Annotated in this window: 52 protein-coding genes, 1 tRNA gene and 2 pseudogenes (2 of these 55 cut by a window edge); 19 read left to right on the top strand and 36 right to left on the bottom strand. The window is 69.1% G+C overall.

The window, feature by feature from the left end; all coding sequences use genetic code 11:
* From R2J75_RS11860 to R2J75_RS11835, 6 genes are all read right to left on the bottom strand, one after another.
* A protein-coding gene (locus R2J75_RS11860) for an efflux RND transporter periplasmic adaptor subunit (RefSeq protein ID WP_279342021.1) crosses the window boundary here: on the bottom strand, positions 1-637 show its 5' portion. It extends 368 nt beyond the left edge of the window; 637 of the gene's 1005 nt are visible here — the first part of the coding sequence; the start codon lies at positions 635-637; its stop codon lies beyond the left edge, outside the window.
* Between the two features lie 3 nt (positions 638-640).
* Positions 641-1942, bottom strand: a complete 1302-nt coding sequence (locus R2J75_RS11855) for a TolC family protein (RefSeq protein WP_243346554.1) — start codon at positions 1940-1942, stop codon at positions 641-643.
* 11 nt (positions 1943-1953) lie between these two features.
* A complete protein-coding gene (locus R2J75_RS11850) occupies positions 1954-2277 on the bottom strand; it encodes an ArsR/SmtB family transcription factor (RefSeq protein ID WP_243333211.1) in 324 nt (107 codons plus the stop codon).
* Between the two features lie 151 nt (positions 2278-2428).
* Positions 2429-2794: a response regulator gene (locus R2J75_RS11845; RefSeq protein ID WP_316410245.1), complete on the bottom strand. Its 366-nt coding sequence runs from the start codon at positions 2792-2794 to the stop codon at positions 2429-2431.
* A 43-nt stretch (positions 2795-2837) separates the two neighbouring features.
* Positions 2838-3779, bottom strand: a complete 942-nt coding sequence (locus R2J75_RS11840; RefSeq protein ID WP_316410244.1) for a YeiH family protein — start codon at positions 3777-3779, stop codon at positions 2838-2840.
* 3 nt (positions 3780-3782) lie between these two features.
* Complete coding sequence (locus R2J75_RS11835; RefSeq protein WP_243333216.1) at positions 3783-5489, bottom strand: FAD-dependent oxidoreductase; 1707 nt, start codon at positions 5487-5489, stop codon at positions 3783-3785.
* Between the two features lie 78 nt (positions 5490-5567).
* Here R2J75_RS11835 and R2J75_RS11830 point away from each other — a divergent pair, with 78 nt between their 5' ends.
* Positions 5568-5789, top strand: coding sequence for an FmdB family zinc ribbon protein (locus R2J75_RS11830; RefSeq protein WP_279342731.1), 222 nt, complete (start codon positions 5568-5570; stop codon positions 5787-5789).
* A 12-nt stretch (positions 5790-5801) separates the two neighbouring features.
* Here the strand turns inward: R2J75_RS11830 and R2J75_RS11825 are convergent, their stop codons facing one another.
* Genes R2J75_RS11825 through R2J75_RS11815 form a run of 3 tightly spaced genes read right to left on the bottom strand, consistent with a single transcriptional unit; the run spans position 5802 to position 10570 of the window.
* Positions 5802-6914 carry an efflux RND transporter periplasmic adaptor subunit gene (locus R2J75_RS11825; RefSeq protein ID WP_243333220.1) on the bottom strand — a complete coding sequence of 371 codons (1113 nt, stop codon included), beginning with the start codon at positions 6912-6914 and terminating at the stop codon, positions 5802-5804.
* Positions 6911-10132 carry an efflux RND transporter permease subunit gene (locus R2J75_RS11820; RefSeq protein WP_316410243.1) on the bottom strand — a complete coding sequence of 1074 codons (3222 nt, stop codon included), beginning with the start codon at positions 10130-10132 and terminating at the stop codon, positions 6911-6913. Before R2J75_RS11820 ends, R2J75_RS11825 begins: the two co-directional genes overlap by 4 nt.
* A gap of 12 nt (positions 10133-10144) precedes the next feature.
* Positions 10145-10570: a MarR family winged helix-turn-helix transcriptional regulator gene (locus R2J75_RS11815; RefSeq protein ID WP_243333225.1), complete on the bottom strand. Its 426-nt coding sequence runs from the start codon at positions 10568-10570 to the stop codon at positions 10145-10147.
* 142 nt (positions 10571-10712) lie between these two features.
* On the opposite strand from R2J75_RS11815, the gene R2J75_RS11810 reads away from it, so the two are divergent.
* The gene (locus R2J75_RS11810; protein ID WP_243333227.1) at positions 10713-11168 is read left to right on the top strand and encodes a bacteriohemerythrin; all 456 of its coding nucleotides are present in this window, start codon (positions 10713-10715) and stop codon (positions 11166-11168) included.
* A 3-nt stretch (positions 11169-11171) separates the two neighbouring features.
* On the opposite strand, the gene R2J75_RS11805 is transcribed toward R2J75_RS11810, so the two are convergent.
* Complete coding sequence (locus tag R2J75_RS11805) at positions 11172-12452, bottom strand: DPP IV N-terminal domain-containing protein (protein ID WP_243333229.1); 1281 nt, start codon at positions 12450-12452, stop codon at positions 11172-11174.
* A 90-nt stretch (positions 12453-12542) separates the two neighbouring features.
* On the opposite strand from R2J75_RS11805, the gene R2J75_RS11800 reads away from it, so the two are divergent.
* Positions 12543-13025 (top strand): MarR family winged helix-turn-helix transcriptional regulator, encoded by a 483-nt coding sequence (locus tag R2J75_RS11800; RefSeq protein WP_279342019.1) that lies wholly within the window; start codon positions 12543-12545, stop codon positions 13023-13025.
* A 116-nt stretch (positions 13026-13141) separates the two neighbouring features.
* On the opposite strand, the gene R2J75_RS11795 is transcribed toward R2J75_RS11800, so the two are convergent.
* Positions 13142-13366, bottom strand: coding sequence for a GxxExxY protein (locus R2J75_RS11795; RefSeq protein WP_316410242.1), 225 nt, complete (start codon positions 13364-13366; stop codon positions 13142-13144).
* 41 nt (positions 13367-13407) lie between these two features.
* Positions 13408-14132: pseudogene (locus R2J75_RS11790) on the bottom strand (IS5 family transposase); the annotation flags it as partial.
* A 278-nt stretch (positions 14133-14410) separates the two neighbouring features.
* On the opposite strand from R2J75_RS11790, the gene R2J75_RS11785 reads away from it, so the two are divergent.
* Positions 14411-15037, top strand: coding sequence for a hypothetical protein (locus tag R2J75_RS11785; protein WP_316410241.1), 627 nt, complete (start codon positions 14411-14413; stop codon positions 15035-15037).
* A 13-nt stretch (positions 15038-15050) separates the two neighbouring features.
* Here the strand turns inward: R2J75_RS11785 and R2J75_RS11780 are convergent, their stop codons facing one another.
* The 7 genes from R2J75_RS11780 to R2J75_RS11750 are packed head-to-tail and all read right to left on the bottom strand — an operon-like array spanning position 15051 to position 19701.
* Entirely contained in the window at positions 15051-15518 is a 468-nt protein-coding gene (locus tag R2J75_RS11780; protein WP_243335452.1) for a nitrous oxide reductase accessory protein NosL, read from the bottom strand.
* Complete coding sequence (locus R2J75_RS11775) at positions 15515-16060, bottom strand: nitrous oxide reductase accessory protein NosL (RefSeq protein WP_243335454.1); 546 nt, start codon at positions 16058-16060, stop codon at positions 15515-15517. The genes R2J75_RS11780 and R2J75_RS11775 overlap by 4 nt, the downstream gene beginning before the upstream one ends.
* Before the next feature lie 7 nt (positions 16061-16067).
* The gene (locus R2J75_RS11770) at positions 16068-17063 is read right to left on the bottom strand and encodes a hypothetical protein (RefSeq protein WP_243347448.1); all 996 of its coding nucleotides are present in this window, start codon (positions 17061-17063) and stop codon (positions 16068-16070) included.
* The gene (locus R2J75_RS11765) at positions 17063-17737 is read right to left on the bottom strand and encodes an ABC transporter ATP-binding protein (protein WP_243335458.1); all 675 of its coding nucleotides are present in this window, start codon (positions 17735-17737) and stop codon (positions 17063-17065) included. Before R2J75_RS11765 ends, R2J75_RS11770 begins: the two co-directional genes overlap by 1 nt.
* Complete coding sequence (locus R2J75_RS11760) at positions 17734-18867, bottom strand: ABC transporter permease (RefSeq protein WP_316410240.1); 1134 nt, start codon at positions 18865-18867, stop codon at positions 17734-17736. The genes R2J75_RS11765 and R2J75_RS11760 overlap by 4 nt, the downstream gene beginning before the upstream one ends.
* The gene (locus tag R2J75_RS11755) at positions 18851-19144 is read right to left on the bottom strand and encodes a hypothetical protein (RefSeq protein ID WP_243335462.1); all 294 of its coding nucleotides are present in this window, start codon (positions 19142-19144) and stop codon (positions 18851-18853) included. Before R2J75_RS11755 ends, R2J75_RS11760 begins: the two co-directional genes overlap by 17 nt.
* On the bottom strand, positions 19144-19701 hold the full coding sequence (locus R2J75_RS11750) for an SCO family protein (protein ID WP_316410239.1): 558 nt from the start codon (positions 19699-19701) through the stop codon (positions 19144-19146). Before R2J75_RS11750 ends, R2J75_RS11755 begins: the two co-directional genes overlap by 1 nt.
* Before the next feature lie 247 nt (positions 19702-19948).
* On the opposite strand from R2J75_RS11750, the gene R2J75_RS11745 reads away from it, so the two are divergent.
* From R2J75_RS11745 to R2J75_RS11730, 4 genes are read left to right on the top strand one after another with little or no spacing between them, the layout of a single operon-like run.
* The gene (locus R2J75_RS11745; protein ID WP_316410238.1) at positions 19949-20434 is read left to right on the top strand and encodes a Spy/CpxP family protein refolding chaperone; all 486 of its coding nucleotides are present in this window, start codon (positions 19949-19951) and stop codon (positions 20432-20434) included.
* 59 nt (positions 20435-20493) lie between these two features.
* The gene (locus tag R2J75_RS11740; RefSeq protein ID WP_316410237.1) at positions 20494-21687 is read left to right on the top strand and encodes a sensor histidine kinase; all 1194 of its coding nucleotides are present in this window, start codon (positions 20494-20496) and stop codon (positions 21685-21687) included.
* Complete coding sequence (locus R2J75_RS11735; RefSeq protein ID WP_243335469.1) at positions 21680-22399, top strand: LytR/AlgR family response regulator transcription factor; 720 nt, start codon at positions 21680-21682, stop codon at positions 22397-22399. The genes R2J75_RS11740 and R2J75_RS11735 overlap by 8 nt, the downstream gene beginning before the upstream one ends.
* A gap of 25 nt (positions 22400-22424) precedes the next feature.
* Positions 22425-22754 (top strand): DUF134 domain-containing protein, encoded by a 330-nt coding sequence (locus R2J75_RS11730; RefSeq protein ID WP_243335471.1) that lies wholly within the window; start codon positions 22425-22427, stop codon positions 22752-22754.
* 34 nt (positions 22755-22788) lie between these two features.
* Here the strand turns inward: R2J75_RS11730 and R2J75_RS11725 are convergent, their stop codons facing one another.
* From R2J75_RS11725 to R2J75_RS11700, 6 genes are all read right to left on the bottom strand, one after another.
* The gene (locus R2J75_RS11725; RefSeq protein ID WP_243335474.1) at positions 22789-23184 is read right to left on the bottom strand and encodes an iron-sulfur cluster assembly scaffold protein; all 396 of its coding nucleotides are present in this window, start codon (positions 23182-23184) and stop codon (positions 22789-22791) included.
* Positions 23185-23250: 66 nt separating this feature from the next.
* Entirely contained in the window at positions 23251-23640 is a 390-nt protein-coding gene (locus tag R2J75_RS11720; protein ID WP_316410236.1) for a NifB/NifX family molybdenum-iron cluster-binding protein, read from the bottom strand.
* Between the two features lie 88 nt (positions 23641-23728).
* A complete protein-coding gene (locus R2J75_RS11715; RefSeq protein WP_243335480.1) occupies positions 23729-24316 on the bottom strand; it encodes an RES family NAD+ phosphorylase in 588 nt (195 codons plus the stop codon).
* On the bottom strand, positions 24313-24723 hold the full coding sequence (locus R2J75_RS11710) for an antitoxin Xre-like helix-turn-helix domain-containing protein (protein ID WP_243335483.1): 411 nt from the start codon (positions 24721-24723) through the stop codon (positions 24313-24315). The genes R2J75_RS11715 and R2J75_RS11710 overlap by 4 nt, the downstream gene beginning before the upstream one ends.
* 65 nt (positions 24724-24788) lie before the next feature.
* The gene (locus tag R2J75_RS11705) at positions 24789-27626 is read right to left on the bottom strand and encodes a helix-hairpin-helix domain-containing protein (RefSeq protein WP_308220535.1); all 2838 of its coding nucleotides are present in this window, start codon (positions 27624-27626) and stop codon (positions 24789-24791) included.
* Between the two features lie 46 nt (positions 27627-27672).
* The gene (locus tag R2J75_RS11700; RefSeq protein ID WP_279342242.1) at positions 27673-28794 is read right to left on the bottom strand and encodes a Y-family DNA polymerase; all 1122 of its coding nucleotides are present in this window, start codon (positions 28792-28794) and stop codon (positions 27673-27675) included.
* Positions 28795-28985: 191 nt separating this feature from the next.
* Here R2J75_RS11700 and R2J75_RS11695 point away from each other — a divergent pair, with 191 nt between their 5' ends.
* Both R2J75_RS11695 and R2J75_RS11690 read left to right on the top strand, forming a co-directional pair.
* Positions 28986-30077 carry a PLP-dependent cysteine synthase family protein gene (locus R2J75_RS11695; protein ID WP_243335485.1) on the top strand — a complete coding sequence of 364 codons (1092 nt, stop codon included), beginning with the start codon at positions 28986-28988 and terminating at the stop codon, positions 30075-30077.
* 78 nt (positions 30078-30155) lie between these two features.
* Entirely contained in the window at positions 30156-30632 is a 477-nt protein-coding gene (locus R2J75_RS11690; protein WP_316410235.1) for a hypothetical protein, read from the top strand.
* A gap of 1 nt (position 30633) precedes the next feature.
* On the opposite strand, the gene R2J75_RS11685 is transcribed toward R2J75_RS11690, so the two are convergent.
* From R2J75_RS11685 to hutU, 4 genes are read right to left on the bottom strand one after another with little or no spacing between them, the layout of a single operon-like run.
* Positions 30634-31719, bottom strand: a complete 1086-nt coding sequence (locus R2J75_RS11685; protein WP_316410234.1) for an acyltransferase family protein — start codon at positions 31717-31719, stop codon at positions 30634-30636.
* Positions 31719-33647 (bottom strand): ABC-F family ATP-binding cassette domain-containing protein, encoded by a 1929-nt coding sequence (locus R2J75_RS11680; protein WP_243335492.1) that lies wholly within the window; start codon positions 33645-33647, stop codon positions 31719-31721. Before R2J75_RS11680 ends, R2J75_RS11685 begins: the two co-directional genes overlap by 1 nt.
* Positions 33648-33690: 43 nt before the next feature.
* Complete coding sequence (locus tag R2J75_RS11675; protein ID WP_243335494.1) at positions 33691-33975, bottom strand: hypothetical protein; 285 nt, start codon at positions 33973-33975, stop codon at positions 33691-33693.
* Entirely contained in the window at positions 33972-35636 is a 1665-nt protein-coding gene (gene hutU / locus R2J75_RS11670) for a urocanate hydratase (RefSeq protein ID WP_243347454.1), read from the bottom strand. Before hutU ends, R2J75_RS11675 begins: the two co-directional genes overlap by 4 nt.
* 516 nt (positions 35637-36152) lie before the next feature.
* Between hutU and R2J75_RS11665 the strand changes: the two genes are divergently transcribed.
* The 6 genes from R2J75_RS11665 (at position 36153) to istB (ending at position 41003) form a co-directional block, all read left to right on the top strand.
* Entirely contained in the window at positions 36153-36563 is a 411-nt protein-coding gene (locus R2J75_RS11665) for a tyrosine-type recombinase/integrase (protein ID WP_316410233.1), read from the top strand.
* Positions 36564-36604: 41 nt separating this feature from the next.
* Positions 36605-36946 carry a tyrosine-type recombinase/integrase gene (locus tag R2J75_RS11660; protein ID WP_316410232.1) on the top strand — a complete coding sequence of 114 codons (342 nt, stop codon included), beginning with the start codon at positions 36605-36607 and terminating at the stop codon, positions 36944-36946.
* A gap of 3 nt (positions 36947-36949) precedes the next feature.
* Entirely contained in the window at positions 36950-38089 is a 1140-nt protein-coding gene (locus R2J75_RS11655) for an IS91 family transposase (protein WP_316410231.1), read from the top strand.
* 900 nt (positions 38090-38989) lie between these two features.
* Complete coding sequence (locus tag R2J75_RS11650; protein ID WP_316410230.1) at positions 38990-39298, top strand: helix-turn-helix domain-containing protein; 309 nt, start codon at positions 38990-38992, stop codon at positions 39296-39298.
* Complete coding sequence (istA, locus tag R2J75_RS11645; protein ID WP_316411604.1) at positions 39217-40242, top strand: IS21 family transposase; 1026 nt, start codon at positions 39217-39219, stop codon at positions 40240-40242. The genes R2J75_RS11650 and istA overlap by 82 nt, the downstream gene beginning before the upstream one ends.
* Positions 40236-41003, top strand: a complete 768-nt coding sequence (gene istB, locus R2J75_RS11640) for an IS21-like element helper ATPase IstB (RefSeq protein ID WP_316410229.1) — start codon at positions 40236-40238, stop codon at positions 41001-41003. Before istA ends, istB begins: the two co-directional genes overlap by 7 nt.
* A gap of 396 nt (positions 41004-41399) precedes the next feature.
* Here the strand turns inward: istB and R2J75_RS11635 are convergent, their stop codons facing one another.
* The 4 genes from R2J75_RS11635 to R2J75_RS11620 all read right to left on the bottom strand — a co-directional run bounded on the left by R2J75_RS11635 (position 41400) and on the right by R2J75_RS11620 (position 49986).
* A complete protein-coding gene (locus tag R2J75_RS11635) occupies positions 41400-41900 on the bottom strand; it encodes a transposase (RefSeq protein ID WP_316410227.1) in 501 nt (166 codons plus the stop codon).
* A 243-nt stretch (positions 41901-42143) separates the two neighbouring features.
* Entirely contained in the window at positions 42144-42419 is a 276-nt protein-coding gene (locus R2J75_RS11630; RefSeq protein WP_316410226.1) for a hypothetical protein, read from the bottom strand.
* A 434-nt stretch (positions 42420-42853) separates the two neighbouring features.
* Entirely contained in the window at positions 42854-43591 is a 738-nt protein-coding gene (locus R2J75_RS11625; RefSeq protein WP_243334480.1) for a hypothetical protein, read from the bottom strand.
* A 17-nt stretch (positions 43592-43608) separates the two neighbouring features.
* On the bottom strand, positions 43609-49986 hold the full coding sequence (locus tag R2J75_RS11620) for a hypothetical protein (RefSeq protein WP_243347176.1): 6378 nt from the start codon (positions 49984-49986) through the stop codon (positions 43609-43611).
* Here R2J75_RS11620 and R2J75_RS11615 point away from each other — a divergent pair.
* Positions 49985-50698 carry a hypothetical protein gene (locus R2J75_RS11615; protein ID WP_316410225.1) on the top strand — a complete coding sequence of 238 codons (714 nt, stop codon included), beginning with the start codon at positions 49985-49987 and terminating at the stop codon, positions 50696-50698. The two genes, R2J75_RS11620 and R2J75_RS11615, sit on opposite strands and share 2 nt — an antisense overlap.
* Before the next feature lie 264 nt (positions 50699-50962).
* Here the strand turns inward: R2J75_RS11615 and R2J75_RS11610 are convergent.
* From R2J75_RS11610 to R2J75_RS11600, 3 genes are all read right to left on the bottom strand, one after another.
* A tRNA-Ala gene (locus tag R2J75_RS11610) sits at positions 50963-51038 on the bottom strand.
* A gap of 29 nt (positions 51039-51067) precedes the next feature.
* On the bottom strand, positions 51068-52108 hold the full coding sequence (locus tag R2J75_RS11605) for a 2-oxoacid:ferredoxin oxidoreductase subunit beta (protein ID WP_243334487.1): 1041 nt from the start codon (positions 52106-52108) through the stop codon (positions 51068-51070).
* Between the two features lie 11 nt (positions 52109-52119).
* The gene (locus R2J75_RS11600) at positions 52120-53940 is read right to left on the bottom strand and encodes a 2-oxoacid:acceptor oxidoreductase subunit alpha (protein WP_243334489.1); all 1821 of its coding nucleotides are present in this window, start codon (positions 53938-53940) and stop codon (positions 52120-52122) included.
* A 67-nt stretch (positions 53941-54007) separates the two neighbouring features.
* Here R2J75_RS11600 and lexA point away from each other — a divergent pair, with 67 nt between their 5' ends.
* Both lexA and R2J75_RS19915 read left to right on the top strand, forming a co-directional pair.
* A complete protein-coding gene (gene lexA, locus R2J75_RS11595; RefSeq protein WP_308220529.1) occupies positions 54008-54787 on the top strand; it encodes a transcriptional repressor LexA in 780 nt (259 codons plus the stop codon).
* A 119-nt stretch (positions 54788-54906) separates the two neighbouring features.
* A pseudogene (locus tag R2J75_RS19915) lies at positions 54907-55191 on the top strand (GTP-binding protein) (its annotated part continues 291 nt past the right edge of the window); the annotation flags it as partial.

The raw sequence follows: 55191 nt of genomic DNA, 5'->3' as shown, positions 1-55191 counted from the left end.
CGAAGCTCACCTTCAGGCCCCTGCGGAGGCTCTTGGCCTCCTGCTCGGAGACGGTGCCTTCCAGTTCAAGGGCGCCCTGGCCCTCCAGGTCCACCAGGGGCATGCCGGGGCCCGCGAAGGCCCCCTCGTCCGCGTAGCGGCGCTGCACGACCCCGGCGAAGGGGGCGCGGATCTGGGTGTAGGCCAGGTTGGCCTTCACGCCGGCCAGGGCCGCCTGGGCCTGGGCCAGCTGGGTGGCCGCCATCTCCAGCTCGCTGGGGGTGCTGGCGTTCTGCCTGGCCAGGTTCTGGATGCGCCGGTGGTGGGCGCTGGCGGCGTCCACGGCGGCCTGGGCGGCCTTGAGGCCCCCCTGCAGGTCCTCGTCGGCCAGGCTCACCAGGAGGGCGCCTTCGGCGACCTGCTGGCCCTCCGTCACGTGCACGCGCCGGATGGAGGCGGCCATGCGGGTGGAGAGGGTGGCCTTGCGGGTGGAGGTGAGGGTGGCGGCGATCCAGCCGCCGTCCAGGGTACCGGCCGGCGCGGCCAGCTTCACCCGGGCGGTGGGCAGGGCGGGGGCCTGGGCGGGCGCCTCGTGCTTGCCGCAGGCGAGGCCCGCCAGGACAGCGGTGAGGGGCAGGATGAGGAGGGTGCGGTTCATGGGCTACTCCGTGACGCCTTCGATGGGTTGACCAAGGGCAAGGGCGAGCTGGGCGCGGCTGACGCGCCATTCCAGGCGGCTGCCGAGCAGGAGGGTGCGGGCGCCGGAGAGGCCCGCCTCCGCGTCGAGCACCTCGACGAGGGGCAGCAGCCCTTCCCGGTGCCGGGCGGTGCGGATGGCGCGGACGCTCTCGGAGGCCTCGACGGCCGTCCGGGCGAAGGTGATCTTGGCCTCGGCCGTCTCAACGGCCCGGCGGGCCTCCTCCACCTCGCGGGAGGCCTGGCGGGTCTGCCACTGGAGGCCCAGTTCGGCGGCCCGGGCCTGGGCGCGGGCGGCGCTGACCCGTCGGCTGTCGCCGAAGGAGAAGGTCCACTTGGCGCCCACGGAGGCCGTGGTCCAGTTGCCGCCCTCGCCCAGGGCGTAGCGGGCGGTGCCGGCGGTGAGGTTCAGGCCCACCTCGGGCCGGAGGGCGCCCTTGGCGGCGTCGACGCCGGCCCGGGCGGCCTCGGCCAGCCGCTTGCCGGCCTCCAGGTCGCCCCGCAGACCGGGGCCGCCGGGGAGGGGGGCGCTGGGGGCTTCGAGGTCGGTGCTCAGGTGGGCGGACGCGGTGTCCACGCCCGTCAGGAGGGACAGGGCCGAGCGGGCGGAAGCCGCCCGGGCCTTGGCCTCCGCCAGGCCCGCCTCGCTCTGGGCCCGGAAGGCCTTGGCGCGCTCGCCCTCGGAACGGAGCAGGAGGCCCTGCTCGACCCGGGCGGCCACGAACCGCTCCGTTTCCTGGGCCTGCCGGAGGGTGTCCTCCGCGTAGCGGACGGCCTGGTCCGCCACCTGGGCGCCGAAGTAGGCCTGGGCCACGGCGAGGGCCACCTGCTGGCGCCGCCAGCCCTGGGCCGCGGTCTCGCTGCCGGCCAGGGCCGCCCCGGCCCGGGCGGCGGCGTCGAGGCGCCCGCCCGCGTAGAGGGGCTGCTGGACGGTGAGGGTGGCGCCGCCGCCGGTGATCGCGGCGGGGTGATTGAGGCGGTCGGGCATGAAGTCCATCTGGCTGATGCGCGCCTGGTCCAGGCGGGTGCCGAACACCTGCATGGGTTCGGTGGTCCGGGTCAGGCCCACGCCCAGGGAGACCGTGGGCAGGCGCAGGGCCTTCAGGGCCTCGGCCTCGGCCCGGGCCTTGTCGGCCAGGGCCTCGCCAGCTTGTAAGCCTGTTTGGCCTTTCCAGGCCTGGCGGATGGCGTCCGGCAGGGTGAGGGGCTGTTGGGCCTGGGCCACCAGCGCGAGGAAGGGCGGAAGGATCCGCAGCAGGGAAGGCATGATCGCAGCTCCTACGACATGGATGAGTAGGCGTCCTGGATGCGGCGGGCCACGAAGCCGCACACCAGGTCGCAGACCTCGGGGACGAGGGGGGTGACCGGGGTGAAGAGCACCTGGTTCCCGCTGGGCTCGCGGTTCACCAGGCCCACCCGGGCCAGATGGATGAGGTGCTTGCTGGCGTTGGCCTGGGACAGGCCCGCCGCCTCCGCCACGGCCCCCTGGGCCATGGGGCGGCCGGCGTCCACGAGCACCTTGAGGATGCGCAGCCGGCTCTCGTCGCCCAGGGCGGCGAAGAGCTTGCTGACATCGCAGATGAGGGGGGCCGAGAGGGTCAACCTGTCACTCCTTTGCCTATACAACTATAGGATAATACTCAAGGAGCACTTGTCAACTATTTTCCTCTAAAAGAATACTCCGTCCGACGGCCCCCGGGCGGGGCCTCGGAGGCCGCGCGGACGATCCCCGCCCCGGGGCGGCCTTCCGGCGCTATTGGGCCAGCAGTTCCTCCGCATGCCTCAGCACCTCCGGCGCCGCCATGGGCTTATAGAGGACGAGGGAAGCGCCGGAGCGCCGCAGGCGGGCCTCCACATCCGGATCGCGCGTGGCCGTCAGGACCAGGATCCGGGCGTCGGGGCAGCCGCGCTGGGCCATGCGCGCCACCTCGTCCCCCTTGATGAGGGGCATGTGGTAGTCCGTGAGGACGAGGTCCGGCTTCCACTCCTTGGTCTTCTTGAGCACCTCGAGGGCGCTCATGGGCAGGAAGTCCTCCACCTCGTGGCCAGCCGCCTCCAGGGCGCCCCTCAGGAGGGTGCGCATGAATGCGCTATCGTCCATCACCAGGATGCGGGCCATGGCGGAAGCTTAGCACCGCCCCGGGGCGGTTGGAATGGCGGGTTCAGGGGTGGAGGAGGCCGGCCAGGACGGCGCCCAGGGTGGCCCCGCCCACGAGGATCCAGAGGAGGAGGCCGTGGAGGAAGGGACGCAGGCCCACCTTCCGGAGGGTCTCGGCCGTGAGGCCCGACCCGATGAGGAAGAGGGTGAGGACGAGGCCCTGGCGGGCGACCCGGGCGACCATGACGCCGGGCTGGTGCAGGACGGGCACGTACGTGGCCAGGGCGGCCGCGACCAGGAACCCGAGGATGAACCAGGGCCGCTTGCCCTTGGCCTTGCCGCCCTCCTTGCGGACCAGGCCGATGCCGAGGGCGACGGGCACGATCCAGAGGGCCCGGGCCAGCTTGAGGGTGACGGCGATCTCCAGGGCCTTGGGGCCGTACGAGAGGGCCGCGCCCACCACGGAGCTGGTGTCGTGGATGGCCAGGGCCGACCAGAACCCGAAGGGCGCCTGGTCCATGTGGAGGAGGTGCCCCACGGCCGGGAAGACCACGAGGGCCGCGGCGTTGAGCAGGAAGACCGTGCCCAGGGCGACGCTGGTCTCGTGCTCCTCGGCGGAGAGGACGGGGGCCACGGCGGCGATGGCGCTGCCGCCGCAGATCGCCGTGCCGGCGCTGACGAGGATGCCCGTGTTGCCGGCCACGCCCATGCGGCGGGCCAGCCAGATCCCCAGGGCCAGGGTGAGGAGGATGGTCACGGCCGTGTAGCCCAGGCCGTGGAAGCCGGCCCGGAGGACGACACGCAGGTCCATGCCCGCGCCCAGGCCGATCACGGACCAGGCGAGGAGGCGCGAGGTCCACCGCTTGAAGAGGGCCTGGTAGGGGTTGCCCAGGAGCAGGGCGAGGAGAGCGCCGCCCACCAGGGCGGTGGCCGATCCGGTCCAGGGCAGGAGGGTGGCGGCCGCCGCCAGGGGCCAGAGGAGGCGGGCCAGGGTCGTCCGGTCCATGGCTCAGGCTCCGCAGGCCGAGGTGCCATCCTCGCCGCAGGCGCGCTCCGCTGCCAGGCCGGCAGCCGTGCCCTTCCACATCTGCCAGCGCTTGTAGCCGCCGGAGAGGTTGCGCACCCGGAAGCCCAGCTGGGAGAGGAGGCGGCTCGCCACGTAGCCCCGGAGGCCCACCTGGCAGAAGACCAGGTACTCCTTGGCGGGGTCCAGGTCGTCCAGGCGGTCCCGCAGCTCGTCCACGGGGGCCAGCTCGGCCCCGGGGATGGTGCCGGCCCGGTGCTCGGTGAGGGTCCGCACGTCCATCAGGACCTGGTCCTCCCGGAGGGTGGCCAGTTCCTCGGGCTCCCACAGGGCCACGTCCCCGCGCAGCACGTTGGCGGCGACGAAGCCGGCCATGTTGATGGGGTCCTTGGCGCTGCCGAAGGGGGGCGCGTAGCAGAGCTCCGCGTCCTCCAGGTCGAAGACCGTGAGGCCGCCCCGCATGGCCGTGGCGAGCACGTCGATGCGCTTGTCGGCGCCGGCGGCGCCCACGGCCTGGGCGCCCAGGAGGTGGCCCTCGCCCGGTTCGAAGAGGAGCTTGAGGCTGATGGGGTGGGCCCCGGGGTAGTAGGTGGCGTGGTCCGCGGGGTGGACGTAGATCTTCCGAAAGGGGACGCCCAGGCGCTGGAGGCCCTTTTCCGTCTGGCCGGTCATGGCGAAGGCCAGGTCGAAGACCTTGCACACGGCCGTGCCTTGGGTGCCCTTGTACGTGCTGGGGCGGCCGAAGATGTCGTCCGCGGCAATGCGGCCCTGCCGGTTGGCGGGGCCGGCCAGGGGGATGAGGGCGGGGCCGTCCAGGACCGCGTCCCGCACCTCCACCGCGTCCCCCACGGCCCAGATGCCGGGTTCGCTGGTGCGCATGTGCTCGTCCACCCGGATGCCGCCCGTGGGGCCCAGCTCGAGGCCCGCCTTCCGGGCCAGGGCCGTTTCGGGGCGCACCCCGATGGCCAGGATGGCCAGGTCGCAGGCCACCTGGCTGCCGTCGGACAGGAGGGCCCTGAGCTCGGCCCCCGCCTCGAAGCTCTCCACGGAGCAGCCCAGGCGCAGGTCGACGCCGTTCCGGCGCAGTTCGTCGTGGAGGGGCCCCACCATGTCGGGGTCGGCCACGCTCATGACCTGCTCCAGCCGCTCCACCAGCACCACGTCCAGGCCCCGGTGCCGGAAGGCCTCGGCCATCTCCAGGCCGATGTAGCCGGCGCCCACCACGAGGGTGCGCCGGGCGTCGGCCAGGGCGGCGAGGATGGCGTCCATGTCGCCCATGTTCCGCAGGGTCCGCACGCGCGGGTCGGCGGCGCCGGGGATGGGGGGGCGCACGGGCTCGGCGCCGGGGCTCAGGACCAGGGCGTCGTAGGGCACCTGGCGGGTCTGGCCGGTCTTGAGGTTCCGGACGGTGACGGTGCGGGCGGCGGGATCCACCGCTTCCACCTCGGTGTTCACCTGGACCTCCAGGTTGAAGCGGGCCATGAGGCTCTCGGGGGTCTGGACGAGGAGCTTCTTCCGCTCGGGGATCACGCCGGCGATGTGGTAGGGCAGGCCGCAGTTGGCGAAGGACACGTAGGGCCCGCGCTCGAAGAGGGTGATCTCGGCCGATTCCGAGAGCCTGCGGGCCCGGGCCGCGGCCGAGGCGCCGCCGGCGACGCCGCCGACGATGACAATCCGTTTGGAACTGTTCATGATGCCCTCAAAGAGCCTGGCAGGCAGTTGCATGCCTGGGTGATTGAATGATTATATAGGTTCCATCCGGGAGGTCCAATGCCCATTTATGAGTATGAATGCCGAGGGTGTGGCGAGCGTCACGAGCGCCTCGAGCGCATGGACGCCCCTGCGACCCATGACTGCCCCGCCTGCGGCGCGAAGGCGGGCATGGCGCGGCGCCTCTCCGCGGCCGCCGTGGCCGTGGGAGGCGGCACCGCGCCGGCGATGCCCCCGGGCGGCGGCTGCTGCTCCGGCGGGGGGTGTCCCTTCGCCCGGTAACACCCCGGGCGCTCAGCCCTTGACGTCCACCGGCTGGACCCGGTCCCCGTCCTTGAGGGTGACCGGCGGATTCAGCACCACCCGGTCTCCGGCCTGGAGCCCCTGGAGGACGCGCACCCGGCTCCCGTTGTCCTCGCCCAGGGCGACGGGACGGACGACAAGGCGCTGGTCCGGGCCGACGACGGCCGCGAAGGTCTTGTCCCCCCGGGTCAGGACGGCCTCGGAGGGGATCTCGAGGCGGTTCGCCTCCCGGGGCAGGGCGAGGCCCACGATCACCGCGCCGCCGGGCACGAAGGCCCCGTCCCGGTTGTCCAGGTCCGCCTCGGCCAGGCGGGTCCGGGTCCGGGGATCGAGGGCGCCGGAGAACCGGGCCACGGTCACCTGGCGGGTGAGGTCGGGGCGGTCGATGGGACGGACCGTGACGGCCTGGCCGGGCTTCACCCGCGCCGCCACGGCCTGGTCCAGGTAGAAGGTCACCCGCAGGCGCTCCACGTGCGCCAGGGCGACGACGGGCTGGGCCGAGGTGCTGCTGCCGGCGTTCTGGATGAGGGCGCCGGGGTCCGCGAACCGCTGGGTGATGACGCCCGCGAAGGGGGCGGTGACGGTGAGGTAGCCCTGCAGCGCCTTCTGGGAGGCGAGCTTCTCCTCGGCGATGCGGGCGGCGGCTTCGGCGTCCTCCAGGTCGCGGCTGCTGATGACGCCGTCCTGGGAGAGCTTCTTCAGGCGCTCGGCGTAGCGGCGCTTGTTCTCCGCGTCGGCCTTGAGGGCCCGGGCGTCGGTGTTCACTTCGCTGGATTCGATGACGGCCAGCACCTGGCCCTTGGCGACGCGGGTGCCCTTGTCCACGCGGATCTCGCGCAGGAAGCCGCTCGCCTTGGCGTAGAGGGTGGTGGACTCCCAGGGCAGGGCGTCGCCGTTCAACTCGAGGGCGCCGGTGTCGCCACCGCCGCCCACGCGGGCGACGCGGACGCGGGGCCCCGCCTCCTCGTTCGCGCGGAGGTGGGCCGCCTCGCGCGCCACGCCGGCGCGCTGGAAGGCCCAGAGGACGCCGATGGCGGCGGCCGCCGCCGCGAGGAGCGCGACGCCCCCCAGGCGGAACCGGGAAAAGCTGGTGTCGGCGGTCATGCTTCACTCCCTTGCTGCTCGGTGTTGAATTTCTCGTCCAGGAGGTGGGCCGTGGGCGGCTTCTTGCGGAAGAGGCTGTAGACCACGGGCACGATGAAGAGGGTGACGACCGTGGCCATGAGGAGGCCCCCGATCACGGCGCGCCCGAGGGGCGCGTTCTGGCTTCCGGCCTCGCCCAGGGCCAGGGCCATGGGGATCATGCCCAGGATCATGGCCAGGGCGGTCATCAGGACGGGACGCAGGCGGGTCCGCCCCGCGGCCCGCGCCGCCTCCAGCGCCGTCATCCCCGGGTTGGCGACGCGCACGTCGTTGGCGAAGCTGACCAGGAGGATGGAGTTGGAGGTGGCGATGCCGACGGCCATGATGGCGCCCATCATCGACTCCACGTTGAGGGTGGTGCCCGTGGCCGCCAGCATCCACAGGATGCCGACGAGGGCGCCCGGCACGGCGAAGAGGATGATGAAGGGGTCCAGCCAGCTCTGGTAGAGGACGGCCATGAGCAGGTAGACCAGGACGATGGCGATGACCAGGCCTCCGCCCAGGTTCGTGAAGGCCTCCACCATCACCTCGAACTGGCCCCGCACCCGGATCCGGGTCCCCGGGGGGAGCTGGCCCAGGCCCTTCACCTGCTTCTGGATGTCGGCCATGACGGCCCCCAGGTCCCGGCCCTCGACGTTGGCCATCACGTCCAGCACGCGCTGGACGGTGAAATGGTTGATCTCGGTCGGAACGGAGATGCGCTGGAGGGAGGCGAAGTTGGACAGGGGTTCGAAGGTGGCCTGGGCGGCGGGGCCCACGGGCGCGTTCCCGGCCTGCAGGAGCGCGTTCCCGCCGGGGAGGCTGAACGGCGTCGACATGAGGTCGCCGGGGCTGGCCATGCGGGCCAGGGGCGTCTTGACGGCCACGGTGTAGTTGACGCCCGTCACCGGATCCAGGAACCAGGAGGGGGCCAGCTGGCCGTTGCCGGACAGGGACACCAGGAGCCCGTTGGCCACGGCCTGCTGGTTGAGCCCGAGCTGGGCGGCCCGGACCCGGTCCACGTTCACCCGGTAGCCGGGGCCGTTGACCACCTGCTTGAGCCGCACGTCCACCGCGCCGGGAACCTGGCGGACAGACGCCTCGATGCGGCGGGCCACCTCGGCGTTGGCGACGAGGTTGTTGCCCTCGACCTGGATGTCGATGGGGGCGGGCACGCCGAAGTTGAGCACCTGGCTGACGATGTCGGCGGGCTGGAAGTAGAAGGAGACCCCCGGGAAGCGCTTCGGCAGCTCCTCCCGCAGGGAACGCATGTAGGCCTGGGTGGGGCGGTGGCCGTGGTTGAGCGACACGAAGACGTCGGCGTCGGCGCTGGTGACGTTGTCGGACGGGATCATGCTCAGGTTGAAGGGGCCCGGGACGCCGATGTTGCTGTTCACGGTGGCCAGGTCGCGGACGGGGACGGCGTCGCGAATGGCCTGCTCCACCTGGGCGACGAGGACCTCGGTCTGCTCCAGGCGCGTGCCGGAGGGGGCCCGCACGTGGAGCTTCATGAGGCCGACGTCCACGGCGGGGAAGAAGTCGCGGCCCAGCACCAGGAGGAGGCCGGTGCTGACGAGGGCGAAGGCGCTGGCCAGGGCCAGCACGAAGACCCGGTGGTGCAGGACCTTGTCCAGGAGGCGTCCGTAGGCGTCCTGGAAGCGCCCGAAGCCGCGCTCGCGCCAGGCGTTGAAGCGCCCCATGCGGCCGGCGGGGTCGTGGTGGTCGTGCTCCAGCAGCATGCGCGCCAGGGTCGGCACCAGGGTCCGGCTCAGGAGGTACGAGGCCAGCATGGAGTAGACGACGGCCATGGCCAGGGGGGTGAAGAGGTACTTGGCCGGGCCCACGAGGAGGACGACCGGGAAGAACACGATGCAGATCGCCAGCGTCGCCACGATGGCGGGCACCGCGATCTGGCTGGCCCCGTCCAGGATGGCCACCGTCAGCGGCTTGCCCATCGCCTGGTTGCGGTGGATGTTCTCCACCTCCACGGTGGCGTCGTCCACCAGCATGCCGATGGCCAGGCTCAGGCCGCCGAGGGTCATGATGTTCATGGTCTGGCCGGAGACCTTCAGGCCGATGATGCCGGCGAAGATGGCGAGGGGGATGCTGGTGCAGACCAGGAGCATGGACCGGCCCGACCCCAGGAAGAACAGGATCATCAGCGAGACGAGGACGGAGGCGATGAAGGCCTCCTTCACCACGTCCGAGATGGCGCCCCGCACGAACTGGCTCTGGTCGAAGTCGAACTTGAGCTCCAGGCCCTGGGGGGCCGCGGCCTTGATGACGGGGAGGATCTCCTTGGCCGCGTCCACCACGGCCAGGGTGCTGGCGTCGGCCTTCTTGAGGATGGCCAGGTAGGTGGCCCGGGAGCCGTTGATGCGGACGATGTTCGTCTGGTCCGAGAACCCGTCGTAGACCCGGGCGACGTCCCGGAGGTAGACGGGAGACCCGTTGACGAGCTTGAGGGGCAGGGCCCGCAGGTCCTCCACCTTCGAGGGATTGGAATTGGTGAGGACCGGCAGTTCGCGGGCGCCGAGGCGGGCCACGCCCGCGGGGACGATGACGTTCTCGCTGGAGATGGCCGTCACCACGTCGGCGGGGCTGAGGCCCCGGGCGGCCAGCTTGTCGGGATCGATGTCCATGGAGATCTGGCGGCCGCGGCCGCCGAAGGGCCCGGGGGTGGACAGGCCCGGGATCGTGAACAGCCGGAGCCGGATGAAGTTGAGGGCGTGGTCGTAGACCTGCTGCTCCGAGAGGCTGTCGCTGCGCGCCGTGAGCTGGACGACGGGGACGTTGCTGGCGTTGAACTGGATGATGCTGGGGGGCGTCATGCCCGGCGGGAGGATGCGGAGGATCGTCGAGCTCGTCGAGGCGATCTGGGCGATGGCCGCCCCGATGTCGGTGCCGGGCTGGAAGTAGACCCGGAGGATGCCGATGCCCTGGATGCTCTGGGATTCGATGCGCTCGATGCCGTTGACGGAGGTGGACATGGACCGCTCGCTGACGGCCACCACCCGCCGTTCCATCTCCTCGGGCGTCATGCCGCCGTAGCTCCACACCACCGTCACCACGGGGATGTCGATGCTGGGGAAGATGTCCACCTGCATGCGGCGCATGGAGAGCACGCCCATGAGGAGCAGGAGCATGCACATCACGGCGATGGTGTAGGGGCGGCGCAGGGCGAGACGTACGATCCACATGGTGGGACGACCTCAGGGACGTTCAATCACCGGGACTTCGTCCAGGCGGTCGAGGTTGAGCTTCAATTTGAAAAGGAGGTCCCGGACGGCTTGGCGCTCGGCCGGAGACATGTCCGCTTCCAGGCCCTCCCGCACGGTCTTCCGGAAGGCGTCCAGACGACCGACAAGGGCCAGGCCGGCCTCCGTCAGTTCCAGGTGGAGCCGGCGACCGTGGCCGGGGCAGGCCCGGGCCTCGACCCAGCCCTTGCGCCGCAGGTTCTGCAGGATCCGGGTGGCGGTGGGCTTGTCCAGGCCGAGGGCCCCCGCCAAGTCGCTGTGGCAGAGGCCCGGCGCGTCGGAGAGGACGCGCAGGACCTGGTACTGCTGGGGGGTCACCCCGTAGGGGGCCAAGAGCCGCCAGGAGACCTGCCGCAGCCGGCTGCGGACGACCGTGAGCATGAGGGGTAGGCTGGCCTCTTCCCAAGGGACCTGGAGTTGCATAAGCAACAAGTATGACCAAATGGCTGGCGACATGCCAAGCGGCCATTCCCGGGACGGGAAATGCATTGGCCCCCGGCGGGGGTTATGGCATGGTTTCCCGATGTGGTTTTTTTCGAAGTCCAACTCTAAAGCCGGGGCGCTCCCCTTTGCCTGGACCCCGCGGGACCATGCCACGGGCCACGAGCCCATGGACGAGGACCACCGGCAGCTGGCGGCGCTCGTGACCGAGGTGGAGGCGATCATCGCCGCCCGGGGCGACCGCAACGAGGCCTACCGGGTCATGGATCTGCTCGTGCAGACGGCCCGCGATCACTTCCAGCGGGAGGAGGCCTTCATGGCCGAGGCGGGCTACGGGGGGCTGGAGCGCCACGCCGCCCAGCACGCCGAACTCCTCGCCACCTGCCAGGACCTCCTGCGCCAGTTCAAGAACGGAACCCTCAGCGGCCTGGCCCTGCCCACCTTCCTGAAGAACTGGCTGGTGCCCCACATCCAGGGCTGCGACCGCCAGTTCGTCCAGGAGCTGCGCAAGGTGCCGGGGCGGCTGCCCCTGGGCTGAGCCTCAGCCCGCGGTGGCCAGCTTGACCCACAGCGGGCCGCGGGCGCCCGTCGGGAGGCCATCGGCCGGCTGGACCTTGCCGCCGGGCTCGGCGATGAGGAACCGGCTGCGCCCGCCGTCCTGGATCTCCACCAGGAGGGAGCGCCCGTCGGGAGACCAGCGGAGCCCGCGCACGGTCTGGGACCAGCGGGCCACCTCCGTCACCCCGGTGCCGTCCGGGGCCAGGAGGAGGAGGCGGGTGGCGCCGTCCTGCCGGGCCGCGACGGCGATGCGGTCGCCCAGGGGGCTCCAGGCGGCGGCCACCTTGGGGGCCCCGTCCCGGGTGAGCTGACGGGGTTGGCCGCCGTGCAGGTCCTGGACGAACACCTGGGCCACGCCCGCCCGGTCAGACACGAAGGCCAGCCGCTGGCTGTCCGGGCTCCAGGTGGGGCAGGTGTCCAGGTGATCCCCGGGGGTCAGGGCGGTGCGGGCGGTGGTGGCGGGATCGAGGGTCTGGATGCCCGAGAGGCCCCGGGGGGTGTCCTGGACAAAGGCGATGAGCCGGCCGTCCGGGGACCAGGCCAGGTCCCGGATCCCCATGCCGCGGGTGGGCGTGTGGGAGCTCAGGGGGACGAGGGGCGCCTGGGGGGTCCGCTGGGCCCAGATCTGGGGGGGACCGGCCTTGTACGAGACCACGGCCAGTCGGCCGTCCGCGGACAGGGCGGGGTAGTCGGTGAGGCTCTGGAAGGCCGTCAGGGGCCGCTCCCCGGAGCCGTCCCGGGCGACGGCGTGGATCTCCCGGATGCCCCGGGGCAGGTCCTTGGCGAACACGAAGGCGCTGTCGGCGGCGCCGGGGACCCCGGTCACGAGGCCGACCAGATCGTCCGCCACGCGGTGGGCCATGCGCCGCGCCGCGCCCACGGGGCCCTGGAAGGCGCGCTTCCAGAGGATGCGGTGGGTGGCGGGCTCGAGGCAGAGCGCCTCCAGGAGGAGGGTCCCGGCGGCGCCGGCCCGGGGGGCCACCTTCAGGAGGAGGCCGCCGCCCGGTTCGCGGTGATCGGCGCCGGCCGCCTCCACCTGGCGGAAGGCCCCGGAGGCCTGGAGATCCGCCAGGGCGGTGGCGTGGATCTCGGCCGCGATCTCCCGGCCCACGCCCGCCCCGGGCGCGGCCTGGAGCAGCACCGCCAGGCGGCGCAGGGTGCCGCGGCCATCCGCCGCCTGGGCGGGGGCCCCGGGGAGGGCGGCCAGGGCCAGCGCCATCAGCGGAAGCCGGAGCCCACGGTTGGCTAGGGAGCGCAGCATCATGGGGAGCCTGTCCAGGAAGGGGCGCGGGACAGCCCACGCCCATTCCACCGTACGTTGCCGAAATTTGATTTGCAATACAAACTGTTCCCCATGCCCACGGAATCCGCCGTCGAAACCCAGCACGAGCTCGTCCAGGCCTGCATGCAGGACCTCCGCCTGGTCGTTAAGGCCCTGGAGACCTACTCCCGGTCCGTGGAGCGCCGCTTCGGGCTCACCGGTCCCCAGCTCTGGGCCCTGTGGGAGCTGGGCCGGAGCGGCCCCTGCGCCCTGAAGGACCTGGCCGCCCGCATGAAGCTGGACCCCAGCACCGTCGTGGGCGTGGTGGACCGCCTCGTCCTCAAGGGCCTGGTGGTCCGGAACCCGGATCCCGCCGACCGGCGACGGGTGTCCCTGGTCCCCACCCCCCGGGGCGAGGCCCTCCTCATCGCCGCGCCCCATCCGGCCCAGGGCCACCTCCTGGCCGGCCTGGAGGCCCTGGAGCGGGAGCAGGTGGAGACCCTCCGCGGGGCCCTGCGCACCCTCGTCCAGGTGATGCAGGCCGAGGACCTGGAGGCGCCGTTCTTCTTCGCCTAGGGTGTGTTCGTAATCTAGGATAGTAATGGCTAATACCCATCCGTGCCGGAGCATGGAGGAGCTGGAATAGTGAGTCTGTGCTGCAGTGCCTGATGGCGCCGCGCATTCGCAGCATCCTATTGGAACGCGGAGGCGCGGAGGATCTCGCTGAGGCTCGCGGAGAAAGGATCAAGCCCTCTCCATTCCGCCTTAGCCTCCACGACCACGAGGTCGTCAACCAGCAAATCCAGCCGGTAGGCCCGCTCAACCACAAGCCCCCTCCACTCGATATCCAGGGGCAGGTTCCAGGAGCGCTTTCCTCCGCGACCCTCTGCGAGATCCTCCGCGCCTCCGCGTTTCATAGGATCAATGAGGATCCGGAACGCTTGTCACCCTCCGCTCATAGCCTCAGCCAGATCACGATGCAGGCCAAAGCCACCTGGGCTGAGAAACTTCGCGCCGTTTTGTCGAACCTGGTGGCCAGCGCCCTGAACTGTTTGAGCTTGGCGAACCCATGCTCGATGGCATGGCGGGCCTTGTATAGGTGTGAGACCCAGGCCGCCGGATTCTTGCGCCGGGGATGAGGTGGGATGACGGCTGTCGCACCCATGGCCTCGATCGCCTTCCTTACCGGGTTCCCATCGTAGGCCCGATCTCCGAACACGTACTCTGCCTGCCAACCGCACAGCAATCCTTCAGCAGACCGGCTTCCATGGGCTTGCCCCGGAGTGACCATGAAATCCAAAGGATTACCGTGGGCATCGCAGATCAAATGGATCTTGGTCGAGCATCCACCCCGAGATCGTCCGAGCGCCTGGTTCCAGAGCCCCCCCTTTTGCCTGCTGAAGGTTGATGAGCGCGAATGATGGTGCCATCCGGCATGACCCACTCCAGGTCGGCTTCCTTGCGCAGGAGCTCCAGGATCCTTTGCCACACGCCGCGCTTGGTCCAGGCCTCAAATCGCGTGTACACGCTTGTCCAAGGTCCAAATTCCTCCGGCAGGTCCCTCCACGGCGCCCCAGTCCTGTGCCTCCACGGGATCGCCTCCACCATGGGACGGTTGGGGTGACGGGATCGCCCCATCCCTCCACGCTCTGGCGGAAGGAGCGGTTCAAGCTTTGCCCACATGGCATCGGTCAGGAAACGTCTCGGCATCGTTACCCCAGGAAAATTCGTGGTGTACGAGCCTTTACGTATGAGTACAAGTTAACTATTTATCTAATCTATAGATTCCGAACACAGCCTAGCGAAGCTGCGATCGGGAGGAACCGCGCCTCAGGATGCGGGAATCCAAGGGCCGGTACAGGGCGAGGCCCGGATGGGTGCGCCCGGAATTCAAATAATTATAATGATGTAACGCTTGATCACCGGGCGTCGTATAGCCATGACTCCTTGCCTGGAGACCCTTGAATCACATGGATAAAATCATAGTCCTATTGATGATGCTAACGTTCTCGATCCCGGGCCTGGGGGAGGAAGGCTGGGCGTTCGCAGCTCCCAGGGAAAAGGGCATTGAATCGGCGTCCCTGCGCCAGATCTGGGTTCGGGGAAAATTGAAAACGCGAAACGGATACCTGGATTCCGCGCTTGTGATCTATGGCAGCCATGCCACTTCGCATGTCCTCGGGATGAGCCTTTATATTGGAAACGTGAATGCATTGAGGTCAAAGCATCCGGCCTTTCCCTGGGATGACTTCCGGATGAACGCGCAGAATGAGCGTCAAGCCCTGCTGGAGGTCCGGGTCGAGGGGCCGGAACCCTATGTTGCGAAATTCAGTGGCATTGTGATGAGGAAGTGCGGCCTCCCCGATGTGGATGGCTCTGCCCTCGGGTTCATTGCCATGGCGGGGGATGTGCCGCACCAGAAAATGATCAAAATCATTCGTAAACTTGTCGCTGGATCAGAAGCCGTAGCGGTGAAAATCCGGGCTTCACCCTATTCGAAAATGTCCGTTGAGGCCGCATTCCCGGCTGGAAATCCCGCCAGGGATGCGGCCAGGAAACTGGCTGAATTCTGCAACCTTGAAAGGTGATCCGATTCCCGGCTCAGAACCTTCCGGCGTCCAGCCCCGCCAGGACCGCGGCGTCGACCTGGGGGAAGCGGAGGATGCGGCGGCCGCCGTGGTCCCGGAGGAACTCGCGGGCGTCGGCCTCCGTCGCCAGGGGCACGAGTTCGTGGCCCATGGGCCCGAGGGTGTCGGAGCCCACGACGTACCAGGCCGCCTCGGCGCGGATGGGCTTCAGGCCGTAGTACTCCCGCACGTGGAGGGCGGCCACGGCCTCCCGCTTCCGGCCGGGGAGGTACCGGGCGGGAGCGGCGAGGAACTTGAACAGGTCCTTGGCGCCATCGAAGTGGGAGGCGCTGCCGTCCTGCCAGGTGAGGGACGCCACCCAGGCCCCGTGCGGGGTGACCCGCATGCCGCAGACGGGGCAGGCGGCCTTGGGTCCCACGGGGGGCGGCCCGGGGTCCGCCAGGAGCACGGCGCTGGCGACGAAGGCGGCGAGGCGCCTCATGGCTTGGCCGCGGGCTGGGCGTGGCGCTTGCGCTCCGCCCGCATTTTGCGGATGCGGGCCACATCCTTGGCCATGTCCGCGTAGGCGGCCTGGAGGGCCTGCTCGAAGGTCGCCAGCTCCCCACCCTGGGCCGCCTGGGCCCGGAGGGCCGCGTCCCGGGAGGCGAAGGCCGCCTTGCTCACGGCGGTCATGACGCCGGGTAAGCGGCTGCCCAGGAGGAAGGTGGCCTGCTCCGCGTCCAGGAGGGGCCGGGGGTCCGTGCCGGCGCCCTGATCGCCGACCCACAGGCGGGCGGGCTCCCGGTCCAGGTTCAGGGCCAGGCCGAGGGCGGCGCAATGAAGGGAGCAGGTGCCTTCGGTGTGGCCGTCCGCGTACACCACCAGCATGCGGGTGGCGCTGAAGCGCGTCCGGTCCATGCCGCAGAACCCGCAGCGGGGGTGCCGGGCCAGGTCGTCGGCGGGGGCCGCGGCGGCGGGCGGGGCCGAGGGGGTCTGGGCGGTCAAGGGAAGGGCCAACAAGGCGAGGATGGCGAGGGAGCGCATGGGCACCTCAGAGCAGGATCAGGCGGGAGCGCCCGATCAGGACCAGGGACAGGACGAGGAAGGCCAGGAAGCCCAGCCCCGCGGTCCAGGCGAGGCGGCGGGCCGTGGCCGCCGCCGCCGGCGCAGCCTGGAAGCGGCCGCGGAGGGGGTGCAGGGCGCCCAGGGCCAGGGCGGCGGCCGTGGCGCCCAGGAGGGGCGGGTAGAGGAGCCAGCCCACGCGGGCGTACTCCGGCTGGAGGAGGCAGAAGGGGCAGTGGTGACCGGGCAGTTCGTACACGTAGGGGCCGAGGAAGGAGGTGATGCCCGCGCAGGCCACGGCCGCGGCGGCCAGGCCCGCCAGGGCCGCCCAGAGGCCCAGGGCGGGCTTGCGCAGGCAGGCGAAGGCCAGGGCCGCGGCCAGGAGGAGGGCCCCGATGAAGGCGGGCAGGGCGCGGCCCGGGGCCCACGCCGCCAGCCCACCCGCGGCCGTGCCCGTGGCGGGGTCGAAGAGGGTCTGGCAGCAGGAGGTCACCCGGGCCGGGTCGAGGTCCGCGTAGAAGGCCGCCTGGAGGCCCAGGACCGCCGCCTGCAGGGGGGCCAGGACCCCCAGGAGGGCCGCCAGGGGCCGGGCCAGGGGCGCGCCCGGGGTGCGGGCGTCGATCCGGTGGAGGGCCAGCCAGACGCTCCCCAGGAGGACCAGCGCCAGGTGCGTGAAGAGGGCGGGGAAGCCGAGGGCGCTGGCCCGGAGCGTGCCCACCGCGCACATGGCGCCGGGCAACAGGGCGGCAGCCCGGTCCGCGTCCAGCAGGAAGAGGGGCAGGGCCAGGGCCTGGAGGGCCAGGGCAAAGGCGGCCAGGGGGGGGAAGAGCCAGGTGTCCCGCTCCAGCCGCACCTGGGCCTCGCCGGCGTCCGCGGGGTTCCACCGCCGGAGCACCCGCCAGGCATGGGGCAGGGCCGCCCCCAGGAGCAGGGTCCCGGTGAGGGCGGCCGCGAGCACGGCGAGGGCCAGGGGCCGGAGGAGCATCAGGCCTCCTCCAGGCGCCCGTCCGCGAGCCGGAGGGTGCGGTGTGCGACGCCGCTCGCCACGAGCCGGGGGTCGTGGCTGGAGAGGAGGAGGGTCCGGCCCCGGGTGTGGAGGCGGGCGAGGAGGTCCACGAAGCGCTCCGCCGCCGCGGCGTCCAAGTTGGCGGTGGGCTCGTCGGCCAGGAGGATCTCCGGGTCGTTCATGAGGGCCCGGGCGATGGCCACCCGCTGCTGCTCCCCCGAGGAGAGGCGGGAGGCCTCGGCGTGGGCCCGGTGACCCACCTGCAGGGTCTCCAGGAGGCCCTGGGCCCGGTCCAGGCGGGCCCGCCAGGGGGTGCCCAGGGGCACGGCCGGAAGCAGGACGTTCTGGAGGGCCGACCGGCCGGGGAGGAGGTTGAACTGCTGGAATACGAAGCCGATGTGCCGGTTCCGGGTCTCCGCCAGGAAGCGCTCGCCCAGGTGGGAGATGGGCTCGCCCCGGAAAAGCACCCGGCCGGAGGTGGGCCTGGCCAGGCAGCCCGCCAAGAGCAGGAGGGTGGTCTTCCCCGCGCCGCTGGGGCCGGTGAGCACGGTCACCTGGCCGGGCTCCAGGGCCAGGTCCACGTCCCGGAGGGCCCAGTGTTCCGCCGGGGTGCCCGGATGGAAGGCTTTGCTGACGCCGGCGAGGGTGATCATGGCTGCATCCCCTCGGCCGGCTCGGAAGCGGCCGCGCGCCAGGTGGGGAGGAGGGCCGCGGCGGCGGCGGGCGCCACCGTGAGCACCAGGAGCAGGAGGACGACGGGGCCCGTGTCGGCGGGGATCAGCGCCAGGCGCGGGGGCAGGGGGCTCCAGCCCCGGAGGACCGGTTCCAGCAGGCGGCCTCCGGCATGGAAGACATGGACGTGGGCCCCGACGTACCCGACGGCGAAGGCGGCCAGGGACCCCAGCGCGCCCTCCCAGGCCTTGAGGGCGATGAGGTGGCCGGGGTCCCAGCCCAGGGCCCGCAGGACCGCCAGTTCCCGGCGCTCCTCGGCGGACAGGCCCGAGGCCCGGTCCCAGGCGAGGATGGCGAAGGCCAGGAGGGCGCCCCCCAGGGCGGCCAGGGCCAGGCCCTGGCGCCAATCCAGGACGGCGCCGTAGGCCCGGATCAGATCCTCCCGGAGGACCACCCGGGCGTCGGGGAGGAGGCGGGTCAGCTTGGTGGCGAGGGTGCGGGCTTCCCGGGGGTTGCCCGCGGCGAGGGCCAGGTCCGTCCAGTGCCCCTCGGGGTAGCGGAAGAAGGTCCGGAAATCCGCCTCGCCCATGAAGACCAGGTCGCCGTTGGCCAGGGCCGCGGCCTCCGGCAGCAGGCCGGCCACCTGGAACACGCGGGGCTCGCCGCTGGCGTCCCGCAGGGCGATCCGGTCCCCGGCCCGCCACCCGCGGAGGGCGGCGAGGGTGGGCCCCACCTGGACGGTGCCGGGGGCCAGGGGCGTCCCGGGCACCCGCACAGTGAGGGTGGCGCCGGTGCCCGGGTCGGCCAGGTGCCCCCAGAGGCGGCCTTCGGCGGACGCCAGGCCGCGCAGGGGGCCGACCGACGCCAGGTAGTCCGGGGGCACGGGCGCCGGCGCCCCGGCCAGGCGCCGTTGCAGGATGAGCTCCGGGGCCCCCGCCAGCGCGGCGGCGGCCTCCTGGCGGAGGGCGGCGGCCAGGAGCAGGAGGGATCCCACCAGGAAGACCAGCAGGGCCTGCACCGTGAGGAGGACGGCGGTGCGGCCCCAGCGGCGGGCGAGGGAGGTCCGGGCAAGGTCCAGGAAGCCGAGGTGGCGTTCAATCCAGGGTGGCATGGGGGGGCGGGAGCAGGCTGCCGCTGGGGTGGCGATCCAGGGGCAGGGGGTCGTCGGGAAGGGCGTCGTGGGGCAGGGCCAGGCCCGGATGCCGGGTGTGGGGCGCTTCGGTGAAGAGGGCCAGGTCCGTGAGCCGGTGGCGGGCCACGAAGGCCGCCGTGGCCGCACGGGCCGGCGCCCTTCGCCGGGCGAGACGGGGACCGTCGGCCCACGCCAGGCCCACGGCGCAGGCCAGGAGGGCCAGGAGGCCCAGGGTCCAGGCGGTGGCCCGGGGCATCACAGGACCCGCCGGAGGGCCGAGAGCACCCGGTCAGGCCCCGCGTTGGCGGGCAGCACGGCGGCGAGGCGCCCCCGGGGATCCACCACGTGGATGCGCCGGCTGTGGGTCACGTCGTAGCCGCCGTCGGGGCCCGCCGGACCCCGGACCGCCGGGGCCCCGAAGGCCCGCTCCACCGCGGCCACCACCTCGGGGGCGCCCGTGAGGCCCGTGACGGCCGGATCCAGGAGGGCGGCGTAGGCCCCCATGCGGGCCGGGGTGTCCCGCCAGGGATCGCTGCTCACCAGGAGCAGCCGGACCCGGGCGCGCTGGTCGGCCGGCAACCGCTGGAGGGCCTGGGCGCAGGCCCGCACATGGGCCTGGACCGGATCCGGGCAGGCGGCGTAGCCGAAACACACGAGGAGCGCCGAGCCGCGCAGCGTCCGGGTGTCGAGGGCGCCCTCCGGGGCCTGCAGGGTGAAGTCCCCGCCGGGGGGCAGGGCCGGGTCCCCGCAGGCGGCCAGCACCAGGAGGAGCCCGGCGGCGGGGAGGAGGGGATGGGGGCGGGGTATCGGCATGGGGACCAGGGGAAGGGGATCCCGCAGGGTGGGTGCGGGAGCCGGGGTCGGGGTGCCCGGAGGGCGCGGCGGGGGTGGACGATCCGAGTATAAGCCCGGAACCCGCCCCGCCCGGCCCCGTTGGAGGGCCGGTTCCTGCGATTCGATCCCTGGATCCTGCGATTGGACGGGCCGGCTCCGCCGATCCGGTCCGGGGGGGCTCCAATGGGACGAGGCGGCCATCGCACGACCGCCGATCGGAGGCACCATGTTCCATCACCCCATTCATCCGGGCCGCATCCTGCTGGGCGGCCTCATCCTCGCCCTCGCCCTGCCCGTCGCGGCCCAGGGCTGGGGGGGGCGCCGGGGCGCCTGTGGCGGTCCCCAGGGCGCCTGCGCCCAGCTGCCCAACCTGAGCCCCGAGCAGCAGGCGGCCTTCAAGAAGCTGGCCGACCAGCACCAGGCCAGCCTCGACGCCAAGCACAAGGCCCTCCAGGAGGCCCGCCAGGCCCTCCACACGGCCCTGCGCGACGGGAAGACCCCCCTGCGCGCCCTGGTGGACCGGGAGAGCCAGGCCCACCTCGCCCTCCTGGAGGAACAGCGGGCCCTCCACCTGGAACGGGAGCGGCTGCTCACCCCCGAGCAGAAAGCCGCCTGGGACGCGGCCGCTGCGGCGGGTCCCGGGCCGGGGCGGGGCCGGGGGCAGGGGCGCGGCCAGGGCCTCCGCGGCACCGGCGACTGCCCGCTCCGTTGATCAAGGGCCGGGCGGAGGGGTGGGCGACGCTCCCCCTTCCGCCCGGCTAGACTGAGCCCATGCAGGCGCGCGGAATCGCCGGGTCCCTCCGGCATCGGCTGGGGCGCCCCCTGACCTGGGGCGCCATCCTCGTCTTCGGCCTCATCTGGAACGCCGCCCGGTGGGGCCTGGCCCCGGACGGCCTGGACCTGGACGGGGAGGCCCTGGCGCCCTTCGCCTGGGGCTTCACCCTCCTGGTCCTGGCCCCCCTCCCCTGGCAGTGGACCGGCGACCCACGCCCCCTGGCTTCCCCGGCCCGCGGCCTGGTGCAGGCCCTGCCCTTCGGCCTGCTCTGCACCTGGATCCTGGTGGCACTCCTGGGCGCGGGGGGCCTGCCCGCCCCCATGATGGGCCACGGCCGCATGGGCGGCCACGGCCCCCACGGGGGCATGGGCCGGGGCGGCCCCCGCGGCGGGGGCGCCTGCGGGTCGGAGGGCGGCCTTCCGGGGGCCGGCCTTCCGGGGGCCGGCCTTCCGGGGGCCGGCCTGCCGGGGGCCGGGCCCCAGGGACGGCGGACCCTCATCGCCGCGGGCGCCTACCTGAGCTTCCTCGTCCTGCTGGGGGCCATCCTCGCCCGCATGGAGCGGGCGGAAACCGCCGAGGCGGCCGCCCGGGACGCGGCAGACCGGACGCGCCTCCGGGCCCTCCAGGGCCAGATGCACCCCCATGTCTTCTTCAACGCCGTCAGCGGCGTCGCGGAGCTGGTGCGGGAGGATCCGGCCGGGGCCGAGCGCGCCCTCCTGGACATGGCCGGCCTCCTGCGGCAGGTCCTGGACCTGGGGGAGCGCACCGCCCACCCCCTCGCCGCCGAGCGCCAGCTGGCGGAGCGGTACTTGGCCCTGGAGGCCCTGCGCCTGGGCCGCCGCCTCCAGGTGACCTGGGACTGGGACGGGAGCCTGGACGCCCAGGAGGTGCCGCCGCTGGTCCTCCAGCCCCTGGTCGAGAACGCCATCAAGCACGGCATCGCCCCCGAGCGGGGCGGGGGGGAGCTGCGGATCCGGGCGGGGCGCGCCGGGGACGGGCTGGTCCTGGAGGTGGCCAACACGGGGGCGCCGCCGGAGGCGGGGCGCCCCGAGGGGGTGGCCCTGCGGAACCTGCGCGAGCGCCTGGCCCTGCTGGGCCTGGACCCGGCCGCCGCCTTCGCCCTGGTCCGGGAGGGGGCCTGGACCCGGGCGACGCTGCGCCTGCCCCTGGAGATCCCCGACCATGGCTGAATCCCTGCGCGTCGCGGTGGCCGAGGACGAACCCTTCAACCTGAAGCGCCTGGTGCGCCTCCTGCGGGAGCAGGGCTGCGACGTGGTGGCCCAGCTGGAGGACGGCACCTCCGTCGCGGAGTGGGTCCAGGCCGGCGGCGCCGCGGACGCCCTCTTCCTGGACATCCAGATGCCCGGCCTCTCCGGCCTGGACCTGCTGGCGGAGCTGGGGACGTCGGTCCCCGTGGTGCTGGTCACCGCCTACGCCGAGCACGCCCTGAAGGCCTTCGAGCACGCCGCGGTGGACTACCTGCTCAAGCCCGTGGCGGAGGAGCGCCTGGCGGTCACCCTCCAGCGCCTGCGCGCGGGCAGATCGGGGGGGCGCGGCCCCGTGCCGGGGCGCGCCTTCCGCTTCCCCGTGCGCGCCGGGGACGGCCTGGTGATGCTGGACCTGGCCAAGACCACTCACCTCGAATTCCGGGACGGCGCCGTGTGGGCCCACCCCGGCGGCCCCTGGCGCACCCTCTGGAAGACCCTGGCCGAGGCGGAGCAGGCCCTGGAGGGCCGGGGCCTCGTGAAGGGCCACCGCCACCTGCTGCTGCGTCCCGAGGCCGTCGTGGGCGTGCGCAACCTGGATTCCGGCCGCCTCCAGGTGAACCTGGCCGGGGGCGCCGTGGTGGAGGTGAGCCGGGGCGCGGCGCCGGAGCTGAAGGCGAGGCTCGGCATCCCCTGATGCTAAGCTTCCACCGGAGGTTCCCTTGCCCAGACGGCCCTGCTGCAAGCGCGTGGAGGAGATGCCCGGCGTGAGCTATTTCAAGCCGCGGGCGGTGCCCCTGGCCGAGCTCCGGGAGGTGGTCCTGGGCGTGGAGGAGCTGGAGGCCCTGCGCCTCGCCCACCGGGAGGGCCTCTACCACCAGGACGCGGCGGCCCGCATGGGCATCTCCCGCGCCACTTTCGGCCGGGTCCTGGAATCGGCCCACCGCAAGGTCACCGAGGCCCTGGTGGACGGCTGCGCGCTGCGCATCGAGGGCGGCGCCTTCCGGCTCATCGACGCCGGGACCCCCGGGGGCTCAGCGGAGGAGGGCTGACCGGGTCATCGGCTCGGGCCGCGCCGGCGAAACCTCAGCGGGGAGCGTCCGCGGCGCTCGGCGCGGGGACCGGCGCCTGGAGGGCCCGCACCAGGGTGGTCAGGGCCAGATCGGCGCAGTGGTGCGCCTCCTCTGCCTCCTCGCCGTCGGCGATGCCCAGGGCCTCCAGCACGTCCAGGGGCCGGAGGCGCCGCACCTCGTCGAGGACGAGGCCCCGGGCCAGGTGCGCCGCGGCGCTGCCGCAGGCCACGGAGGTCTCGCAGCCGTCCGAGGTGAAGGAGGCGCGCACGATCCGGGGCCCGTCCAGGACGGCCCACATCTCCATGGTGTCCCCGCAGGACCCCTCCACCCGGGCGTGGGCGTGGTGGCCGCGGAGCGGGCCGAAATTGGCGGGGACGATGCGCGCGCCGACGGCTCCGATCCAGACCATGGGGTACCTCCGGGAGCCAGGGTACCATCGGGCGGCCGAGAACCGTACGGCCGTCCGTAGGGTGGGTCAATGGGCGTGGTGGCCGCCGCCGTGGCAGGTGAATTCGGCGGTGAAGCGGGGCAGCTGGCCCTGGATCCAGGCCTGGACGGCCGATGCCACGTCGGCGAGCCCGGCGCCCCGGTAGACCTCGATGCCCGCCTCATTGAAGCCCATCAGGGGGCGCCGGCCGAGGCCGCCGGCGATGAGGACCGAGACCCCCTTGCCGGCCAGGTAGCTGACCGCCTGGAGGCAGCCGCCAGCCTCGTGGGGAAGGCCGGGCAGGGTCTCGACGCCCTGGACGCGGCCCTCCGCCACGTCCACGAGGGTGTAGACGGCGCAGTGGCCGAAGTGGGCGTCGATGGACGCTTCGAGACCGCCGGGCAGGGCGGAGGGGAGGGCGATGCGGAGGGAGGCCATGGGGAACTCCTGGAGCGGCGCGGGTTCATTCGAGCGGCCGGTTCCCCTCATTCTGAGCATATGTTCAGATTTGCGCAACCCCCCGGGTTCAGGCGATCCGCACGGACCGGGCGCCGTCCCAGGCCAGGATGACGGCCCCCCAGAGGGCCTCCTGGAAGCGGACCGCCCGCTCCTGGAAGACGGCCAGGCACCAGCCGCCCCGGTGGCGCACGCTGCGGAAATGGACGCCGTCCCATCCGTCCGCCCGGGCCCGGAGGCCGTAGGCCCAGGAGGGCCCGTAGTCGTCGGGGGCGTGGAGGCGCTTCCGGCGGTCGGCGCTGGCGTCGGCGAAGCGGCCGTCCACCTCGAAGCGCAGGGGGCGGAAGGTGGCCCGGGTGCCGGGTGGCGTCCCCACGGAGGCCCGGCAGGCCCGGGCGTGGTGGTGGGCCACCTCGTCCACGCAGGTGGCGAGGTCGCTGCCCAGGTACAGGGATCCGGGCCCCTGGGGGGGCGTGAAGCGGCCGCCCCAGGAGCCGGAGGCGGCCGGCACCCAGAGGCCGGAGGCGGCGGGGACCCCCAGGCGGCGGGCGACGGCGTCCCGTTCGGCCGGCGTGAGGAGGCTGGCCAGGGGGCCGGCCTCCGTCCGGTGCAGGCGCACCCAGGTGCCGGTGACTTGGAGGGCGGGCAGGGGCTTCACCACACCCGCACCAGGGCCTGCAGGTGATCGTGGGCCCGCAGCAGGCTCTCGAAGCGCCCCTTCAGCAGGAGGTCCAGGGGGGCCTCGCCCAGGAAGGGGGGGGCCAGGTTGGGGCGGCGCAGCCAGCCCTCGGCGCCGCCGTCGCCCGGGAAGGCCTCCCCGGCCAGGCCGTGGATGGCGACGACGAGGGCCATGCGGTCCAGCTTGTCGGGATCCGGCCCGGGGGAGGCCTTCCAGCCGGCGATGGTGGCCCGGGACACGCCCAGGAGGGCGGCCTGCTCGGCCAGGGTCAGGTCCAGGGCCGCAGCCACCTTCCGGAAGGCGGACAGGAGGAGGTCGGCGTCGCCGGGTTGGCTTGTTTGGGCGATCGGTTCCTGCGCATGGGGTTCCCGAACGGGCAAGGGCATGGCGGCCTCCACCCCCAGGGTAAGTCCAAAATTAGATGGTGCAATCCAGATTTCGTTCGATCGGTTCACGTCACCTCCAGCGCCGCCAGGCCGTCCTGGCGGGTGCTTCGGCCCGCCACGGGGAGGATGTCCCCCACCCGGAAGGGGCGCCTCCGCTTCCGGTAGGCGTCGGGGAAGGCCACGGCCTCGCAGAGGGCGGTCTCGTCCTCGAAGGTGACGAACTGCATGAGCTCGCCCCGCTCGGTGCGGACGGTCTTCTCGGCCACCACGAGGGCCCAGAAGCGCAGGTGGCGCCCGGGCCGCTCCACGTCGGCGGCGCGGTGGGGGGCGCCGCCGTGGCGGGCCCGCTGGAGGGCGGCGGGGTGGATCTCCAGGGTGAGGCCCAGCAGCTCCAGCTCCAGGCCGGCGCGGTCGAAGGGGTCGGTGGGCCGGGGGCGCACGCCTTCGGGGATGCCGCCCAGGCGCGCCCACAGGAGCCGGGTGCGGTCCCCGTCCGGGGCCCAGCGGTCGAAGGCCCCCCCGGAGCCGAGGGCCTCCACGGTGGGGACGGAGAGGTCCACCCGGGCCAGGAGGTCCTCCAGGTCCCCGAAGGGGCCGCGCCGCGCCCGCTCCTCCAGGAGGGCGTCCACCTCCTCCTTCCGGGCGCCCCGGACGGCCATGAGGCCCACGCGCAGGGCGCGGTCGCCCTCGGCGGAGAAGTCCCAGCGCGAGGCGTTGGCGTCGGGGCCGCGCACCACCAGGCCGTGGCGGCGCGCGTCGCCCAGGTAGGCGATGGGGGCGTAGTAGCCGCCCTGGTTCGTGATCACCGACGCGAAGAACTGGGCCGGGAAGTGGGCCTTGATCCAGGCGCTCTCGAAGCTCACCTGGGCGTAGCTGGCCGAGTGGGGCTTGCAGAAGGAGTAGCCCCGGAAGGTGCGGACCATGTCCCAGGTCTCCTCCACCACCTCCGGCGGGACGCCCTGGGCGGCGCAGCCGGCGCGGAACTTCTCCTCGAAGGCCGGCAGCTTCACGGAACAGTCGTCCTTGCCGAGGATCTTGCGGAGCTTGTCGGCCTCCTCGTGGGTCCAGCCGGCCATGGCCATGCCCACCCGCACCACGTCCTCCTGGTAGACGAGGACGCCGTAGCTCTCGGAGAGCAGGGAGGCCAGCACCGGGTGGCTGGGGACGTAGGCTTCCTCGCCGCGGGAGCGCTTCACGTAGGTGTCGATCCAGCGGTTGGCCGCGGGCCGGATGAGGGAGCTGTGGATGACCAGGGTCTCGAAGTCCCCCCGCCGCACCCGCTGCTGGAGCTGGCGCGTGGCGGGGCTCTCCACGTAGAAGACGCCCATGGAGTCGCCCCGGGCCAGCAGGTCCCGGGTGGCGGGATCCTCGCGGGGCTGCCAGCGCACCTCGGGCGGCACCCGCGGGCCCAGCTCCCGCAGGGCGTCCCGCACCACCGCGAGGCTGCGGTTGCCCAGGAGGTCGATCTTCACGAGGCCGTAGTCCTCCACCCCGTCCTTGTCCCACTGGGTGATGCTCACGCCCTCCTTGGCCGGGGCCGGCTCGAAGGGCACGTGGTGCCAGAGGGGCCCCGGGGCGATGACGGTGCCCCCGGGGTGGACGGAGAGCTGGTGGAAGTGCCCCTGGAGGGCCTCGGCCTTGGCCAGGATCTCCGCCCAGGCCGGGTTGCCCCGGATGCCCTCCACGCCCTCGTCCCAGCCCCGCACGAGCCGGGCCAGGACCTTGAGGTCCGCCTCGGGGCGGCCGTGGGCCAGGGCCACGTCCCGCAGGGCGCCCTTGGCCTTGAAGTAGACGTGGTTGGAGACCATGGCGATGCGGTCCGCCCCGTAGCGGCGGAAGACGGAGGCGATGACGGCGTCCCGCTCGTCCCAGGCGAAGTCGATGTCCAGGTCCGGCGGGTCCCGGCGGGCCTCGGAGAGGAAGCGCTCGAACATGAGGTTCGTGGCCACGGGGTCCACGTTGGTGATGCCCAGGAGGAAGCTGACGACGGAGGCCGCGCCGCTGCCGCGCCCGCAGGTTCGGGTCGCGCGGGCCTCCCGGATGATGTCGTGCACGGCCAGGAAGTAGCCCGCGAAGCGCTTGCGGCGGATGAGGTCCAGCTCCAGCCCGATGCGCCCGGCCAGCTCCGGGGGCGGCTCGGCGTAGCGCCGGGGGATGCCCGCCCGGACCCGCTCGGCCAGCTCCGCGTCCAGGTCCGCGTCCATGGCCCGGATGGGCCGGGGCATCACCCAGTCCCCCCAATGCATGCGCCAGGCCGAGGCCCGCTCCAGGATGGCCTCCGTCTCCCGCGCCGCGGCGGGGTCCGCGCCGGGGAAGCGGGTCTCCCACTGGGCCCGCGTGACGGCGGCGTCCCGGGGCTCCCAGAGGGGCTCCACCCGGGCCACCGTGCTGCGCCCGGCCATGGCCCGCTTGAGGCGGTGCAGGTCCAGCCCCGCCGCCTTGCGGAAGCGGAGCACCTGGGGGCAGGCCAGGGGAATGCCCTGGCGGGCGGCGTCCAGGCCCTCCCGGCTGGCCCGCGGATTCGCCAGGAGGTGGACGGCGAAGCCCTCCCGGGCCAGGTAGGCCTGCCCCTCCGGGGTCTCGGCCAGGAGGACGCACTCCCGGGGGGGCTCCCCCTCGCGGCCGTGGGCCTGGTCCGTGAGCAGGCGGCAGAGCTCCCCGTACCCCCGGTCGGAGCAGGGCAGGGCCCCGAAGGCGAAGCCCCGCCACGGGAATCGGCAGCCCAGCAGGGGCGTGAGCCCCGCCGCCAGGGCCGCCTCCCGCAGGCGCGGCCAGCCGTGGAGCCCGGAATCCCAGGCGGCGAGGGCCCGGTAACCCAGGTGCTTGGCGAGGGCCACGGCCATGGGGGCCGTGTAGACCCCTTCCCCCACGGAGAAGTCGGTGATGGCGAGGGCGAAGGTCACCGGGGCACCTCCCCGGCCGCGCCCAGCTGGGCGGGAGGCGGGCGTCTCATGACGCCACCCCCTTGGCCCAGCCCGGCAGCACGGGCTGGCCGGGGAAGCGGCGGCGGAGCTTCGCCAGGGTGGTCTCCAGGGCCCCCAGCTTGCGGGCCAGGGGCTCCTCGAAGAGGCTCCGGGGCCGGCCCAGGCCCCAGGCGGCGTGCAGTTCCAGGCGGTGCACGAGGATGCGCCGGGTGGCGCCCCGGCGGAAGGCGGCCTCCACGAGGCGGGCCAATGCCATGGCGGGCTCGGCCAGGGCGGCCTCGGGGGCCTTCCAGGCGTGGGCCTCCCCGTCCACGTCCCACCAGCGGAGGGTGAGCTGGCGGGGCGTGCGGCCGTCGTTCCAGAACCGGTCCAGGCACCAGATGGCCAGGGGAACCTCCTCCGGCAGGCAGGGGGGCTCGAGCCGCCAGGGATGGCGGGACTCCCCCAGGGGATCGGCCAGCATGGGCAGGCGGGGCCGGTCCTCCCCCCGGGCCCGGGCGAGGGCCACGCGGGCGTCGGCCTCGGGCATGATCTGGGCGAGGGTGGGCAGGGGCACGGGCTGGAGGTCCCCCAGGCGCATGAGCCCCAGGCGCCGGAAGCGGTAGCGCACCCGGGGGGTGATGTCCGGCAGGCGGATGAGGGGATGCGGGGCCAGGAAGACCTGTTCCGACCCCTCGGGCACCTGCGCCAGGTGGAGGCCGGGGGCCTCGGGCGCCCGGGTGGCGATGCGGGCGGCCGTGGCGCTGAGGGAGAGGCCCCCGTGGCTCAGCCAGCCGTGGGCCTCCCGCAGATCCCGCTGCATGCGGGCCGCGGCGTCGAGGGGACCGCCGTGGAGCCGCCCGGTGCCCCGCAGCTCCACGAGGGCCTCGCCCATGCGGCCCAGGAGGCCCTGGGGGGACCAGTGCTGGAGGAACTCGCCCAGGGCGGCCTGGGCCTCCCACCAGGTCTGGGGCGTGGGATCCAGCACCCGCAGGCCCGGCACCCGGCGCAGGGCCTGGTCCATGGGCTCGCCGGGGGCCAGGCCCTCCGCCCGCGCCCGGCGGTTCACCAGCCAGAGGCAGGGGGTCCGGGCGGCCCCCTCGCTCAGGAAGGCCAGGGGACGGTCCTTCAGACCCGCGTCGCCCTGGCAGGCCATCTGGAATGGCATTTCGGGAACCCACATCGCCAGCACGCTCGACCTCCGAGCGCTTCAATATGGCGCAAAAAAAGCGAAATAAAAGCGGTAATTTTTTCCGCGTGCCGCCCCTCAGGGCCCTCCGGAGGGCGCACGGATTGTGGGCACATTGTCGGTATGACAATGGGGATTGTATTCATGGAAGACTTCAAACGAGGGAATTTATGAACGCTGAAACCGCGCGCCGCATCCACGACCTGGGGCACCTGGTGGGCAACACGCCCCTCCTGGAGATCCGCTTCACCTTCGAGGGGAAACCCCGGCGAATCTTCGCCAAGGCCGAGAACCTCAACATGACGGGCAGCATCAAGGACCGCATGGCCCTCCACGTGCTGACCCGGGCCTACGAGCGCGGCGTCCTGGCGCCGGGGGCCCCCATCGCCGAAGCCACGAGCGGCAACACCGGCATCGCCATCTCGGCCCTGGGCCGGGCCCTCGGGCACCCGGTGACGATCTTCATGCCGGACTGGATGAGCCAGGAGCGCAAGGACCTCATCCGCAGCCTGGGCGCCACGATCCGCCTGGTCAGCCACGCGGAGGGGGGCTTCCTGGGCAGCATCCGCCTCTCCGAGGAGCTGGCGGCCGCGACGCCGGGGTGCTTCCTGCCCTGCCAGTTCTCCAACGAGGACAACGTCACCGCCCACCTGACCAGCACCGGGCCCGAGCTCTGGTGCCAGCTCCACGTGCAGGGGCTCGTGCCCGACGCCTTCGTCGCCGGGGTGGGCACGGGCGGCACCGTCATGGGCGTGGGCGGGTTCCTCCGCCAGCGGAATCCCGCCGTGCGCGTGTATCCCCTGGAGCCCGCCAACTCCCCCACCCTCTCCACGGGCCACAAGGTGGGCAAGCATCGCATCCAGGGCATCTCCGACGAGTTCATTCCCGCCATCGTCAAGATGGACGAACTGGACGAGGTGGTGGCCGTGGACGACGGGGACGCCATCCTCATGGCCCAGATGCTGGCCTCCCGCCTCGGCCTGGGCGTGGGCATCTCCAGCGGCGCCAACTTCCTGGGGGCCCTCAAGGTGCAGGAGGCCCTGGGCGCGGACGCGGTGGTGGCCACCATCTTCTCCGACGACAACAAGAAGTACCTGAGCACCGACCTCATGCGGGAGGAGCCGGTGAAGCCGGACTTCCTCTCCCCCCGGGTCGAGCTCACGGAGTTCCGGGCCTGCAAGCGGGTCTGCATGACCTGCTGGGACGAGCACTCCGGGATCTACGTGCCGGCGACGGGGGACATGCGGACCTGCGCCCGCTGACCCCGCCCGAGGTCCCCGCAAAAAGCGTATTGCATTAATAGATTATTGAAGTACGTTGGGGCACGCCCCGGGTGCCCCATGCCCCTCCCCCCTCCGATCTGGATCTCCCTCCGCGCCCGCCCCTTGGCAGGGCCCCCTTCGGACAGGCAGGATCACTGCCTCGACCCGGTTCCGGCCGGGGCGGGGGAGGGGACCTGGCTGGCCCGCCTCTGCTTCGGCTCTGGAACGGAGAACGATAAAAATATCATGTTCGCCGAGGGCTGGCCGGGGCACTGGCAGGTGGAGCCGGACGGGCGCACCTGGCTGGCCTTCGCGCCGCGCCCGGTGCCCGCCGCCTTCCTCGTGGGCCTCCTGGCCCTGGGGTGGCGCGGGGGCTCGGTGCGGGTGCGGGCCGCGATCTTCGAGCGGCGGGATGGGCGGGAGTGGCTCTGGGGCCAGGCGGAGGCCCGCTGGGACCGGCGCGGCCTCCTGGATTTCTGCCAGGCGGTGCGGACCCGCCCCGTGGCCCTCGGGGTGGAGGGCGGCCGCACCTGGTGGCCGGCGGAGACGGCCTGACTCAGGCTTCGCCCAGGCGGGTCCGGAGGGCGCGTTCGGCGGGCTGGGACAGGGCCTTGGCCACGAGCCAGCCCAGGCCCCAGGCCGCCAGGAGGGCCGGCACATGCCACAGGAAGGCCCAGGGGCCGGGCCGGGCCTTGGCCAGGCGCACGATGGGCCAAACGATGAACATGTGGGTCAGGTAGATCTCGTAGCTGAGCCGGCCCATGGCCTGGAGCCAGCCCGTGAAGGGCAGGGGGGCCGGACCCCGGGCGTGGAGGGCGATGACCAGGAGGGCCGCCGAGCCCGTGAGCAGGAGGAGGTCGCCGTTCCGCAGCACGGGCCAGAGCCAGGTCTGGAGGAAGATGGCGGCGAAGAGCCCGGCGCCGCCCAGCGCCGCCAGGAGGCGCCGCGCGTCGGGGCCCGGACGGGCCTGGGCCAGGGCCGCCAGGACGCCCATGGCGATGCCGGCCATGCCCGGGAGGTAGGCCTTCTCCTGCCAGATGGGGGTCCCCTGGAGGGCCGCCCGGGACCAGGGCAGGGAGAGGGCCAGGACGGCGAGAATCGCCGCCAGGACGCCCTTCCGCCGCGTCAGGAGGGCCGCGATGGGGAAGGCCAGGTAGAACACCTCCTCGATGGACAGGGACCAGAGGACGTCCCAGTTCCCCGGCAGGTAGCCCGTGACGCCCTCGTACCAGTTCAGGTGGAGGCCCAGGGCGGCGAGGACGGCCCGTCCCAGGGACTGGCCGGGCCGGCGGATGACGTAGTCGGCGGCCCCGGCCGCGTGGAGGGCGGCGAGGACGGCGACCAGGGCCAGGAGGCAGGGCAGGATGCGCGAGGCCCGGCGCGCGTAGAAGGCCCGGAGGTCCACGGCGGCCAGGGACCCCCAGCGGTCGAGGGCGTTGGTGGCGATGAGGTAGCCGGAGACGACGAAGAACACGAAGACCGCCTCGTACCCGCTCCAGGCCAGGGCCGAGAGGAACCAGGCCGGGAGGACCGCCCCCAGGGCGGAGCCCTTGAAGGGGACGCGCATGCCCACGTGGTGGAGCACCACCAGGACGATGGACAGGCCCCGCAGGAGGTCGATGCCGGGGTTGCGGCCCCGCATCAGGCTTCCCGCTTCTCTTCGAGTTCCAGCCATTCCATCTCCAGGACGTCCAGGTCCGCGAGGGCGGCCTCCTTGTCCCGGAGCGCCTGGTGGCCGGGGGCGTCGGCGGAGATGAAGGCGGCGGGGTCGGCCATCAGGGCCTCGAGTCCGGCGATGCGGGCCTGGAGCCCGGCCATGGCGGCCTCCACCTCCGCCAGGCGGCGGGCCTCCTTCTGGGACAGCCCGGGCTTCCGCCGGGAGGGGTCCCGGGTGTCGGTGCGGGGCGCGGCGGCCTTGGCGGCGGCGGCCCTGGGGGCCTCCTGGGCGCGCTCGGCGCGCAGGCGCCGCACGGAGGCGGGGTTGCCCTCGTAGAACTCCCACCGGGGCGTCCCGGCGGGGTTCCAGGCCAGGGTGTGGGTCGCCACCTGGTCCAGGAAGAACCGGTCGTGGCTCACGAGCAGGAGGGCCCCGGGGTAGTCCAGCAGGGCCTCCTCCAGGTTCTGGAGGGTCGGGATGTCGAGGTCGTTGGTGGGCTCGTCCAGGACGAGGAGGTCCGCGGGCTGGAGCATGGCCTTGGCCAGCAGGAGGCGGTTGCGCTCCCCGCCGGAGAGGGTGCCCGCGGCGCGCTTCTGCTGGTCGGCGGGGAACCCGAAGCGGGAGAGGTAGACGAGGACGAGCATCTCGGAGCCGCCCACCTTGACCATGGAGGCGCGCTCGGCGATGTTGTCGGCCACCGAGAGGTCCCCCCGGAGCTCGCCGCGGCCCTGGCTGATGGCGGAGACGGAGAGGCGGGGGTGCCGGGTGAGGGCGCCCGCCGTCGGCTCCAGCTCCCCAAGGAGGAGCTTGAGGACCGTGCTCTTGCCGCAGCCGTTGGGGCCCAGCAGGGCGATCCGCATGCCGCGTTGCAGCACCAGGTCCAGGCCCCCGGCCAGGTCCCGGTCGGTGCCCGGGTAGGCGAAGCGCAGGCCCTCGGCCTGGAGGAGGCTGTCGCTGCGGTTGGAGCCCCCCGCGAAGGCCAGGGAGACCCGCTGCTCCTGCCGGGTGCGGTCCTTGACGTCGTCCTTGAGGTCCAGGACGTCCTGGATGCGGAGCTTGGACTTGCGGGTCCGGGCCTTCGCGCCGCGACGGAGCCAGGCCAGCTCGCGCCGGAGGCGGTTCTGCATGTGCTCGGTGAGGCGGGCCTCGCGGAACTCGCGGTCGGACTTCTCCAGGAGGTAGTCCGAATAGGAACCCTCGTAGCTGGTGACCGCACCGTTCTCCAGCTCCAGCATGCGGTCCACCACCCCGTCCAGGAGGTGGCGGTCGTGGGTGATCAGGAGGAGGGCGCCCGCGAAGGCCTGGAGCCACCCCTCCAGGCGCTCCACCTGCTCGGGGTCCAGGTGGTTGGTGGGCTCGTCCAGCACGAGCACGTCGGGGTCCTTGAGCCAGGCCTGGGCCAGGGCCACCCGCTTGCGCCAGCCGCCGGAGAGGGCCTCGACCTCCGCCTCCAGGTCCAGGAGGCCCCACGTGGTGACGGCCTCCTTCAGGCGGGGCTCCAGGTCCCAGCCCATGTGGCCCAGGTGGTGCTCGACGGCGTCCAGCTCCTGGTGCAGGCGCTCGGCCGCGTCCGGGGCCGCGCCCGTCAGGGCCTCGTGGATCTCCGCGTGGCGCCGGATCAGCTCGCGGTGATCGCTGAGGGCCCACTCCAGGGCGCTCCGGACCGTGGCCCCCGGGGGGAAGTGGGGGTCCTGGCTGAGCCGGGCCACCCGCAGGCCCTGGGTGAGGACCACCTCGCCCGAATCGGGCGTGTCCTCCCCGGCCAGGAGCTTGAAGAGGGTGGACTTGCCGGCCCCGTTCCGTCCGATGAGGCCCACCTTCTCGCCCGTCATGAGGCCGAAGCTGAGGTTCTCCAGGATCGGCTGGGCGCCGAAGCGCTTGGTTACCTTGACCAGACTGAGGGCGACGGGCATGCGGACTCCAGACCTTCCAGAATACAGCCTGCGCCGGCCCTTTTCAGGGCAGGAGGTCCCGCCAGGCGTCCAGGGCCCCCGCGAGGGCCGCCAGCTGCGCCGGTTCGGTGGTGTGGAAGCGGCTCACCAGCTTCCAGCCCTGGGGCACCTTCTGGTAGCGGTGCAGCCACAGGAAGGGGCCCTCCCAGGGCCCTTCCGGACCCCGGGTGCGCACCAGGTAGGCCACGGTGGACCAGGGGCCCCGCGAGAGGACGCGGCGCCCCAGCTCCTCGATCCCGGAATCCTCGTCGGATTCCAGGACCAGGTCGTCCAGGTCGGGCAGGATCACCGGGGCAGGGGCACGTGGAGGCCGATGCGCTCCGCGTGCTCGCGGGCGCTGTCGTAGCCCGCGTCCGCGTGGCGGAAGACGCCCATGGCGGGGTCGTTCCACAGGACCCGCCGGATGCAGCGGTCCGCGCGCTCCGTGCCGTCGGCCACGATGACGACGCCGGAGTGCTGGGAGAAGCCCATGCCGACGCCGCCGCCGTGGTGGAGGCTCACCCAGCTGGCGCCGCCGCTGCAGGCGGTCATGGCGTTGAGGAGGGGCCAATCGGAGACGGCGTCGGAGCCGTCCTTCATGGCCTCGGTCTCGCGGTTGGGGCTGGCGACGCTGCCCGAATCCAGGTGGTCGCGGCCGATGACGATGGGGGCCTTCAGCTTGCCCTCCCGCACCAGCTCGTTGAATTTCAGGCCGGCCAGGTGGCGCTCGCCGGCGCCGATCCAGCAGATCCGGGCGGGCAGGCCCTGGAAGGCGATCTTCTCGGAGGCGGCCTTGATCCAGCGGATCATGCCCTCGTTCTCCGGGAAGAGCTCCATCATGGCCCGATCGGTGACGGCGATGTCCTCGGGGTCGCCGGAGAGGGCGGCCCAGCGGAAGGGCCCGATGCCCTTGCAGAAGAGGGGCCGGATGAAGGCCGGCACGAAGCCCGGGAAGGCGAACGCGTCGGCGCAGCCGGCGCGCTGGGCCTGGGCGCGGATGTTGTTGCCGTAGTCGAAGGTGACCGAGCCCGTCTTCTGGAAGGCCAGCATGGCCTCCACGTGGGCGCGCATGGAATCGAGGGCCCGCTTCACGTAGCCCTCGGGATCCGACTTGCGCATGGCCGCGGCCGCCTCGAGGGTGAGGCCGGCGGGGATGTAGCCGTTGTATTCGTCGTGGGCGGAGGTCTGGTCCGTCACGAGGTGGGGCCGCGCGCCGCGCCGCACCAGCTCGGGCAGGATCTCGGAGGCGTTGCCCAGGAGGCCGATGGAGACGGCCTTCTTCTCGGCCACGTAGCGCTGGACGCGGGCCATGGCCTCGTCGAGGGAGTCGGTCCACTCGTCCAGGTAGCGGGTCGCGAGGCGCTTCTCGATGCGGGTGCGGTCCACCTCGACGCAGAGGGCCACGCCGCCGTTCATGGTCACGGACAGGGGCTGGGCCCCGCCCATGCCGCCCAGGCCCGCGGTGAGGGTCCAGGTCCCGGCCAGGCTGCCGCCGAAGTGCTGGCGGGCGGCCTCTGCGAAGGTCTCGTACGTGCCCTGGACGATGCCCTGGCTGCCGATGTAGATCCAGCTCCCGGCCGTCATCTGGCCGTACATCATCAGGCCCTTGCGGTCCAGCTCGCGGAAGTGCTCCCAGGTGGCCCAGCGGGGCACCAGGTTGGAATTGGCGATGAGGACCCGGGGGGCGTCCGGGTGGGTCTTCACGACGCCCACGGGCTTGCCGCTCTGGATCAGGAGGGTTTCGTCGTCACCCAGGTGCTTGAGTTCCTTGACGATGGCGTTGAAGCAATCCCAGTTCCGGGCGGCCTTGCCCAGGCCGCCGTAGACGATCAGGTCCTCGGGGCGCTCGGCCACGTCCGGGTCCAGGTTGTTCATGAGCATGCGGAGGGCGGCCTCCTGGAGCCACCCCTTGCAGTGCAGGTGGGTTCCGTGGGGGGCGCGGAAGACGGGGGCTTCGGTGGCTTGGGTCATGGGCGGTTCCTTTTGCTGGGGGCATTCTCTCACGGGGACCGGAGGGGGGGCTGGGATGGAAGGCACAAGTCACCCGCTCCCCGGGCGGGAGGGTTGAACGAAGGCTGCGTTCGCAGCCGGAGGAGGATCGCGCCGGCTGCCTGAGGGCCTCGGAACCGGTTGTGTACAAAGGTTTCTGTAAGTTAGTGTCCGTGCCGTATTTGGCGACCGGATAGCAAAGGGGCCACTGGCTCCAGTAGGTTGGTTGTGTCGAGCAAGCAATCTACGAAAGGAAACCAATGGCCGAGTTGAAGTTTGAGGTCCCCGCGGGGACTGTGGAAAGACTGTTGAACGAAGGCTGCGTTCGCAGCCGGAGGAGGATCGCGCCGGCAGCGTGAGGGATTCGGAACCGGCTAGCGGAATTGGCTGAAATGAGGCTCCTTGAATGTGGCGGTGTTACAGCACCGTCCCCCACATTCAAGGAGGTTCATCATGAGCCACAACCCCGTATTGTCGCGACTCGAGTCCGATCTTAGGATGGCCGGGCGTGCCAAAGGAACCATCCAGCAATATCTGGCCTCCATCCGGCGGTTCCAGGAGATGGTCGGCAAGTCGGCCGACCGTGCCTCCCAGGCGGAAATCCGCCGCTGGGTGGAGCACCTCCAGGCCCAGCCCATCGGCCCGGAACGCCTGCGATGCCACTACTCGGCGCTGGCCTTCCTATTCCGGAAAACCCTGGGCCAGCCCGACAAGGTGGCCTTCATCTCCATGCCCAGGAAGGATGCCCCGCTGCCCACCATCCTGACCGCGGCCGAGGTGGGCCGGGTGCTCAAGTCCTTCACTGTGGCCAAGTACAGCGTGTTCTTCGCCCTGATCTACGCCACGGGCCTCCGGATCAGCGAGGCCATCGGCCTGGAGACCCAGGACATCGATGCCCTGCGGGGGTGATCCACGTCCGACATGCCAAGGGTGGGGGCCAGCGCCTAGTCATGCTCCGCTCCGTCCTGCTGGATATGCTCCGGGAATATTGGAAGTACGAGCGCCCCACGCCACCCCTGCTGTTCTCAACCCGCTTCGGACGTCCCCTCTGCCCGGAGACGGCCCGTCGCGCCCTCCTGTGCGCCTCGGCGGCCTCGGGCATCGGGAAGGTGGTCACGCCCCACATGCTCCGGCACAGCTTCGCCACCTCCCTCCTGGAGAACCGCACGGACCTGAGGACCATCCAGGTCCTGCTCGGCCACAAGTCCATCAAGTCCATCCAGATCTACACCCAGGTCTCGGCCAGCCAGATCGCTGCCGTCCGGAGTCCCTTGGAGGACCTGGTCCCGTAGGCGGTGGCCTACTCCCGACCCCGGTTCGACATTGCGGATATCGTCAGGCGCCATCTCCCTGAACTGGAGGCGGACGCATCCCTGGGTCATCGCCAGACGAAGGTCCTCCGGGCCATCAGCCGCTGCCGCACGGCCGCCATGGGCGGTCATGTGGACGTCTGCCCGGACTGCGGCCGGGAGCACCCCAGCTACAACTCCTGCGGCAACCGGCATTGCCCGAAATGCCAGAACCTGGCCCAGGAGAAGTGGATCGAGGCCCGGGCCAGGCGGCTCCTGGCGGCAGCGCACTTCCATCTGGTGTTCACCGAGCCGTCCGAACTGCGCCCGATCGCCATGAGCCACGCGCGCCTGCTCCACGGGATCCTGTTCCAGGCGGCCAGCGCCACGCTCCTGGAACTGGGGCACACCCACCTGGAAGCCACCCTGGGGGTGACGTTCGTGCTCCACACCTGGACCCGGGACCTCCGCTACCACCCGCACGCCCATGCCCTGGTCTCCGCCGGCGGCATCGCCTTGGACGGGAGCCGGTGGGTCCCGACCTCCCAGAAATTCCTGTTCCACGTCCATCGCCTGGGCGCCCTGTTCAAGGGCAAGTTCATGGCCCTACTGCGCGAGGCTCAGGAGCGGGGCGAACTGGGCCTGACGGGGGTGGCCTTCAATGTGCTCATGGCAAGGCTCGCCAAGCGGAAGTGGGTGGTCTATGCCAAGCGCCCCTACCGGGAGGCCTGGCACGCCCTCGCCTACCTGGGCCGCTACGTTCACCGGGTGGGGATCTCCAATTCGAGACTCCTCGAGGTTGCCGATGGCCAGGTGACTTTCCGGACCAAGGGCAAGGCCACGGCCACCCTGCCGGAGGTGGCCTTCCTACGCCGGTTCCTGCTCCATGTGCTTCCGGAGCAGTTCACCAAGGTCAGGCACTACGGCCTATACGCCTCGCCCAAGCTGCTGGAAAAGGCCAAGGCCCACCTCGGCGACCAGGCCATCCCGGACCTCTGGCGAAAGCCCGCTCCCGACGATGGCGTGGAGGATCGGCTCATCGCCATCGTCGAATGCCGGGACATGCTGTGCCCCGACTGTGGCTCGATGATGGCCCGCAAGCACCTGCCCAGGCCGCGGGCGCCACCCGAGGGGACACCAGCATGACTGCCGTCCCTACTGCGCCCATCACCACCATCCCGTGCCTGGCGTCCCTGCCCGGATTGGGAAGGGTCTGGCCCGAATGGGTCGGCAGCCCGGGACCAGGCTGTCGCCAGAGAACCTTGCGGACCATGCAGGGCATCGTCGGGGCCCTCCGCATGCCCAAGGGAGCCCGACCCACCCCGAATTCCGCATAACGAGCGCGCCGGCTCCGCTGCGAACGAGCTTGTTCAACACCGCAATTCTGGGGGGCTGGGGCCGTCATGCACGCATGGCCGACCGGTACCTGCCCCCGGAATTGCTAACAGTTTGGTTTCCGCCATGTCCAGCTCCTTGGGGCACCGTCCCCTTGGATGACCTGATCGGTCGGCAATGGAGGATCCTTGAGTCGGATTTTCCGGTTTTGGGAAGAAGCACCCTACGCCCACCCCCTATCGGGGCCGGTCTTTGGGCCGCAATACCACCTCAGAAACGCATCCCTTGATCGTCCAAACGGGAAACTGGCGGACGCACGAGGTGCGCCCTTGTTTCCCCTCTGCCCCTTCAACCACTGACCAGAAATGAGCAAAGTGAAGGCAACGTGAGCGCACCAAACCGGCCCACCCCTCCGGCATCGCGCCAGGAAATGCGCCTGGCACACTCCCGGATCGCGGGCTGTCCGTGGAGGGATTCGACACACACAGGCTTTCAAAGACCACATAAATTCAGCGGATCGCTTGCGCCCGGTCATGAGCCCCCGCGTTGACGGGGGGGCTCACGACCGGGACAAACGGCAGGGAAGGAACAACAGAAAGGGCCGCGAGGCCCTTTTCTGAAACTGCCGAACTGAGGGGAGTATCGGGCGACATCCGAAACTGACCCACTTGCGACACGAATTCTGACCCACCCCCCCGAAAGGAGGAGGGCATGGAGTTCGAACCGCGGGACGCTGGTCTCCATAAGCCGGAGGCCAGAATGCTCGGAGACGGTGCAGTGGCCCAAATATTTGCTTTGCAGAACTTGGGCTGGTCGATCCGAAAGATCGCCCGGGAGGTCGGCCTCTCTCGGAATACGGTCCGGGACTGGCTTCGTGGAGGGCCGGACAGAAGCTATGGAAACGGCTCCCGGGCCGGCCTCCTGGACAGGTATTACTTCTGGATCCAGAACCAGTTCAACGCAGGGGCCGGAATGCCGATGTCCTTCGCCAGGAACTGGAGGCCATCGGAGTCTCCGTGAGCCTGCGGACCGTCGAGAGGGCCCTCCGCCCCTTCCGGCAGAGCTACGAGAGGGCTGAGCAGGCCACGGTCCGGTTCGAGACCCCGCCAGGCAAGCAGATGCAGGTGGACTTCGGGGAGAAGTGGCTGCAGATCGGCGGAGTCCGGCAGAAGCGCTACGTGTTCGTGGCGACCCTCGGCTACAGCCGGCGGTGCTATATCGAGATCTCCGGGAGCCTCCGCCAGCGGGATTGGATCATGGGCATCGAACGGGCCTTCCAGCACTTCGAGGGCGTCCCGGAGATCCTCCTGACCGACAATGCCAAGCCCCTGGTGGACAGGCGCAAGGGAGGTATCCCCGTCTTCCATCCGGAATTCGACGCCTTCTGCCGTCACTGGGGGACGGTGCCCAGGGCCTGCCAGCCGTTCCGGGCGAAAACGAAAGGCAAGGTGGAACGGAGCGTCGGCTATGCCAAGGGGAATGCCCTTGGGCGCGAGGGCTGGGAATCCGATGAGGCCCTGGATGAGCATCTGGTCTGGTGGATGCTCAACGTGGCCGACACCCGAATCCACGGGACCATCGGCGAGAGGCCGATAGATCGATTTCCGGCGGAGAAGGCGGCCTTGCGCCCGATGGGAAACCATCCCAGCTACCTCCTGGTGCGCCACCTGTCCCGGACGGTGGCTGCGGATGGCCGGATCGATGTGGATACCAACCGCTACAGCGTCCCGCCCCAGTTCATCGGGGCCACCCTGGAGGTGACCGTCGAGGCCGACACCATCCAGGTGTTCTGCCAGGACCAGGTGATCGCGGAGCATCCGGTCCATCCAGGACGCCGCCAAGTCATCGAGGATCCTGGTCACGCCGTCAGCTTCACCAACGGCATCGCCCGGGTGGGCAAACCCAGCGAGATCCGGCGGCCACTCTCCCACTACGCCGCCATCGTGGGAGGTGAGGCATGGTAGATCCCCGGCTCGAACGTCTGGAGCGTCACCTGATCCGGCTGAAGCTGGTCAGCACCCGGGAGCGCCTGGACACCCTCCTGGACCGCGGGGCCCAGAACGAGATGAGTTTCCTGGACTTTCTCGACTTGGTGATCAGGGAGGAAATCGAAAGCAAGGACCAGAAGCGGGCCCGGATGCGGATCCAGATGGCCAAGTTCCCCTTGGACCGGCGCATGGAGGACTACGACTTCAGCCTGCAGCCCAGCCTGGACCGCCGCCTTGTGACGGAACTGGAGACGGGACGCTACGTCGCCAACGCAACGAATGTCCTGCTCCTGGGGCCGCCGGGCGTGGGAAAGACCCATCTGGCCATCGCGAAGGCCATCGAGCAGGGATACAGCGCCAGGTTCATCCACGCCGCGGACCTGGTCCACCAACTGGCGGCGGCCTCGGACCACGGGGCGCTGGATGAGGCCCTGAGGGTATTCGCCCGCCCCCATGTCCTGGTCGTGGACGAGCTCGGCTACCTGCCCATGGAGCGACGGTCCGGGCATCTGTTCTTTCATCTGGTGCGGAAGCGCTACGAGAAGGGCAGCCTGATGATCACCAGCAACCAGCCCGTGGGCTCCTGGGGAGAGATGCTGGGGGACGAGGTGGTCGCGACGGCCATCCTGGACAGGCTCCTGCACCACAGCCATATCGTGACGATCAAGGGAGAGAGCTACCGCCTCAAGGAAAAGCGCCGGGCTGGCGTCGTGCCAGCCAAGGAAGTGGCCGGATGATGGCCGCGCCCGCCGGGATGTCCTGCGCTACGGCCTACGGCCTCCGCTCCGGACACCCCGGCGGCTTCAGTTCCCAACTACCAGGTGGGTCAGTTTTCGTGTCGCCTGGTGGGTCAATTTTGATGTCGCTTGACAGGGAGGTCTTCTCTCGAACACCGGCACGGTGTAACGTGAATCCGTGCGGATCCCTGCGGGATCCGACGGAACACGCTCCGAATGGGGCCATTGTCGCCGACCAGGCGCCGGGTTGAGATGTCGAAGGCCGCCTTCGCACCTTCACGGTCCCTTCGTGGGCCGGGAAACAGGGGCGTTTGGCGGGATACCCCAAATTCCGGATGGTCCTCCGGCCTGACGCCGGTGGTTTCTGGAGGCATCCGATCGAGAGCGTGGAGGCCGTCAGGCGCCGCAGAAATGGGCTCGGAGCAGGACCAGCCGGTCGAAGGCCAGACAGGTCCGCCCGAACTTGTAGGCCACCTGGCCCGCGTGGTGAACGACCCGTGCCGCCACGCACAGCAGTTCCTGGATCACCGTCCGGATGCGGCGACGCTTGCTCTCGTGCCGCTGCTTGTACCCCTTCAGGCCGATCTGCCCCATGAGGCGCAGGACGTTGTAGGCCAGGACGCCCATCTCCAGGATGAGGGCGTTGGTCATGAACTTGCCGCTGGGAAGCCGCTCCAGATCGAGTTCTCCCTTCATCTCGGAATGGAACTGCTCGCTCGTGCCGTGGTCCCGGTAGATGGCGACCACGTCGGCTTCCGGCAGGTCCAGGCTGGTGATCCAGGCATCCACGCCCACCAGGGGGAGCAGCAGGGCGTTGCCCTTGGCGTCCGTGGTGCGCTCGGAAACCTCCACCACCATCCGGTAGCGAACAACCCTTTCCTCGCCTTTGAACTTCACCGTTCGTTCCATCCGCTCCGAGAAGCGCACCACCCGCTTCCTTCCCGGGGTGGCTCCAGGCGGATTCCGGCATGCCCGCGGCCTTGTCCGCCCAGACCTCCAGGTTCTCCGTGCGCCAGTTGTGCTTGACCAGGTAGTCGATGCCTTCCTCGGCAGCCAGGGCGTAGTTCTCCAATGCGTCGTTGCCGGAATCCATGCGGAGCAGGATCCTCCTCCCGCTCACCAGTTTCTTGGCGAGGGCGCTCACCCGCGCCAGGAACGCGGGGTCTCCTTCTGCGAGTGTTGGGTCCCCTCCCGCAATTCGAAGCCCAGGGCCCAGCCCTCCTCGCCCAGGTAGGCGGCGATGGGCGCGTAGCCCTCGAATTGCTTGTAGGTCCAGCCGATGCCTTCCTTCTTGGAGTTGGAGTTGTCCAGCGGGGTGACATCGACGTCCAGGGCCACGTGCCCGGTGGAGAGGGCGGTGATCGGGGCCTTGCTCTTGCGTAGGAGGTCGCCGGTGGCTTTCTGTACGTAGGGCATGTAGAGGTCCGCCCCTTCGTCCAGCCGCTGCCGGACGGTGACCGGCGAGGGAAGGCCTGAAGGCCCAGGCTCTCCGGCGCGAGCACCTTGTCCTCCAGGGTCGAGACGGCCTCGAAGTCGCTCTTCCCCGTGCAGAGGGTTGCGACGTAGGCCAAAGCCACGTCGCCGGTCGGCACGGCTCCGGTCCGCTTGGGGAACTGCCGGGTGAGATCCTTGCCCAGGGTCGTGCACCGGTTCAGGATCTGGCCCACCAAGGCAAGCCCTGCGCCTCCAACCAGTTCCATCTTCTCAGACTTGATGAACTTGATTCCCATTCGGGTCACCCGTTGGGTGACACCGATCACCCGACTACAATGGTACCAAACCCTCATGGATATTGGGTTTCCGGAGATTCGCCGCAGGCGGATTGCACGGACTCAGGTGTAAGCAAGGTCTTACCGAATTATCTGTGGCAATTTGCCTGAGCCAATTTGGTATTGGAACCTCGTCATTACTAAGTTCTGCCATGCCCAAAAATCTAGAATCGGGTGTGCATTCTTTTCTAGATCGCTTGAAGGGATTTCGAATTCATTCCGATCTTTGGTCAAGTAACCCTTGCCAGGAATATCAATGGATGACCAAGTCTTTCCCTCATCCACTGATCTGCGGACAATGTGATAAGTCATCGCCTTCCCGCTTTCAATAGTCCAATGGATTTTAAGCCCGCTTTCTGTGGCCTCTTCTTTGAAGTCGATACTTGGAGCCTGTTCCGACTGCGGGAAATATTTTTCGCGGACCAGAATTCCACCCTTCATCAGTCGATAGCCACGAGCGGGTTTGTATCTCGGAACCAAGGCCCAGAACCAAGCCTCCATCGCCTTACCCTTTTTGTGATTGTTCTCATTATCAAAACCGTTCTTCTCCAACTCACGTGCCTCCACAATGCACGGGAAGGTTTCAATGGTGTCATCCAGGTAAAAGAGGGTGAATTCACCCTGTTCTTTGGATCTGAGGTCGGTTGGGAATTGTTCTGGAGGAAGGATATCTACACCCCCGTCACCTGGAGGGAGAGGGCGGAAGTTCACCTCCAATGGATATCGGATGATCCCCCTGTAGTAGACGGGGCTTTGAGAGCAAAGGTGGCTCGTTGCCAAAACAGCCATCCCCATAATCATGATGCGAATGTTGTGCATGTTGATCTCCATTGGAATTACTGGGGTTTTCCAGGCCACATGTCGAAGTCGTATTTCCACAACCAGTAGAAGGTGTAATCGGAAATCCAGCGAGGGGTTCCGTAGGTCATGATGTCCACGAAAGCGCCCTTGTCCTTACTGGTTCCGCTTAAGGGATCCCAGCCATTCACGCCTATCACCCCATTCGAGTACGGGTAATTCGCATCCCACGGCGACGCAGGGACATTCCCCGTCAGCGGCCACTTGATGTGATCACGGCCATGGGCGTGCCCCACTTCATGGGCGATCACCTCACCTTCATTGTAAAGGTAGAGAACAAAGTGATCGCTATGGGTGCCCACCCCCCGAGCATTCCCGCCATTCACCAGGTATGTGTGCCCGGCGATTCTAGGAACAACGAGGGCGACAAAGGTGTTCGCGGGCTGTGCCCCATTAATTCCAAGTGTGGATGTCATCGGCACCCACTCCTGCGCGAAATCGTGAACATCGCCCCAAGCCGAACTCGACTGGGACAAATTAAAGGGCGGCAGACTTCCATCGGAATAAACGCCGGATCCTTTGGCTGTAATCAGATTCCCCGACTCGTCCTTGTAGTCTTCAGAACAGACAAAGAATGGGTCGTTTTGTGGCACCACAATCGTAGGGCTGGTGGCAACCGGGAAGTAAGATTTGATGCAAGTCTCGGCAGCCGTCGCAGCAGCAGTAAATTCGCTGGCATCGGTCCTCCCAACCCACTCCACCTTTCGAGTTCCGTTATCGACATAAATGTATTTCACACGCACCAGCTTAATGGTCATTGGTGGTGCAGCCTGGAATGGGATTGTCAGGTTCAAAACCTCTGGGGTAATACCACCAGGAGGCTGGATCGTTAGCTTGAGCGCCAGATTTCCTTTCACGTTGGCTTTGGGAATCACGAACGCATCCAGGAGGAGCTTGGCGCTTGGCTTGTAACCGCCGAGCAAACCTGTATTCGCCGGTTTGGCGGTGACAGTGATCGGAGTAAACGTCGAATCAGCCGGGATCTCAATCTTCACTGGGATCGCGGTGGACCATTGATTGCTGCTTGTAAGGTTGAACTTCACGAGGGCCGGACGATCAATGACCAGAGGAACGTTCTTCCATGTCTGGGTACCGGTAACCGTGAAAGTTCCGCCAACAGAGCTGCCCGCGACTTCCACACCCTGATTAAGACTGAGATCGGTCATAGACCAAGCAGGGGCAGGCATGGTCCCAAATAGCGTGGATCCGATCATCAGCGTGGTGCTGGCCAAATCAGCGGCCATCATCCCGTTTGGCCCTGCTGCCCTTGCTTGTGCGATCACCGCAGGAGCTTCCATGGGCGCTTGCACCTGTCCAGCAATGAACACACTTCCGTCATTCATCAGCGCGAGTTTGGGTTCACTCAGCCCGTAGTCCAAGGTATCCATGACGGACCAGGTCCCGCTCGCCGGATCATATGTTTCAATCAGGCCTAAGTACCAGTGTCTATCATCGACATCGACTTGGAAATATCCGCCTGCCACGAGCACCTGCCCCGTGGGAAGTAGGATTGCGGCGTGGCCGGCACGGGGGAAGGCCATATTGCCGGTGGCCGTGAATGTGCCGTTCGCAGGATCGAAGATCTCGCAGGAGGACGTTGGAATGTATTGATCCTGCCTGGATATATCACCATAGGCTCTCTCGTTGTGTGAAACACCTCCCACGATCAATACACGCCCATCAGCCAAGACGGTGGCTGTGTGATCTAAGCGCTTGCTGGTCATTGTCCCCACGTAGGTTGCCGTGTTCGAACCAGGCTCGTAGAGCATAGCGGCATTCATGATCGGCCAATCTGGGTCCGAATTTCCATTCGGCCTCGGCATGTCGGTGTATCCCCCGCAGTAGAATGCTCGTCCATCCTGGAGCCTAACTAATGGAAACCAAAGTCCCCACCATAGGTTTTGCCAACTGATGCTCAAGAAGCTGCCTCCCGTGAAAATACTCGCATTGGGGTCAAAGTCCCCGTAGAAGGTGCTTCCGCCAAGGATCAAGGCCTGGCCATTGGCCAGAGCTAAGCTTGAACCAGCCTTGTTGAGGTTCCAGATTTCACTGCCCTGGACCGTCGTCCCCTTCATGAGCGGCAGGGAGGTCCACTGTTCCGTTGCGGGGTCATAGCACTCGGAATGGGGTAGGTCACCCATTCCGTGAAGTTGCGGGTCACCCAGCTGGTCGCGATTGCCGTACCCCTGGACGGCCAAAACGCGCCCATCCGTTAGGAGGACTGCCTGATGGCCGCTTCGGGGAACATTGAGAGAACCCGTTCGGAGTGTGGTTCCGGACGCCGGGTCGTAGATGAAGCAATCCCCGGCAACGTTGATCCCATCGGGGCTGCCGCCAGCGATCAACACGCGCCCATCCTTCAGCGCCGTCACCGAATGGTAGGCATATAGGGCGTTGGCTGGGGCGGTGTAAACGCGTTCCATGGAATGCTTCACAAGGATGACGGCAGTGCCAAACTTGTTGGAATTCGTCTTGCTGGTGGCTTTAATGACGTAATACCCTGGATAGCCGGCAGTGAAGACCCCGCTCTCGTCGATCTTGCCAAAGACCAAGCCGCTGACAGGGTCCACGATATTCTGGTTCACCTCCCAGATCACGTCAGGATCCTGGCTTCCATAGACCGTGGCTGAAAAGGATTGGTAGGATCCCGTGGCCAGTTCGGCCACGATCGCGGGAGTGACCTCCACACCGACCGTCGCTGGAGACGGCGGACCCGCATCTCCGCTGGGAGCTCCCCCGCCTGATAGGCCGCTATCATCCACTACCACCGTGGCCATGGCATGGGCCGTAGGATCCAAGGAACTGGTGGCAAGGACAGAATAGGTGCCCTTCACTGATGGCGCAGTGAACGTCCCATTCCAAGTGACGGTTCCCCCTACGGGCGCGGACCATACGACGTTGCCTGCCGAAGTTGCAGCCATGAATCGGTAGATGGCGTTCTTGGCCAGGGTGACTTTGGTGGGAGTGAGGTAGATTTTGATGGCCTTGACGACTACCGTGAGGGATGCGCTCACGGCGGGATCTAGCGAACTCGCAGCCGTGGCCGTGTATGTTCCTGGGAGGTTCGGTGCGGTGTACCAACCTTCCTGGTCGAAACTCCCGCCGGTTGCGCTCCAAACCAAGCCTCCGGCGTTCACGGAGAATCCGAAGTGGATCCTCGTGGCGGGTTCGAGCACGATGTAGTCTGGGTCCACTGTGACCACCAGGGGTACGACGGTGACAGTGACGGAGGCGCTGCGTGTGGGGTCGGCCACGCTGGTCTCGGTGATGGTGTAGGTGCCTGGGACCAGGGGAGCCGTATAGATCACTTGCTCGTTGTATTGGCCCGATACAACGAGGGTCCCGGCACTCGCTGTCCAGGTCACCGTCGGGTCATACCCGTTCAGGACGGTGATATTGCGCGCGAACCCATTGGATGTCCCGGCAATCATGGTGCGGGGGCCAGGATTGACGGCGATGGACAGGACAACGGAAGCCAGGACGGTAACGGACTGCGCGACGCTACCCAGAGCGTTCCTGGCGGTCAGCGTGTAGGTTGTAGCCGTTCCGGGCGTGACGAGCAAGGAGGTAGTACCTGTCACATCCACCTGCCCGGGATCAAGGGTAAGTGAACTTGCGCCGTCAACGGCCCAACTCAAGGTGATGCCTTGGCCTGGTGCCGTGGCGGGTGGATTTGCGGTAAAGGCTTGGATGATCGGCAAGGCAAGCACCTGAACCGTGGTGGACCCGCCACGCGTAGGATCGTCGGCGCGGAACCCAGTGATGGTTGCGGTGCATGACGTTGCCGGAGCTGTGAATACGCCGTTGGCGTCTATCGAACCAGCAGTGGTTTCCCAGGTTGCCTGAACTGCGCTGTTCTGATCGAAGGCTGTGAAGGCGAGAGTCCCGCCGGCAGCCAAGATCGTACTGGATGGGACCACGCGCAAGGCCTGAATCATTGGCAGGACTTCAATCCAGGCAAAACCCTTGCGCCCATCGGCGGTCAATGCGCTTACCACATACGTTCCTGCCCGGGTGGCGCGGAAACGTCCGGATCCACTTATGGTCGCATCGGCAGGGTTGACAGACCAGGTTACCGATCCACCTCCTTGGATTGTCGCGGTGAAGTCGATGAATTCGGCCGCGTGGACCGATTTCCAGAAGGGCGTAATGGCGACCTCGGGTTGCGAATCGAAAAGCAGGCTGGATACACCCTGAGAGGTTTCCTCATTCACGCCAGCCCAGAGTACCCGTCCGTCCGCCAAGGGGGCCGCCCACACGATGCCGGTGGAGGGTCCGGAGGGGCTATCAACCTGGAAGTATCTGGACGTTGCGGGATCGAAGATGGTTCCCCGGGATCCAGCCTCGCCGGAAAGTACGTGCCCATCAGGCAGAGGCAATGCGGACAACAGGGCATTTGCCCAGGGCGGGTTGGGACTGACGATGGTGAATTGCCCGGTTCCTGGATCAAAAAGCTCTGTATCCGTCCCAAAAACAAGAACCCGGCCGTCGGGAAGCAAGTTGAGCCGCGGATGCGTGGCGGGTCGTTGCAGGGAGCCACTGGGGGCGAAGGCTTGGGTGTTGGGGTCGTAGATTTCAGCATCCAACTGGTATTCGCCGCCCAGACCCAGGCCTCCGACGATCAGCACTCGGTTGTCGAACAGTCTTATCGCGCTATGCCGGGACCGAGGTCCCCTCATTTCGGGAAGAAAGACCATTTGATCGATCGATGGATTCCAGACTTTTGCGCAATTCAGGGGGAAGCCGGGCCATAAGAAATCGCTCTGGTCCCTGTAGATATACTCGCCCCCAGCGAAGAGGACGTTCCCATCTGCAAGCAATGTTGCGCTGAACTGCTGCATTTCGTAGCCGAATTGGGGGTGGGTCACAACACCGGAATTGGGGTCGATCCTTTCGGAACTCTGGGACCCTGCAAAGAGCAGACTGCCGTCCGCAAGGCAGAGAGGAACCGTGTAGTCTCGACGCTCGAGCGGTGCCAGGGTCGTGAAAGATCCGGGCAGGGGGTCGTAGACCGCCAAGGACATGGCCAGGGAGGTCTCGTCAATGATCCCGAATGCGGCGACCCGGCCGTCCCTAAGGGGAACAACCCGGCACAATTCATTGTCACTGTAGGTCCAGAGGTTCGAGTAAGTGCGTGTCGGCAGGCTTCCGGTCCGCTGGATGGTTCCCTTGGGGGACCGCACGGCCACTCCCAACTCAAGTTCGTCTTTGCCTCCGAAGGCATTTTCTACGACCAATCGCTGGTCGGGGGAGCCGAGCGCATTTACGATGGTTGGTACCCCGGACGAAACGCTTCCCTGGTTCGGTTCAATGCGACCGTTTCCGCCTTGGAATACGGCTGCCACAGTTACCGTTTCGCCCGGTTTGACCACCGGAGGATCAATCGAAAGGGATTGGATCCAGGGGAAGGATGCTTGGCTGCGGTAGATGTAGGTGGTGGACCCGCCCGCATTGCTGGCTTCGAGCCGGACTGTGACCATGTCCATGGTGTCGATGTAATCCCCGATGTTCAGCGGCATGCTGCTCTGCCCGGAGACTTCGTATTCATGGCCTACCATATCCTTGATGGTTACACTCGACGCTTGGTTTACGGACCAGGCCAAGGCACAAGGCTGGCCCAATGCTATGGGAGAAGGCGTAAGGCCTACCGAAGTGAAGACGGGTCTCCCGCCGTTGTCTGCGAGGGTGAGCGTGGTCGTGATGGATTTGGACGGATCGGCGACGCTGGTTGCCTGGATCGTCGCGGTTCCAACGGTGGAGGGCGCACAAAATAGGGGATTGTAGTTTCCGGAATAGTCGAAATGGCCACCTCCGGACAAGACTGTCCAGGTGGTGCGGGTGTCCACTGTCCCACTCACGGTGACCCAGCATTGCAATTGGTCGCCCAAGGCTACCAGGTGGTCGCCGGGATAGGTGCTGATGGAGGAAATGCCAACAGCCCGGACTGTGACCGTGGCGCTTCCCCTGGCGCCACTGCCGTCCGCAGAAGTGGCCGTGACCGTGACGGAGCCCGCAGCATTAGGCGCAGTGAATACCCCGTCCTGCCCGATAAAGCCTGCGGTACAGGTCCAGGTGACAGCGGTCTGGATGGTGCCAGTAACCGTTGCAGTGAAGGTTCGTTGGCTTCCCTGATCCATGGTCACCGATATGGGAGCCACCGTGACTTTCACAGGGATGGTCTGGATGGCAGCATTGCTGGTCACGGCGCCATAGGCGTTGGAAACCCGGACCGTGAAGGCCGTGCCGTTGTCCGACATTACGGCTGGCGGCGTGGTGTACGAGGACGCGGTGGCACCCGGAATGTCTGCGCCATTCCTGGCCCACTGGTAGGCCAGCGGAGCGGTCCCGGTGGCCATGACGGTGAAGGTTGCCGAGGAGCCAAGGTTTGTGGTTCTGCTGGTGGGCTGTGTTGTGATGGCTGGGGATTGGCCCACGGTGAAACTCGTGGAACTGGTTGCGCTACCTCCGGGCGTCGCCAGGGCGATCTTGCCGGTGGTGGCCCCTGAGGGCACGACGGCGGTGGCGGAGGTGGCGTTCAGCACCGTGAAGGAACTGGCGGCCGTTCCATTGAATTTTACGGATGTGGTACCGATGAAATTGGTGCCGGTCATGGTGACTGTTGTCCCCACCCCGCCGCTGCTCGGGCTGAAGCTGGTGAGTTTCGGAGCCGGGACGAAGGTGAAGGTCGAACTGCTGGTGGCTGTTCCTCCGGAAGTCGTCACGCTGATTTTGCCCGTCGAGGCCGAGGCTGGGACCACCGCGGTGATCCTCGTGGGACTGTTGATCACGAAGCTGCTGGCCCCCACGCCGTTGAATTTCACAGCGCTGGCTCCGGTGAAATTGCTGCCGTCCAGGATCACCGAGGTTCCCGCCCCGCCAAGGGCCGGGGTGAAGCTGCTGATGGCTGGGCTTGCCGCGGGGGCCAGGATGCAGCCGGAAGCCATCCCGCAGGTCACAAAGGCCTTCATCATTTGCCGCAGCATGGAGGACGCCTCGGAATCTTCCAGGGCAATGAACCTTGCGCTGCAGGAACCCTTCCAGTCGCAGGGGGCCGCCGACCTGGCCTAGCAACAAACCGTGGTGGCATGACTTGAGTTTTGAAAATTTCACCAAGAATAAACTGATTTCAAAAAAGTCCATATCGAATTTTGACATTTTGAGGGTGCGTCCTGGAAACCCTCCCCGCCTCCTGGCGAGCGATGGGGCATCCGGCCTGCGGAAGGCGCGCAGGCCAAACGGAGGAAGGCCGCGTCGGCCGGCCCGGTCCCGGCCTCCGGCGGGCCCAGGGCGTCTCCACCAACGGAAAGGCCGCCCGGAGGCGGCCTTTCTTCTTGGTGGACCTGAACAGGATCGAACTGTCGACCTCCTCATTGCGAACGAGGCGCTCTCCCAGCTGAGCTACAGGCCCGAGGGGACCAGTGTAGCGCCGGGACCGGCCTACATCAACTCCCTCATGCAGGCCTCCAGCACCTCGCGGCCGGGTTTGACCTTGTCCTGGGCGATCGTGGCCAGGGGTTCCTCCACGGTGTGGGTGTAGTCGTGGAGGATGGGTTTGCCGGTCTCGATGTGGAAGATGCCGGTGAGGAACTCGCCGCGGGCGTGGGCCTCGTGGATCTCCTTCATGGCCTTCAGGCGGTCGGTGACGTCGAAGTCCTTGCCCACGCTCCGGAAGGTGAGGCGGGAGCCGTCGGGCAGGCCGACTTCCATGGCCTGGCCCGCGTCCAGCTCCATCTCCTCGTGGTCGTAGTAGGGGATGAAGCCCAGCTCCTGGAGGGGGATCTCCCGGTCCTTGGCGTTCTTGTAGCTCTTGGTGGAGCTGTCGTGGTTGTTGAAGGTCACGCAGGGGCTGATGACGTCGATGAGGGCCGTGCCCTCGTAGGCCAGGGCGGCCTTGAGGATGGTGCCCAGCTGCTTCGGGTTGCCGCTGAAGGAGCGGGCGACGAAGCCGCAGCCCAGCTCCATGGCCAGGGTGCAGGGGTCGATGGGCTGGATCTCGTTCACGTCGCCGTGCTTGAGGGTGGAGCCCACGTCGGCGGTGGCGCTGAACTGGCCCTTGGTGAGGCCGTAGACGCCGTTGTCCTCGATGATGTAGACCACGGGGACGTTGCGGCGGATCATGTGCACGAGCTGACCCATGCCGATGGACATGGAGTCGCCGTCGCCGGAGGCGACGATGTTGAGCAGGCTGCGGTTGGCCAGGGCCGCGCCGGTGCAGACCGCGGCGGCGCGGCCGTGGACGCTGTTGAAGCCCCAGGCCTGGCTCATGAAGTAGGTGGGCGTCTTGGAGGAGCAGCCGATGCCGCTGAGCTTGGCGACCCGGTGGGGTTCCAGGTTCATCTCCCAGGCGGCCTGGATGATCTGGGCGGTGATGGCGTCGTGGCCGCAGCCGGGACAGAGGGTGGACTTGGCGCCCACGTAGTCCTGCTTGGTGAGGCCGAGCTGGTTGGTGGGGACGGGGGCGGTGGCGGAAGTGGTCATGGTCCGATCCCTCAGGCTTCGAAAGCGTTGATCTGGTCGACGACGGTCTGGGCCGTGATGGCCGTGGAATCGTAGTGGAGCACCTTGCGCAGCTTCGTCGCCCACTGGGGGTAGAACTCCCGGATGAGCCCCGCCATCTGGCCGTCGCGGTTCTGCTCCACGACGTAGACGACCTCGTGGCCCTCGATGAAGGCCTCGAGCTCGGGAGTGAAGGGCAGGGCCCGCACGCGCAGGTAGTCGGTTTCCTTGCCGTGCTGCTCCACGAGGATGTCCCGGGCCTCGGCCACCGCGGGATCGGAGGAACCGTAGGCCAGGATGCCCCGGGAGACCCCGGGACCCGTGAGGAGCGGCTTGGGCACGTAGTCGCGGGCCGTCATGAACTTGCGCTTGAGGCGATCCACCGTGGCCTTGAACTCGTCGGGCTTCTCCGAATACAGGGCGTAGGGGTTGTGGCCGGTGCCGCGGGTGAAGTAGGCGCCCTTGCCCCCGGGGGTGCCGGGCAGGGTGCGGTAGCAGATGCCGTCGCCGTCCACGTCCTTGTAGCGGCCCCAGTCGACGACGGCCTTCAGGCCGGCCTCGTCGAGCACCTTGCCGCGGTCGTAGCGGGACTCGGGGTAGGCGAAGGGCTCGCTCGCCCAGTTCTGCATGCCCAGGTCCAGGTCCGAAACGACGAAGACCGGCGTCTGGAAGCGCTCGGCGAGGTCGAAGGCCTGGTAGGTGAACTGGAAGCACTCCTCCATGGTCCCGGGGTAGAGGCAGATGTGCAGGGTGTCGCCGTGGCTGCACTTGGCGCACAGCTCCACGTCGCCCTGGCTGGTGCGCGTGGGCAGGCCCGTGGAGGGGCCCATGCGGGTCACGTTCACGAAGACGCCGGGGCACTCGGCGAAGTAGCCCAGCCCGATGAACTCGCTCATGAGGCTGATGCCGGGGCCCGAGGTGGCCGTCATGGCCCGGGCGCCGGCCCAGCCCGCGCCCACCACCACGCCGGCGGAGGCGATCTCGTCCTCCATCTGCACGATGGCCACGTTGAGCCGGCCCGTCTCCGGGTCGCGGCGGTGCTCCTTGGAATAGTCGATGAGCTGCTCGACGACGGACGAGCTGGGGGTGATGGGATACCAGGCGACGACGGTGACCCCAGCGAACATGGCGCCGAGGGCGCAGGCGGTGTTGCCATCGATGATGATCTGGCCCTGGGTGCGGTCGAGCCGCTCGATGCGCAGCCTCGTCTGCCGGGGCGCCTCGGCCTGGGCCCAGTCGAACCCGGCCTGGACAGCCGCCTGGTTCAGATCGATGGCCTTCTGCTTGCCGTCCAGCTGCTTGGCGATGGCCCGCTTCACCTCGTCCATGTCCAGCCCGATCATCTGGGCGGCCACGCCGACGTAGACCATGTTCTTCACCAGCTTGTGCAGCTTGGGCTCGGGGCAGGAGGCCGCCACCAGCTTCTGGAACGGCACCGCGCAGAAGGCGAGGTCGTTGCGCAGGTCCGACAGCTTGAGGGGCTCGTCGTAGATGAGCACCGTGCCCGGGGCCACCTTCGCCACGTCCTCCTTGGCGGTCTCCGGGTTCATGCAGATCATGAGGTCGATGCCGGCCTTGCGGGCCTTGTAGCCGCGGTGGTTGGCCCGGATCTGGAACCAGGTGGGCAGCCCGGCGATGTTCGAGGGGAACAGGTTCTTGCCGGTGACGGGCACGCCCATCTGGAAGATCGTGCGCATGAGCACCGTGTTGGCCGTCTGCGACCCGGAACCATTGACGGTGGCCACCTCGATGGAGAAATCGTTGACGAGGGTTCCCCCGCCGACGCATTCAGAGGTGGATGGCTGCGTGAGCATGATTCGGCCTCCCAGTGGGAAAGGTATTGTGACGCCGGGTTTGGGCGCGCGCTGGTGAATTTATGCGATGCGCCGGGGGAAACATTACCAGATTGGTCGGATAAGGACCATCCAGTCGTTGGGATTTTTTCGGAAGGGCGAGGCGAAAAAAAAGGGATTGACCCCGGAGGGCTTTTCGTCTATCTTATGGGGTATGAAGCCAATGGACCTCACCAAACGGCAGCTTGCTGTCCTGCAGTTCATCCGTAAGTTTCTCGAAACGGAGGGGCGAAGCCCCACGTTGAAGGAGATTGCCGAAGGGGTGGGCTCCAGCGCGGTCAGCACGATCCATAAGCATGTCCAGCACTTGATGGATAAGGGATTCCTGGACCGGAGCCACGGCAAGGGCAACAACATCGTCCTCGCCCAGGAGGCCGGTGCCCCCGCCCGGGAGCCCAGCGCCTGGGGCCAGGACGACAGCAAGCGGGGCCGTTCCGTGCCCTTCTGCGGCGACGTGGCCGCCGGCACGCCGCTCATCCCCGAATCCCGCGCCATCCCCCTCGAGGTGCCCAACTGCATCCACCGGGACCGGCAGGAGCTCTTCGTCCTTCGCGTCCGTGGGGATTCCATGATGGAGGACTCCATCCTGGACGGGGACCTGGTCGTGCTCCAGCGCCGGGGCGACTACCGCAACGGCGACCGCGTCGTGGCCCTCATCGACGGCGAGGAGGCGACCCTCAAGGAATTCCGCCGGGATCCGCAGGGCGTCTGGCTGATCCCCCACAATCCCGACCTGTCCCCCAAGTGCTTCGCGCCGGACCGCATCGCCATCCAGGGCGTGCTCGTGGGCGTGATGCGCAGCTGCTGACCGATCCCTCGCTCCCGCGCGCCCCCGGCCCATCCGGGGGCGCGCCGCGTACGTCGTCCAAAAGGTTGGTTGTGCGCGGCGGATCCCGCTAGACTCGACAGGAACCGGAGTACTCCAGGATGGTGTTCTTCAATCACGCCACGCGTCAGATGACGACGAAGATCGTCTATTACGGCCCGGGCCTGTGCGGCAAGACCACCAACCTCAACACCATCTACGGCCGCACCTCGCAGAAGGCCCGGGGCGAGATGGTCTCCCTCAACACCGAGACGGACCGCACCCTCTTCTTCGACCTCCTGCCCATGGACGTGGGCATGGTCGGCGGCTTCAAGACCAAGCTGCAGCTCTACACGGTGCCGGGCCAGGTGTTCTACAACTCCACCCGCAAGCTCGTGCTCAAGGGG

Origin of the sequence: Mesoterricola sediminis, assembly GCF_030295425.1 — a bacterium.
Classification (GTDB): Bacteria; Acidobacteriota; Holophagae; order Holophagales; family Holophagaceae; genus Mesoterricola; species Mesoterricola sediminis.
Note: the sequence above shows the minus strand (reverse complement) of the source record. Positions and strands in the feature narration are given on the sequence as shown.

Excerpts from the sequence above, each read along its gene's own strand:
- R2J75_RS11765 (WP_243335458.1), bottom strand. The coding sequence starts at position 17,737 with ATGATCACCCTCGCCGGCGTCAGCAAAGCCTTCCATCCGGGCACCCCG.
- R2J75_RS11620 (WP_243347176.1), bottom strand. The coding sequence starts at position 49,986 with ATGGCCACCGGGACCGCTCCGCTGGCCTACCAGTGGGCCAGGAATGGC.
- R2J75_RS11825 (WP_243333220.1), bottom strand. The coding sequence starts at position 6,914 with ATGACCGCCGACACCAGCTTTTCCCGGTTCCGCCTGGGGGGCGTCGCG.
- R2J75_RS11775 (WP_243335454.1), bottom strand. The coding sequence starts at position 16,060 with ATGCGCTCCCTCGCCATCCTCGCCTTGTTGGCCCTTCCCTTGACCGCC.
- R2J75_RS11755 (WP_243335462.1), bottom strand. The coding sequence starts at position 19,144 with ATGCCCCGGGCCACCGCCTGGACCCTGGGCCTCCTGGCCCTCCTGGCC.
- R2J75_RS11745 (WP_316410238.1), top strand. The coding sequence starts at position 19,949 with ATGTTCCATCACCCCATTCATCCGGGCCGCATCCTGCTGGGCGGCCTC.
- R2J75_RS11800 (WP_279342019.1), top strand. The coding sequence starts at position 12,543 with ATGCCCACGGAATCCGCCGTCGAAACCCAGCACGAGCTCGTCCAGGCC.
- R2J75_RS11630 (WP_316410226.1), bottom strand. The coding sequence starts at position 42,419 with ATGCCCTACGTACAGAAAGCCACCGGCGACCTCCTACGCAAGAGCAAG.
- R2J75_RS11805 (WP_243333229.1), bottom strand. The coding sequence starts at position 12,452 with ATGATGCTGCGCTCCCTAGCCAACCGTGGGCTCCGGCTTCCGCTGATG.
- R2J75_RS11835 (WP_243333216.1), bottom strand. The coding sequence starts at position 5,489 with ATGAACAGTTCCAAACGGATTGTCATCGTCGGCGGCGTCGCCGGCGGC.
- R2J75_RS11840 (WP_316410244.1), bottom strand. The coding sequence starts at position 3,779 with ATGGACCGGACGACCCTGGCCCGCCTCCTCTGGCCCCTGGCGGCGGCC.
- R2J75_RS11830 (WP_279342731.1), top strand. The coding sequence starts at position 5,568 with ATGCCCATTTATGAGTATGAATGCCGAGGGTGTGGCGAGCGTCACGAG.
- R2J75_RS11725 (WP_243335474.1), bottom strand. The coding sequence starts at position 23,184 with ATGGTCTGGATCGGAGCCGTCGGCGCGCGCATCGTCCCCGCCAATTTC.
- R2J75_RS11650 (WP_316410230.1), top strand. The coding sequence starts at position 38,990 with ATGGAGTTCGAACCGCGGGACGCTGGTCTCCATAAGCCGGAGGCCAGA.
- R2J75_RS11660 (WP_316410232.1), top strand. The coding sequence starts at position 36,605 with ATGCTCCGCTCCGTCCTGCTGGATATGCTCCGGGAATATTGGAAGTAC.
- R2J75_RS11605 (WP_243334487.1), bottom strand. The coding sequence starts at position 52,108 with ATGACCACTTCCGCCACCGCCCCCGTCCCCACCAACCAGCTCGGCCTC.
- R2J75_RS11680 (WP_243335492.1), bottom strand. The coding sequence starts at position 33,647 with ATGCCCGTCGCCCTCAGTCTGGTCAAGGTAACCAAGCGCTTCGGCGCC.
- R2J75_RS11685 (WP_316410234.1), bottom strand. The coding sequence starts at position 31,719 with ATGCGGGGCCGCAACCCCGGCATCGACCTCCTGCGGGGCCTGTCCATC.
- R2J75_RS11600 (WP_243334489.1), bottom strand. The coding sequence starts at position 53,940 with ATGCTCACGCAGCCATCCACCTCTGAATGCGTCGGCGGGGGAACCCTC.
- R2J75_RS11820 (WP_316410243.1), bottom strand. The coding sequence starts at position 10,132 with ATGTGGATCGTACGTCTCGCCCTGCGCCGCCCCTACACCATCGCCGTG.
- R2J75_RS11810 (WP_243333227.1), top strand. The coding sequence starts at position 10,713 with ATGTGGTTTTTTTCGAAGTCCAACTCTAAAGCCGGGGCGCTCCCCTTT.
- R2J75_RS11845 (WP_316410245.1), bottom strand. The coding sequence starts at position 2,794 with ATGGCCCGCATCCTGGTGATGGACGATAGCGCATTCATGCGCACCCTC.
- R2J75_RS11760 (WP_316410240.1), bottom strand. The coding sequence starts at position 18,867 with ATGCCACCCTGGATTGAACGCCACCTCGGCTTCCTGGACCTTGCCCGG.
- R2J75_RS11615 (WP_316410225.1), top strand. The coding sequence starts at position 49,985 with ATGACGGTGAAGGTTGCCGAGGAGCCAAGGTTTGTGGTTCTGCTGGTG.
- R2J75_RS11740 (WP_316410237.1), top strand. The coding sequence starts at position 20,494 with ATGCAGGCGCGCGGAATCGCCGGGTCCCTCCGGCATCGGCTGGGGCGC.
- R2J75_RS11665 (WP_316410233.1), top strand. The coding sequence starts at position 36,153 with ATGGCCGGGCGTGCCAAAGGAACCATCCAGCAATATCTGGCCTCCATC.
- R2J75_RS11695 (WP_243335485.1), top strand. The coding sequence starts at position 28,986 with ATGAACGCTGAAACCGCGCGCCGCATCCACGACCTGGGGCACCTGGTG.
- R2J75_RS11720 (WP_316410236.1), bottom strand. The coding sequence starts at position 23,640 with ATGGCCTCCCTCCGCATCGCCCTCCCCTCCGCCCTGCCCGGCGGTCTC.
- R2J75_RS11690 (WP_316410235.1), top strand. The coding sequence starts at position 30,156 with ATGCCCCTCCCCCCTCCGATCTGGATCTCCCTCCGCGCCCGCCCCTTG.
- R2J75_RS11795 (WP_316410242.1), bottom strand. The coding sequence starts at position 13,366 with ATGAAACGCGGAGGCGCGGAGGATCTCGCAGAGGGTCGCGGAGGAAAG.
- R2J75_RS11815 (WP_243333225.1), bottom strand. The coding sequence starts at position 10,570 with ATGCTCACGGTCGTCCGCAGCCGGCTGCGGCAGGTCTCCTGGCGGCTC.
- R2J75_RS11770 (WP_243347448.1), bottom strand. The coding sequence starts at position 17,063 with ATGCTCCTCCGGCCCCTGGCCCTCGCCGTGCTCGCGGCCGCCCTCACC.
- lexA (WP_308220529.1), top strand. The coding sequence starts at position 54,008 with ATGCGCCGGGGGAAACATTACCAGATTGGTCGGATAAGGACCATCCAG.
- R2J75_RS11780 (WP_243335452.1), bottom strand. The coding sequence starts at position 15,518 with ATGAGGCGCCTCGCCGCCTTCGTCGCCAGCGCCGTGCTCCTGGCGGAC.
- R2J75_RS11735 (WP_243335469.1), top strand. The coding sequence starts at position 21,680 with ATGGCTGAATCCCTGCGCGTCGCGGTGGCCGAGGACGAACCCTTCAAC.
- R2J75_RS11750 (WP_316410239.1), bottom strand. The coding sequence starts at position 19,701 with ATGCCGATACCCCGCCCCCATCCCCTCCTCCCCGCCGCCGGGCTCCTC.
- R2J75_RS11625 (WP_243334480.1), bottom strand. The coding sequence starts at position 43,591 with ATGCACAACATTCGCATCATGATTATGGGGATGGCTGTTTTGGCAACG.
- hutU (WP_243347454.1), bottom strand. The coding sequence starts at position 35,636 with ATGACCCAAGCCACCGAAGCCCCCGTCTTCCGCGCCCCCCACGGAACC.
- R2J75_RS11710 (WP_243335483.1), bottom strand. The coding sequence starts at position 24,723 with ATGCCCTTGCCCGTTCGGGAACCCCATGCGCAGGAACCGATCGCCCAA.
- istB (WP_316410229.1), top strand. The coding sequence starts at position 40,236 with ATGGTAGATCCCCGGCTCGAACGTCTGGAGCGTCACCTGATCCGGCTG.
- R2J75_RS11855 (WP_243346554.1), bottom strand. The coding sequence starts at position 1,942 with ATGCCTTCCCTGCTGCGGATCCTTCCGCCCTTCCTCGCGCTGGTGGCC.
- R2J75_RS11700 (WP_279342242.1), bottom strand. The coding sequence starts at position 28,794 with ATGCCATTCCAGATGGCCTGCCAGGGCGACGCGGGTCTGAAGGACCGT.